Below are 57101 nucleotides of genomic sequence, written 5' to 3'. Positions count from 1 at the left end.
GCCCGGTTCCGGCCGATCCGCAGCTGCTGGCCGACTACTTCGTCTTCCGCGACTTCGCGCACTTCATCGAGCTGTACCTCAGCGTCGTGGACCTCGTCCGGGACCAGGAGGACGTCTGGATCCTCACCCACGAGGTCGCCCGCGAGCTGGCCCGCCAGCAGGTCCGCTACGCCGAGCTGACGGTGACGCCGTACTCGCACGTCACGCGCGGGATCCCGGCACCGGCGTTCTGCGAGGCGATCGAGGACGCCCGCAAGCGGGCCGCCGCAGACTTCGGCATCGAGCTGCGTTGGTGCTTCGACATCCCGGGCGAGGCCGGCCTGCCGGCCGCCGAGGAGACGCTCCGGATCTGCCTGGAGGAGCGCCCGGACGGGCTGATCAGCTTCGGGCTGGGCGGCCCGGAGATCGGGGTGCCCCGACCGCAGTTCAAGCCGTACTTCGACCAGGCCCGGGCCGCGGGGTTGCACTCGGTGCCGCACGCGGGGGAGACCACCGGGCCGCAGACCATCTGGGACGCACTACGGGACCTGGGTGCCGAGCGGATCGGCCACGGCATCTCCGCCGCCCAGGACTCCGAGTTGCTGGCCTACCTCGCCGAGCGGCAGATCGCCATGGAGGTGTGCCCGACCTCCAACGTCCGGACCCGGGCGGTGGCCACCATCGCGGAACACCCGCTGCCCCGCCTGGTCGAGGCCGGGCTGCTGGTCACCATCAACTCCGACGACCCGCCGATGTTCGGCACCACCCTCGACGACGAGTACGCGGTGGCCGCCGAACTGCTGGACGCCGGTCCGGCGCAGGTGGCGGCGCTGGCCCGCAACGCGGTGACCGCGTCCTTCCTGGACGAGCCGGGTAAGCGACGGCTCACCGCGGAGATCGACGGGTACCTGGCGAAGGCGCTGGGCTGAGCCGGCCGCCGCGCAGGGCGCCCGGGACCGGCGGCGAATCCGCATGAAGTGGCGCGCGGCGGGAGGAGGTGTGGGGGGACCGTGACTCCCGCCGCGCGCACGGCTCCACCGGCCGGATGCGCTGGGAGCGGTTGGCCGGTGGAACTGCTGGGTTCGGGGAGAATCCTCGCAGTCGTCGCCCGGTGGCGGACCGGGGTTAATCCGGATCTAAGGAAGACTTGTGCCACCGCACAACCCGGCCTCGCCGACCTGCTGGTACGCCCTGCGGCTCAGCTGTCCGTCGGGCGTTGCCGGGGCCAGCGGCGTCCGCTGCTCTTCTGCTCCCGGGCCATCCGGCCCACCAGGCCGAACCGGCTGACCTGGCGCGGCGTCGCCTCCGGGTCGGCCAGCAGCATCACCACGCTGGCCCCGCCGAGGCGGGCCCGGTCGATGCTGACCGACCCGTTGGCCTGCAACGCCACCCGCTTGGCGATGTCCAGACCGAGCCCGGTCGAGCCCTGGTCGCTGGCGCCCCGGCGCAATGCGCGATCCGGGTCGACGATGCCCGGACCGGCGTCGTCGATCCGGATCGCCACGTACCCGTCGCGTCGGGACACCGCCACCTCGAACGCGGTGCCCTGCGGGGTGTAGCGGAACACGTTGCCGATCACCGCGTCCAGGGCGGCGGCCAGCTCGGCCCGCGGGACCGGTACCGGAATGCGCAGCTGGGCACCGATCACCCGGTGGGGACGGTTCTGGTCACCGGCGAGCGCCGCCCAGAAGACCATCCGGTCCCGGACCACCTCGCTCACGTCGCACATGGCCGGGCCGGGCTCGGTCGCCACCGTCTTGCGGGTGGTCTTGATCAGCACGTCGATCTCACCCTCCAGGGTGACGATCGCCTGCCGGATCCGCCGGATCCCGCGCCGGTAGTCCAACTCCGCCTGACTGAACGACCCCACGCTGGTGTCGTCGGACTCCAACGCCTCGGCGTCCAAGCGCAGCACCGTCAGCGGTGTACGCAACCGGTGCGACAGGTCCGCCACCAGCTCCCGCTCCTCGGTACGGGCCGCGACGAACCGCTCCGCCATCCGGTTGAAGGCGTGACCGGCCGCGGCCAGCTCGCGCGGGCCGGCCGGCGCCACGCGTACGCCCAGGTCGCCGTCGCCCACCGCGAGCGCCGCCTTGACCAGGTCCTTTGTGGCGTCCACCGTGCGTGCCGCGACCCGGTCCACGACCAGCACCGCCGCGCCCACCAAGGCGAGCGCCACTGCGGCCAGCAGCAGCCATCGGCCACCGCCGGCACCGGCGTACGCGGACTCCGGGACGAAGACCTCCACCACGGCGGTACGGTCGGCCAGCACCACCGGGTCCAGCCGCAGGACACCCCCGTCGACCGCCACGACCAGGGAACGTCCCTCGGCGCGGGCCTGCGCCAACTGGCCGGCGTCGGCCCGCCCGGCCGAGGAGTCCACGTCCAGTCCGTGGACGACCGGCCGGGTGGCCGGATCGTCGCCGCTGGCCTCCACGGCGCGGGTCACCACGTCCGGTTCGGTGCTCACCGCGAGCGCACCGGTCACCAGCGCGCTACGACGCGCCGCGTCGGCCACGGCCTCCTCGCGTGCCTTGCCGTCGAGGGTGAGCCCGAGCGGAACCAGGAAGGCGAGCGCCAGCAGGGTGCCCATGCCGGCCGTGAGCAGGGCCAGCGAGCGCCTCAGTCCGGCGCCACCAGCCGGAAGCCCACCCCCCGCACGGTGCGCAGGTAGCGCGGCTTCGCCGCGGACTCGCCCATTTTGCGGCGCAGCCAGTACAGGTGAACGTCGATTGTCTGGTCCTCGCCGACCGATGGCTGACGCCATACCTCCTCCAAGAGCTCCCGCCGGGACACTACCCGGCCCGGGCGGGCGGCGAGATACGCCAGCAGGTCGAATTCCTTGCGGGTCAGCGCCAACGCCTCCCCGTCCAGTTGGGCGCTGCGTTCGCCGACGTCGACCCGTAGGCCGCCCACGCTGTGTACCGTCGGTGCCACGGCGCGGCTGGCTCGTCCCACCCGGCGCAGCACGCTGGTGATCCGGGCGTCCAGGTGCGCGCCGGTGAACGGCTTGACCATGTAGTCGTCGGCGCCGGCCCGCAGCAGCCGGACCACCGACTGCTCGTCGTCGCGGGCGGTGGCGATGATGATCGGTACGTCGGTGATGCCGCGCAGCATCCGCAGGGCGTCCGACCCGTCCAGGTCCGGCAGACCGAGATCGAGTACGACGAGGTCGGGGGTTTCCGCGGCGACCCGCCGCAGCGCGTCCAACGCGGTGCCCACCGCGTGTACCGCGTGGCCCCGGTCGGTGAGGGAACGAAGCATTGCGCCGCGGACGACGTGATCGTCTTCGACCAGGAGGACGGTGGCCACCCCAGCACGGTACTCGGGGCGGCAAGCGGAACGTGATTGCGGCCCACCCCGAAACCCGCCAAGCTGGTGCAACGATGACGTTCACCCTCTATCCCGACACCCGCCTGGCCATCCGGGCCTGCGTCGAGGCGGGCGGCGACGTGGACACCACCGCCGCCATCGTCGGCGGGGTGGTGGCCGGATACGCCGGAGTGGGCACCCCGAACGGCGTACCCGCCTACTGGCTGGCCGCCCGGGAACCGCTGCCCGGCTGGCTCGGCTGACCCGGCCCGTTCACCGCCCGGCGCCGGCCGGGTGCCCCTGCCGGACAGGCGACTTCGCTGGCTCGACGGCGCTCGCTCGGGTGGGCGTGGCGGCCGGTTGGGTGGGCGTGGTGACCGGTTGCGCGGGCGGGGTCGTCGGTTGCTCCGGGTCGGCGGCGGATTCCGCCGGTCGGGGGGTCGGTTCCTCGTCGAGTACCGAGCGGTCGATCTCGTCGGCGGCCCGGCGCCGTCGGCTGATCAGCCAGCCCACCACCGCGCCGCCGCCCAGGCCGGCGACCAGGCCGGCGGCGAGCAGACTGGTGGGGTTCGGGCCGTTCGCCGCGGCGGCCGGGGCCGGCGGGGCGTCCGCCGCACCGCCGGGGGCGGCGCCGTGGCCGCCGTGGGCGCCCGGGTAGTTCGGGTCGCCGGGGGCCAGGGTCAGCGGGGGCAGGGGCCGCTGACCGGGCCCGCTGCCCCACTGCACCTGCAGGCCGTCGGTGTAGGTCTGGACCAGCTCGAAGTTCAGCTGCTCGGTCTGCGGCAGCGGGGCCATCGAGAACACCAACCGCGCCGGGCCCTCGGCGGCTTCCGGCGCCCGGGTCCAGGTCAGCGCGGCGGTGACGACGTCGGTGGCGGGGCCGTGCATCCCGGCCACCGGCACGTCCAGCTTCCGGGTGGTGATCGCGGGCGCCCACCCGGCCACCGACAACGGGTAGACCTCGGCGATCGGCGGATCCGCCGGCATCCGGATCTCGATGCGTTCGGTGCGTACCCCGGGTCGCTCGTCGGGCACCACGAACTCCATCTTGACCGAGTTGCCCTGCTGCGCCTGGGGCGGCGTGAAGGTCACGTCGTCGGCCCAGGCCGCCGTGGGCCAGCCCAGCACCCCGGCCAGGGCCAGCGCGGCCACCGTCCCGGCCCGGCGCCGACGGCTCCCGCCACGCGTCATCGCCATCTTGGGTTCCCCATCCCTAGAGTCGGCAGGGCCGGAACCGGATCCGGCCACACCCGGTAGTTCGGATCCGGGGCCGGAAAGGTTCAACGACGGGGTGATCTCGGTGTCGCCGATATCGGGCGGCAGTGCCCGACGGGCGACCGATAGCATCGAACGAGCCGACCTCGGCACCCACCGTCACATCTGCTGCGAGGAGTCTCCCGTGTCCGCACCCCGTACCCCCGCCGTGGCCGACCCCGTCGTCGTCGCCGCCGGGACGACGGCGGCCGACGCGGTGGCCGCCGCCGAACTGCCCACCACCGGGCCGAAGGCGATCGTGGTGGTCCGCGACCCACAGGGCGTGCTGCGCGACCTGGACTGGCGGCCGTCCGAGGAGACCGTGGTGGAGCCGGTCGCCCTCGACTCGCCGGACGGGCTCGACGTGCTGCGGCACTCGACCGCCCACGTGCTCGCCCAGGCGGTGCAGGACGTCTTCCCCGAGGCCAAGCTCGGCATCGGCCCGCCGATCGAGAACGGCTTCTACTACGACTTCGCCGTCGACAAGCCGTTCCAGCCCGACGACCTGGCCAAGCTCGAGAAGCGGATGCAGGAGATCGTCAAGTCCGGGCAGCGGTTCCGGCGGCGCCGGTTCGACAGCCTGGAAGAGGCCCGGGGCGAGTTGGCCGCCGAGCCGTTCAAGCTGGAACTGATCGAGGTCAAGGGCGAGGGGCTGGACTCCGCCGAGGTGATGGAGGTCGGCGGGGGCGAGCTGACCATCTACGACAACCTCGCCGCCGACTCCGACAAGGTCTGCTGGTCGGACCTGTGCCGGGGGCCGCACCTGCCGAACACCCGGCTGATCGGCGCGTTCAAGCTGATGCGCTCGGCCGCCGCGTACTGGCGGGGCAGTGAGAAGAATCCGCAGCTCCAGCGGGTGTACGGCACCGCCTGGCCGACCCGCGACGCGCTCAAGGCGTACCTGAAGCTGCTGGAGGAGGCGGCCCGGCGCGACCACCGCAAGCTCGGCGTGGACCTGGACCTGTTCAGCTTCCCCGACGAACTCGGCTCCGGCCTGGCGGTCTTCCACCCCAAGGGCGGCATCATCCGCCGGGAGATGGAGAACTACTCGCGGATCAAGCACGAGCAGGCCGGGTACGAGTTCGTCAACACCCCGCACATCACCAAGGGTCACCTGTACGAGGTCTCCGGGCACCTCGACTGGTACGCCGACGGCATGTTCCCGCCCATGGAGGTGGAGGGCGCGAGCTACTACCTCAAGCCGATGAACTGCCCGATGCACGACCTGATCTTCCGGTCCCGTGGTCGCTCCTACCGGGAGCTGCCGCTACGGATGTTCGAGTTCGGCACGGTCTACCGGTACGAGAAGTCCGGTGTGGTGCACGGCCTGACCCGGGTCCGTGGCATGACCCAGGACGACGCGCACATCTTCTGCACCGAGGAGCAGATGGCGGGGGAGCTGAAGTCCCTGCTCGCCTTCGTGCTGGAGCTGCTACGCGACTACGGGCTGGACGACTTCTACCTGGAGCTGTCCACCCGCAATCCGGAGAAGTCGGTCGGCACCGACGAGAACTGGGAGCGGGCCACCGAGGCGCTGCGGTCGGCGGCCGAGGAGTCCGGGCTCGCGCTGGTGCCCGACCCGGGCGGGGCGGCCTTCTATGGTCCGAAGATCTCCGTGCAGGCCAAGGACGCCATCGGCCGGACCTGGCAGATGTCCACCATCCAGGTCGACTTCAACCTGCCGGAGCGGTTCGGTCTGGAGTACCAGGCAGCGGACGGCAGCCGGCAGCGGCCTGTCATGATCCACCGGGCGCTGTTCGGCTCGATCGAGCGGTTCTTCGGCGTCCTCACCGAGCACTACGCGGGGGCGTTCCCGGCCTGGCTGGCCCCGGTGCAGGTGGTCGGCATCCCGATCCGCGAGGACCACACCGACTACCTGCACGGCTTCGTCGCGGCGTTGCGGGCCGAGGGCGTCCGCGCCCAGGTCGACGCGGGCGACGACCGGATGCAGAAGAAGATCCGCACCGCGCAGCAGCAGAAGATCCCGTTCATGGTGATCGCCGGGGACGACGACGTGGCCGCCGGCACCGTCTCGTTCCGCTACCGGGACGGCTCGCAGCGCAACGGTGTGCCGTTGGCCGAGGCGGTCGGTCACGTGCTGGACGTGGTGAAGTCCCGCACCAACACCGGCCCGTCCGCCGCCTGACCCGCCGCGACGGCGGCCCCGCGTGTGGTGGGGCCGCCGTCGCGGGTAGGTGGTCAGATCCCACAGCTCGGGGCCGACCAGGACCGGCTGGGCGAGGTGCCCAGGTGGGTGTGGTCGTTGTGTCCCGGATAGCCCGGGCCGAGGATGTTGGTGAACCCGTGGCTGCGGGCCTGCTGGGCGAGCGCGCAGAAGGAGTGCGACCCGACCAGGTCGATTCCGTCGCCGTAGAGGTGGCGGCTGTTGCTGGCGCCGCCGACCGCGCTGTTGCAGGAGTAGCTGCGGAATCCGCTGCTCAGGTAGAGGGGTGCGTTGCCCATGGCGCGGCGCATCGCCTGGAGCTTCCACATCGAGACCAGGGCGTTGAAGCGTGCGGTGCTCGCCGGGACCGCGCCGCCGGACCAGTCGCTGTTGCACCGGTTCCACTCGGCGTAGCTGAAGCTGACCGGGGTGCAGTCGGGGTCCTGCAACGCGTAGATCTGGTTGAACGTCTGCTGGCCGGCGACCCCGTCGGCGGCCAGGCCGTAGGCCTGCTGGAAGCGGATCACCGCTGACCGGGTGGCCGGACCGTACGCCCCGTCGAGGGTGAGCACCGCGCCGTAGCCGGGGTAGCCGGAGACCCGGATCTGCAACTGGCGTACGTCCTCGCCGGTCATCCCGGAGGAGAGCACGCGGCCCCAGGTGTAGCAGGCGTCGGCCTGGGCGGGGGTGCCGGTGGCGGTCACCGTCGTCAGGCTCGCCACCGCGGCCAGTACGCAGGCGGTGAGGGCCCGCCCCAGACGTCGCCGGACGGTACGTCGTTCCACAGCCACTCCAATCGACGATCTTCGAAGAAAGAGGGACTGAAAGCTTCACCGACGTCGATGTAATAGTCAAGAAACCTTTGTCGTATTCTGCAAGCGGGCGGCACCGCGGCCCGCGGTCACCGGGCGCCCACGGTGCGGGTGGCGGATTCGCCCCGTGCGGTACGTAGGATCGCCGTGTGACTGGGGCCGACGAGCACACCGACAGGGACATGGCCGACGGGCTGGACCGGCTCTGGACGCCCCACCGGATGACGTACATCTCGGGCGAGGACCGGCCGGAGGGCGGCTACGACAAGCCGTCCGGCTGCCCGTTCTGCCTGGCCCCGCGCCGGCCGCCCGAGGAGAGCCTGGTGGTCGCCCGCGGCGAGCACGTGTTCGTGGTGCTCAACCTCTACCCGTACAACCCCGGTCACCTGCTGGTCTGCCCCTACCGCCACGTGGCCGACTACACCGAGCTGGACGGGCCGGAGACCGCCGAGCTGGCGTCGTTCACCCAGACCGCGATGCGGGTGATCCGCAAGGTCAGCAACGCCCACGGCTTCAACCTGGGGATGAACCAGGGCGGGGTCGCCGGTGCCGGCATCGCCGCCCACCTGCACCAGCACGTGGTGCCCCGGTGGGGTGGCGACGCCAACTTCATGCCGGTGATCGGGCGGACCAAGGTGCTGCCGCAACTGCTCGGCGACACCCGCGACCTGCTACTACGCGCCTGGCCAACCTGACCGGACCGGCTCACCCGCGACCCGGTCCGCCGCCCGCCGGTGCGCCCCCCGGTGACGCTGCTCGGCCGACCTGTCGCCGCGTCGCCCGCCGCGGTCACCCGCGCACCCACCGCGGGCGTCGGTGACGACGCCGGATACGTTGCGTCAACAGCCGGCCGGTCCGGCGCGGACAGGTGGGGCCGTGAGCTGCGGCGGGGCCGCTGGTGCCGGATCGGCCGGTAAGCCGGTCCCGTTCGGATGATCCGTGGAACCGGGGCCTCCGTACGGATGATCGTGATGGATCTCCTCCAAGCACCGCCCCGAAGATGGCACGATGCGCCGGTGGCGGAGTCGACGCGGACGCTGGGTCGCAGCGGCATCGAGGTCAGCGCCCTGGGCATGGGCTGCTGGGCGATCGCCGGCCCCTGGGCCGAGGGGAGCATCCCGTTGGGCTGGGGCGCCGTCGACGACGCGGAGTCGATCCGGGCGATCCGCCGGGCACTCGAACTCGGCGTGACCCTCTTCGACACCGCCGACACGTACGGCGCCGGACACGGTGAACGCCTGCTCGGGCGAGCCCTGGCCGGCCGGCGCGACGCGGCGGTCATCGCCACCAAGTGGGGCTACACCTTCGACGAGCGGTCCCGGCAGGCCACCGGCACGGACGCCTCACCGGGCTACCTGCGGCGCGCCGTGCGACGTTCGCTGCGTCGCCTCGGTACCGACCGGATCGACCTCTACCAGCTGCACCTGGCGGACCTGCCGGTGGCCCGCGCGCAGGCGCTGATCGGCACGCTGGAGGAGTTGGTGACCGAGGGGCTCATCCGGGCGTACGGGTGGAGCACCGACCGGGTCGACCGGGCCGGCGCCTTCGGCCAGCACGCCCCGCACGCCGCCGCCGTACAGCACAGCCTGTCGGTGCTGCGCGACGCCCCCGACCTGCTCGGCGTCTGCGAGAAGTACGACCTGGCCAGCATCAACCGGGGGCCGCTGGGCATGGGGCTGCTCACCGGCAAGTACCACCACGCGTCGACGCTGCCGCACGACGACGTCCGGGGCATGACGTCGGGCTGGTTGGAGTGGTTCCGTGGCGGCCGACCCGCCCCGGAGTGGCTGCGCCGCGTGCAGGCGGTCCGGGCGGCGCTGACCGCCGACGGGCGCACCCTCGCGCAGGGGGCGTTGGGCTGGATCTGGGCCCGCAGCGACCGGACGATCCCGATCCCGGGCTGCCGCAGCGTGGCCCAGGTCGAGGAGAACGCGGCCGCGTTGTCCCGCGGACCACTCACCCCCGACCACTTCGCGGAGGTGGAACGCCGGCTCGCCGCGCTGCGCGCCGCCGCCCTACGCGAACTCGACCGTCCCTACTGGCCTAGCCCCATGCTCCCCACCGCCCGCCCCTGACACCCGTTACCCCCCCCGCGTGGTCCCCGGACCCGGCCCACGCGGGGGCGGGCCGGGGCGCGGGAGCGGGTCAGGGCTGGACGGGGCGGGGGTCGTAGCGGACGAAGTGGCGGCGGAAGGTGCCGGCACCCGCGGTCAGCGCACGTAGCTCGATCGCGTAGCGCAGCAGCGCCGTGGCGGGCACCTCGGCGCGGACCAGGGTTCGCCCCTCGACCTGCGGGTCGGGCTCGGTGCCGAGGACCCGGCCGCGCCGGCCGGACAGGTCGCCCAGCACCGCGCCCACGTTGCCGTCGGGCACCCGTACGGTCACCTCGTCGATCGGCTCCAGCAGGGTGGGCCGGCCGCGTTCCGCGGCGTCGCGCAGCGCCAGCGCCCCGGCGGCCTGGAACGCCGCGTCGGAGGAGTCGACGCTGTGCGCCTTGCCGTCGACCAGGGTCACCCGCAGGTCCACCACCGGGTGCCCGGCGACCAGGCCGCGTTCGAGCTGGGCGCGTACCCCCTTCTCCACCGACGGGATGTAGCTGTGCGGCACCGCGCCGCCGACCACCCGGTCGACGAACTCGAAGCCGGCGCCGCGCGGCAGCGGCTCCACCTCGATGTCGCAGACCGCGTACTGGCCGTGCCCGCCGGACTGCTTCACGTGCCGACCGTGCCCGGTGGCCGGTACCGTCAGGGTCTCCCGCAGCGCCACCTTCACCGGCTCGGTGTCCAGTTCCACGCCGCCGGTGCGCAGCCGGTCCAGGACCACGTCGGCGTGTGCCTCGCCCATGCACCAGAGCACCAGTTGGTGGGTCTGCGGGTTGCGCTCCAGGCGCAGCGTCGGGTCGCCGGCCACCAACCGGGCCAGGTTGCGGGCCAGGGCGTCCTCGTCCGCGCGGGACTTCGCCACGACCGCCACCGGCAGCAGTGGTTCCGGCATCTCCCACGGGGCGATCAGCAGCGGGTCGTCCTTGGCGGAGATGGTGTCGCCGGTCTCCGCGCTGCCGGACTTGGTGATCGCGCAGATGTCGCCGGCCACGGCGACACCGACCTCGCGCAGGGTGGCGCCGAGCGGGCTGTACAGGTGGGCGATCCGCTCGTCGGCGTCGTGGTCGGGATGGCCCCGGTCGGCCAGCCCGTGCCCGCAGATGTGCACCGTCTGGTCGGGGCGCAGCGTGCCGGAGAACACCCGGACCACGCAGACCCGGCCGACGTGCCGGTCGACGGTGGTCTTGACCACCTCGGCGACCAGCGGGCCGTCCGGGTCGCAGCTCAGCGGCGGGCGCGGGGAACCGTCCACGCCGGTGACCGCGGGCAGCGCGTGTTCCGGCGGCGACGGGAAGCCGGCGGTGAGCACCTCCAGCAGCGTGTCGATGCCGACGCCGGTCGTCGCGCAGACCGGCACCACCGGGTAGAAGTGGCCCCGGGCGACGGCCTTCTCCAGGTCCTCGATCAGGAGGTCGGCGTCGATCTCCTCGCCACCGAGGTACCGGTCCATCAGGGTCTCGTCCTCGCTCTCGGCGATGATCCCCTCGATCAGCTCGTCGCGGGACTCCGCGATGGCCGGCAGGTGTTCCGGGTCGGGCTGGCGTACCTGGGCCGGCAGGCCGGCGGTGTAGTCGAAGACCCGCCGCGTGATCAGCCCGAGCAGCCCGACGGTGGACACCCCGTCGTCGCCGAGCATCGGCAGGTAGAGCGGCAGGACGTTGTCGCCGAAGACCCGCTGGCACAGCGCGACGGCCTCGTCGAAGTCGGCGCGGGGATGGTCCAGCCGGGCCACGGCGACCGCCCGGGGCATGTCGACGGCGGCGCACTCCTCCCACAAGGCGGCGGTGGCGGCGTCCATCCCGTCCACGGCGGAGACCACGAACAGCGCGGCGTCGGCGGCCCGCAGGCCGGCCCGCAACTCGCCGACGAAGTCGGCGTAGCCGGGCGTGTCCAGCAGGTTGACCTTGATCCCGTCGTGCAGCAGCGGCGCACAGGTCAGCGAGACCGACCGTTGCTGGCGTACGGCCGCCGGGTCGTGGTCGCCGACGGTGTCGCCGTCGGCGATCGAACCGGCCCGGTGGATCGTGCCGGTCGCCGCCAGCAGCGCCTCGACCAGGGTCGTCTTGCCCGCGCCGGAATGCCCGACCAGCACCACGTTGCGGATCTTCGCGGGGTCGGTCACCGTCGGTGCCCCGACGGCCCCTCTGTCCTGACTTCTCTGCGCCATCGGGCGCACCTCCCTCAGCCGGTGGTGGTGGCGACCGCCGCGCGCGACGGGATGCGGCCCGAGCGGGGTGCTGCGGCGATATCCTCCGGTGGATCGCTGCGAACCGGGCAGTCAACGGGCAGTTGGGTGAGCTGCGTCACCTCTCCACCCGATCTCACACCCGATTCCGCGGCGGCACAACCCTCCCCGCGCGGACCGGCGGTGTCGCCCGCGCAGGACCGACCGTTATCGTGGGACCGCCATGGCGAAGATCTTCCAAGTGTCGGCCCGCGCGGGGATGACCCGCGTCGTCGAGCCGATCGCCCGCAGCCTGCTGCGCGCGGGCGTGTCCCCCAACGCGGTCACCGTCGCGGGCACCCTCGGGGTGCTCGTCGGCGCGCTCGGCTTCGGCGCCCGCGGCCACCTGGTCGCCGGTGCGCTGATCGTGACGGTCTTCGCGCTCACCGATCTGCTCGACGGGACGATGGCCCGGATGAGCGGCGGCTCCACCCGGTTCGGCGCGTTCCTCGACTCGAGCATGGACCGGGTCGCCGACAGCGCGGTGTTCGGTGCGGTCGCGTTCTACCTTGCCGGCGAGGGCGACCGCGCGGGCATGGCGGCCGCGTTGATCTGCCTGGCCGTCGGTGGGCTCGTCTCGTACGTCAAGGCCCGCGCCGAGGGGCTCGGGATGACCGCCAACGTCGGCGTCGCCGAACGCACCGAACGGCTGTTGATCGTCGGTGTCGGTGGCCTGCTCGCCGCCCTGGTCCACCCGGCGGCACTGCCGATCGCCCTGTGGCTGCTGGCCGCGGTGTCGCTGTTCACCGTGGGACAGCGGATGCGACACGTGTACCGGCAGGCACAGCTGGTCGACGTGCCGGGCGGCCAGGGGTGAAGGGCACACACCTCCGGTGAACCTCACCGAACTCGGGTTCGTCGCCGGTTGGCGGCTGGTTCGCGCGCTGCCCCGACCGGTCGCCGCCGCGGCGTTCCGCACGGTGGCGGACCGGGCGCACCGGCGCCGGGGTGCCGGTGCCAGTCGGCTGCGCGCCAACCTGCGCCGGGTGGTCGGCCCGGAACTGTCCGAGCCGGAGTTGGACGAGCTGGTCCGGGCGGGCCTGCGCTCGTACGCCCGGTACTGGATGGAGGCGTTCCGGCTGCCGTCGCTGAGCCGGGAACAGATCCTGGCCGAGTTCCGGCTGGACGGTGCGGAACTGCTCGCCGCCGACGTGGCGGCCGGTCGGGGCGCCGTGGTGGCGTTGCCGCACGGCGGCAACTGGGACATGGCCGGCGCCTGGGTGGTGGCCAACGAGTGGCCGTTGTCCACCGTCATGGAGCGGCTCAAGCCGGAGGGCGTCTACGAGCGGTTCGTGGCCTTCCGGGAGAGCCTGGGCATGGAGATCCTGCCCACCACCGGCGGTACGCGACCGCCGCTGGACGTGCTGACCGAACGCCTCACCGCCGGTGCGGTGGTGCCGCTGCTCGCCGACCGGGATCTGTCCGCCCGCGGGGTGGAGGTCGACTTCTTCGACGGTCGGACCCGGATGCCGGCCGGTCCGGCCCTGCTGGCCCTGCGCACCGGAGCCCCCCTGTACGTGGCCTCGATGTGGTACGAACCGGATGCGGCGTGCGCCTCGATCGAGGGCCCGCTGCCGGTCCCGGGCCCCGCGGAGGGCACCCTGGACGCCCGGGTACGGTCGCTGACCCAGCTGATCGCCGACGGTCTCGCGGCGGGCATCGCCCGGCATCCGCAAGACTGGCACATGTTGCAGCGGATGTGGCTGGACTGAGGGGGACGGGCGCAATGCGGATCGGCATCGTCTGCCCGTACTCCTTCGATGTGCCGGGCGGGGTACAGAACCACGTCATGGACCTCGCCGAGGCGCTGATCGGGCTCGGACACGAGGTGAGCGTCCTCGCCCCGGCGGACGAGGACTCGACGCTGCCGTCGTACGTGGTGCCCGCCGGCCGGTCGGTGCCGCTGCCGTACAACGGCTCGGTGGCCCGCATCGCGTTCGGGCCGGTCTCCACCGCCCGGGTCCGCCGGTGGATCACCCGAGGCGACTTCGACGTGCTGCACGTGCACGAACCGCTGGCGCTGAGCCTGTCCATGCTCGCCGTGCTCTCCGCGCGGGGCCCGGTGGTGGCGACCTTCCACACCGCGATGACCCGATCCCGGGTGCTCGCCGCCGCCCAGGGCGCGCTCCAGATCGTGCTGGAACGGATCACCGCCCGCATCGCGGTCAGCGCGCTGGCCCGCAAGGTGCAGGTCGAGCACCTCGACGGCGGCGCGGTGGAGATCCCCAACGGCGTCGCGGTGGCCAAGTTCGCCGGTGTCGAACCGCTGCCCGGCTGGCCGGGGGAGTGCGCGCCGGGCGCCGGTGGCACGCTCGGCTTCCTGGGCCGGTTCACCGAACCCCGCAAGGGCTTCCCGATCCTGCGGGACGCCTTCGTCGAGCTGGCCCGGCAACGGCCGGGGCTGCGCCTGCTGGTCGCCGGCCCCGGCGATCCGGACGACCTGTACGACCGGTTTCCCACCGACGTTCGGGACCGGGTCACCTTCCTCGGTCTGGTCTCCGAGGAGGAGAAGGCGCGGATGCTGCGCAGCGTGCACCTGTACGTGGCACCGAACACCGGCGGCGAGTCGTTCGGCATGATCCTCACCGAGGCGCTGGCCGCCGGCACCACGGTGGTCGCCAGCGACCTGGACGCCTTCCGCCGGGTGCTCGACGGCGGCCGGGCCGGGCGACTGTTTCCCACCGGCGACGCGCTGGTGCTGCGTGACCGGCTGGCCGAGCTGCTCGACGACCCGGCCCAGCGGGCGGAGCTGACCGCCTGCGGTGACCAGGTGGTGGCGAACTTCGACTGGCCCGTGGTTGCCCGGCGCGTTCTGGAGGTATACGCAGCGGCGATCGAGGCGACCGACGGGCGGGTGATCGACCAGGAGTGGGTGGGGTCGGACTGATCGGGAGGATTGGGAGCAGCACTACGATGCCGGGCATGTGGTGGGTGGTGGGCGCGACGGTGGTCGTCGCCCTGGTGGCGACGTACCTGATCTGGACCGCCGGTCGGGTCGAGCGGCTACAGGCCCGCGCGCAGCTCGCCGCCCGCGCCCTCGACGCCCACCTGCTGCGCCGGGCCGCCGCCGCGGCGGTGCTGGCCGAACGCCGCTACGGCGTGGAGTTGTACGCGGCGGCGCGGATCGCGCTGGACGCCGAGCCGGAGGAGCGGGAGGCGGCCGAGAACGACCTGACCCGGCAGCTGCGGGCGGTCCAGCTCGATCCCACCGATCCGGACTGCGACGCGGTGATCGCGGCGAGCCGCCGGCTGGCCCTGGCCCGGCAGGTGCACACCGACCTGGTACGCGACGCCCGAAGCGCGCGGAGCCGACCGCTGGTACGCCTGTTCCGGATGGGACGGGGGCACACCTGGCCGCGGTACTTCGACATCGACGACCCGACCCTCACCGTCCCGGTCGCCGACGTCCCCAGCAGGTGAGGCCGCCGCCCGCGGGCGTGACGGAGGCCACAGAGCAGGCCACCTCGGGGCTGATTGGCTGTCGGAGCGGCGTTGCGCCGGTCGTAGCATTTCCGCTGCCACCGCCCACCCGCCGCAAGGAGCGATGACCCGTGTCCGACCCGACTTCCCCGAACGCCGCCAGCACCAGCCCGGTCGTCGGCACCGCCCGCGTGAAGCGGGGGATGGCCGAGATGCTCAAGGGCGGTGTGATCATGGACGTGGTCACCCCCGAGCAAGCCAAGATCGCCGAGGACGCGGGTGCGGTCGCGGTGATGGCGTTGGAACGGGTACCCGCCGACATCCGCGCCCAGGGCGGGGTGTCCCGGATGAGCGACCCGGACATGATCGACGGCATCATCGAGGCGGTCTCCATCCCGGTGATGGCCAAGGCGCGCATCGGCCACTTCGTCGAGGCGCAGGTCCTCCAGGCGCTCGGCGTGGACTACGTCGACGAGTCGGAGGTGCTGACCCCGGCCGACTACGCCAACCACATCGACAAGTGGGCGTTCACCGTGCCGTTCGTCTGCGGCGCCACCAACCTGGGTGAGGCGCTGCGCCGGATCACCGAGGGGGCGGCGATGATCCGCTCCAAGGGTGAGGCGGGCACCGGGGACGTCTCGAACGCCACCACCCACATGCGCCGGATCCGGCAGGAGATCCGCCGGCTGCAGAACCTGCCGGCCGACGAGCTGTACGTCGCGGCCAAGGAGTTGCAGGCGCCGTACGAGCTGGTCAAGGAGGTCGCCGAGGCCGGCAAGCTGCCGGTGGTGCTGTTCACCGCCGGCGGCATCGCCACCCCGGCCGACGCGGCGATGATGATGCAGCTGGGCGCGGAGGGCGTCTTCGTCGGCTCCGGCATCTTCAAGTCCGGCAACCCGGCGCAGCGGGCCGCCGCGATCGTCAAGGCGACCACCTTCCACGACGACCCGGACGTGCTGGCCAAGGTCTCCCGGGGTCTCGGTGAGGCGATGGTCGGCATCAACGTCGACGACATCCCCGTGCCGCACCGCCTGGCCGAGCGCGGCTGGTGAGCGGAGCAGCGCGCGGGCCGGCACCGGTGATCGGTGTGCTCGCCCTGCAGGGCGACGTACGCGAACATCTCACCGCCCTGACCGGTGCGGGCGCGCAGGCCCGCCCGGTCCGCCGGCGGGCGGAGCTGGACGCGGTCGACGGCCTGGTCATCCCGGGCGGCGAGTCCACCACGATCAGCAAGCTCGTCGACATCTTCGAGCTGCGCGAGCCGATCGACAAGCGGATCGCCGCGGGCATGCCGGTCTACGGCTCCTGCGCCGGCATGATCATGCTGGCCGGTGAGGTCCTGGACGGCCGGCCCGACCAGCGCGGTTTCGACGGCATCGAGATGACGGTGCGGCGTAACGCGTTCGGCCGGCAGGTCGACTCGTTCGAGGCGCCGGTGGAGATCGTCGGCGTCGACGGCCCGGCGCTGCACGCGGTCTTCATCCGGGCGCCCTGGGTCGAGCGGGTCGGTGCCGGCGTCGAGGTGCTGGGCACGGTGACCGACGGTCCGGCCGCCGGACGGATCGTGGCGGTGCGCCAGGGCAACCTGCTGGCCACCTCGTTCCACCCGGAACTCACCGGCGACCTGCGGCTGCACCGCTACTTCGTGGACCTGACCCGCGCCGTCGCCTGACCTCCGACCGCGTCGGGTCGACCTACGAGGGCACGCGGGCGAGGTGGGGCGTGGGCGACGCGGTCGGCACCGGGTCGCGTTCGCCGTGGGCCGCCGGGGGCAGCACCAGCAGCAGTACGATCAGTAGCCACGCCACCGTGGTGACCCGGTTGCCGGTCAGGGTCGGCAGCCCCAGCGAGCCGCCGATCAGCACGATGAGCACGCCGGCGCCGAGCCGCACCGCCGTGGGCTCGGCCCAGCTGCGGGTACGCAGCCAGCAGACCACCAGGACGGCCATGATGGCGGCCTGCAGCGCGATCCCGAACACGCCGGCCATCACCAGCGCCTCCAGCCACGAGCTGTCGTAGGGGACGCGGATGCCGCCGATGCCGAAACCGAGCCACGGCGAGTGCGTGAGCACGAGGTCGGCGGCCTCGGCGAGGGTGGACTGTTCGCCGAGGCGGGAGGCGGTGTAGTAGGACAGGATGGTGCCGCTGCGATCCTGCGGGTTGAGCCATCCGTCGAGCAGCACTCCGCCGATCTGCGATCGTTGCTGGCGGGCCTGGTAGTCGAAGACGACGAGCACACCGGCCAGGGCGAGGACGGAGCCGGTCCGGCTTCGCCACGACGCGCCGCGCCAGGTCTGCCAGAGCGCGACCGGCAGCCCGATCAACAGGAAGATCTTCGATGCGGTGAGCAGCCCGCCGACGGTGAGCGTGAGGCCGGTCGCGGCGAGCAGCAGCGGCCGGCGCCACAGCAGGTACACCGCGGCGAGCAGCCCGAGGGAGTACATCACCCCGCCCTCGGCGGGTTGGTTGAAGATGCCGGAGTAGCGGCCCATGGTCGCCGCGCTCTCGGCGGTGCTTAACCCGCCGTCGTTGGTCCAGAAGTGCGGCAGCAACTCGTTCAGTGTGTTCGACCCGACCAGCGTCAGGTAGGCGATCACCGTGTTCAGGCAGAGCAGGACGACCAGTGTCGTCGCCGCGACGCGGACGAGTCGGGTGCGGTCGGTGGCCTCGACGGCGAGGAGGTACCCGGCGACGAGTACGACGAGCGGGAGCAGCAGGTTGTCCAGGCCCGCCCACGACCCGACGGCCTGGTAGCCGACGCCGGCGAGGGGCTCGCCGAGGGCGGCGAGCCCGGCGAGTCCGACGTACGCCCCGCTCAGGGCGGCGAGCAGGGTGACCAGGGGAGGGGCGTGGGCGAGCTGGTGGGCGCGGAAGAGCACGGCCAGTGCGGCGACGAGGAGGACGGCGAGCTGCTCGGTGCGTACGCCGGCGACGACGTACGGGCCGAAGGTGGCGAGGACGAGGAGGAACACCGCGATCTCGGCGATTCGTCGGCCCGCGGCGGGCTGGTGTGTGTTGAGGGGCATGTCGCCTCCGTGCATCCCGTTCCGCCCTCAATGATGCTAATTACGCCGTTTATAGCAGTCTTGTCCTAGTTGTCGGTCGGGTTTCGTGTTCCGCCGCCGAGGCGGCAGGTTCCGTACGGCCCGCCCGGCACGCACGCGACGTGCGGCGGGTGACGACCGCCCGCCGTACGTCGGTAGGATTGTCGAGATTCGGCAGGGCCATCTGGCCGCCACGGCTTCCACCAGAGCTGACCGGCACCACCGTGTGCGCCGGGTGCGGAGCGGGGCGTGCGCGGTGCGGTCGATGCAGACGGCGGGTAGCAACGGAGGTAACAGATGTCCGGCCACTCAAAGTGGGCGACGACCAAGCACAAGAAGGCGGTCATCGACGCCAAGCGCGGCAAGATGTTCGCCAAGCTGATCAAGAATGTCGAGGTGGCGGCGCGCACCGGCGGTGGCGACCCCGCCGGCAACCCGACCCTCTACGACGCCATCCAGAAGGCCAAGAAGAACTCGGTACCCAACGACAACATCGACCGCGCGGTCAAGCGCGGTTCCGGCCTGGAGGCCGGTGGCGCCGACTACCAGACGATCATGTACGAGGGGTACGGCCCGAACGGCGTCGCGCTGCTCATCGAGTGCCTGACCGACAACCGCAACCGCGCCGCCACCGAGGTGCGTACCGCGCTGACCCGCAACGGCGGCTCGTTCGCCGACGCCGGTTCGGTGTCGTACATGTTCTCCCGCAAGGGCGTGGTGATCGTGCCGAAGGCCGGCACCACCGAGGACGACGTGATGCTGGCCGTCCTCGACGCGGGCGCCGAGGAGGTCAACGACCTCGACGAGGCGTTCGAGGTGGTCTCCGAGCCGGGTGACCTGCTGGCCGTACGGACCGCGTTGCAGGACGCCGGCATCGAGTACGAGTCGGCCGAGTCCTCCCTGATCCCCAGCGTCAACGTGCCGCTGGACGAGGAGGGCGCGCGCAAGGTCTTCAAGCTGATCGACGTGCTGGAGGACTGCGACGACGTGCAGAACGTCTACGCCAACTTCGACGTCTCCGACGAGATCATGGCCGCGGTCGGCTGACGAGCGCGATTCGCCTGCTGGACGGCTACCCCTCCCGGACCCTGCCCTCCGGGAGGGGTGGCTCGTGGTCGGACCGACCCTGGCGGCCCGTGGTCGGGTCGTCACCTGCGGCCCGGTGCGCCGGGGCCAGCGCGGCTCAGCTGATCGCCGGGGCCAGCGCGGCTCAGCTGATCGCCGGGGCCGATGCGGGTGCGCCTACTCCCTGCGCAGCGCCTGGCTGAGCGCGGCGACGAGCGAGAAGCCGAGCACCCACCCGATGATGATCATGAGCCAGGTCCAGAAGAGAAGCGGCGTACCCCAAGGCTTGCTGGCGTCCGGTATCCACTTGTCGATCTGATACAGGTTGATCGCCGGTATCAGTAGTTGGAGCGAGTAGGCGGCCGGATTGAAGCACGGATAGTTCGCCGGGCAGTGCGTGGCGTCGGCGTGCCCGTCGTCGGTCTTCGCCGCCACGGGTTCCATCAGATCGTGGTGCTCCGCCGTGTGATAGAAGATCACGTTCAAGATGGCGAACGGGAGGGCGATCAAGATTGGCTGGTAGAGGCGGTAGCCGTACCTGACGGTCAACCACATGAAGACGTTCCACGCCTTCGAGTGCGGCCGGAGCTTGTCCCGCTTGCGCAGCTGCTTCAAGCCGGCGACCGCCACTTCGCGATCTGCTACATCTTTGCCCGCGTCTCGGTAGATCCGGCTGAGTTGCTGGTACGGCTGGCGTGAGTAGCTCTTCATGTGTTCGAGAATCTGGATGCGCTGTTCGTACCCGAGGTTGCTCTCCAGGCTCTGATAGGTGAGGCCCTCCAGCTCGACGCGATTGCCCGCCGGATAGCCCATCTCGCTGTCGTTGAGCCGAGTCACGTTGGCGTATCGCAGATCCACGATCTGGGTGGGTTTCTCGGCCGGCAGCAGGATGAGCGATCCGCCCACGCGTAGTCCGTACGCGTCGAGGGACTTCTCGCCGACCCCACTCAGATGGCCTCCGCTCAGGTTTACGTCCCGGCTGACGTCCGCGTTGCGCAGCGACACCTCGCCGGTCGCCCGGAAGCCGTTGGTGAGCAGCACGTCGCCGCGCCCGACCAGACCGGTCAGGTCGAGCGCGGTGCGTCCCAGTGCCTGGAAGACGCCACCGGTGCAGTCGAGTTGCCGACCCACGGTGGCCCGGGCCAGGCGGACTTCGCCCACCGCCCGAAAGCCGCCGTCGAGCATGACGTTTCCGTCGGTGGTCAGGCCGCTCGCGTCGATCGCGACGTCGGCCTCGTGGTGGAACAGTCCGTCGGTGCAGACGACCGCCTCGGCGACGCTGGCACCGGACAGCGAGACCTGGCCGTTGGCGGTGAAGCCCTGTTCGAGATCGGGATCCTTGTCGAGGTAAACGCTGCCGCGACAGATCAGGCCGGTGGCGTCCAGGGCGCTGCCGGACGGGTTGTCGAAGTGGCCGCCGGTGCAGGTGAGCTGCCGCTCCAACCTTGCGCCGACCAGCCGCACGGCGCCGTGTGCCGCGAAGCCCTGGTCGATAAAGACGTCCGTGGCGGTCAGGCGTTCCGCCTCGATCGCCACCCCGCCGCGGCCGTCGAACCTGCCCCCGCTACAGCTCAGCTCACCTTCGATCTGGGCGCCGACCAGGCGAACGGTGCCGGTGGCGTGCAGGTCTTGATCGAGGTAGCAGCCGATGTCGACCCGCAGCGAGTCGGCGCGTAACGCCAGCCCGTTGGGGTTGTCCAGGGTGCCGTTGCGGAACGAGACAAGTTCGGCCCGCGCCCAGCAGAGTCGGACCTCCCCCTCGGAGTGGAACCCTTCGTCGCAGCGCAGCTCTCGGCCCACGTGCACCCAACTGGCGTTGATGGCCAGCGCGGAGCCGTTGCTGAACCGGCCGCCACGGCAGTCGAGATCGGCCGCGACGTAGCTGGAGTCCAGGGTGACGCCGCCGGTCACCTGCACGTGGTCGAGGAACAACCCGCCCTCGATGACCATGTCGGGACCGTGGAACGCCGGACAGTTGGTTCGCTGCTTCAGCTGGCTGCGGCTGAATCTCAGGTCGTGCTCGAGGTGGGCGCCGGCGAAGTCGGCTTCCGTGATCTCGCAGTCGACCACGCTGATGGCCTTGCAGCCGTGGAGTTGGTCGGCGATCAGGCCGTTGATCACGCAGTCGACGAAGTCGAGCGTCTCGTCGCAGACGGTGCCGGACAGGTCGACGCCACCGTCGAACCGGCAGTTGCGGAACGAGATCGGGTGTTTGAGCCGGCAGCGGGACAGGTCGAGGCGACCTGCGATCCGGACGTTCTCCAGCCATATCCGTTCCTTGAGCCGGTCCTCACCCGCCCCGCAGCAGTTGCGGACGAGATCGGCGATCAACTTGCCGGTGGCGTCGGTCTGCTCACCTTGAGCGAGTTGGTCGAGTACGACGCGCTCGTGTCTGTCGGGTGGGCGGCCGAGGCGATCGGGCCAGTCCGTCGGGCACACGCCATTCCTCCTGGGACTACCGGACCGGCCCGGCCGGAACCTCGGCCAGTCGGCTCGTCGGCAGGATAACCACAGCCCGGCGCCGTGCGGAGGCAATCGCTGACCCGCTCACCCCGTCGCTTCACGGCTCGTGGCACTTGCTAAAGACTTCTTTCTAAAGCATCCTCTAGCGTATGCCGGACGAGGTGCCCGGGCGTACTGGGAAGGTCACCGATCCGCGTGCCCTGCGGGCGTACGCGCACCCACTGCGGATGCGGCTGATCGGGCTGCTGCGCAGCGAGGGACCGATGACCGCCACCCAGGCCGCCGCCCGGCTCGACGACAACGTGCCGAACTGCTCGTTCCACCTGCGACAACTGGCCAAGTACGGGTTCGCCGAACGGGTCGCCGGGGCGGACGGCCGGGAACGACCCTGGCGGGCCACCACGCCGTTCACCTCCTGGGACGACGACTCCGACGACCCCGCCATGAAGGCCGCCGCGGACGAACTCAACGCGCTGATGCTCGCCGTCTTCGTCCGGCGCGCCCAGGACTACCTCGCGGTCCGCGCCGACGAGCCCACCGAGTGGCGGGTCGCCGCCGGCTTCGGCGACACCCTGCTGCACGTCACCGCCAGCGAGTTGCGCGAGCTGACCGGCACGATCGACGCGCTGCTGGCCCGGTACGACGAGCGGATCACCGACCCGGCGAAACGCCCGCCCGGATCTCGCCCGGTGATGATGGTCCAGCTGGTGCTGCCCCGAGGAGTCGTACCCCCCGACGACCGGCGGGCGGGCTCCGACCGTGACTGAACCCCTCGTCCTGGCCGACCCGGCACCGCCGCGCCGGCCGCGCGTCCCCCGGCTGCTGCGCCAGCCCGCCTTCCGTCGCTACTGGTCCGCGCAGACCGTCTCGCTCTTCGGCGACCAGGTCACCATGCTCGCCGTGCCGCTGCTCGCCCTGCTCGCGGTCGGTGCCGGCCCCGCCGAGATGGGCTACCTGACCGCCGCCTCGCTGCTGCCCAACCTGTTCTTCTCGCTGCCGGCCGGTGCCTGGGTGGACCGGCACCCGCGCCGACGCCAGGTAATGATCGTCACCGACCTGGGCCGGGCGGTGCTGCTGCTGGCCGTACCGCTGCTGTGGTGGACCGGCGCGCTGAACCTGCCGCTGCTCTGCGTCGTGGCCTTCCTGATCGGGATCCTCTCGGTCTTCTTCGAGGTGGCGCACGCCAGCCTGTTCGCCACGCTGGTGCAGCGGCCCGACTACGTGGACGCCAACAGCCTGGTCAACGGCAGCCGAGCCATGTCGCACGTCGCCGGCCCGAGCATCGGCGGCCTGCTCGTGCAGGTCCTCACCGCCCCGGTCGCCCTGCTGTCCGGCGTGTTCACCTACCTGGCGTCGGCGCTGTTCCTGGCCCGGACCAGGGTCACCGAGCGTCCCGTACCCGCCGGCCCCGGGCTGGGCATGGCCGCGGGCGTCCGGTACGTGGCCCGCTCCGCGCTGCTGCGGGCCACCCTGCTCGGCACCACCACGGTCAACCTGTTCAACTTCATGTTCGCCGCGCTCTTCGTGCTGTACGTGACCACCGAGCTGGGTGTCTCCCCGGGCGTACTGGGCCTGGTCATCGGGGCCGGCGCGTTCGGCGGCCTGCTCGGCGCGGCGGTCACCGGCCCGGTCAGTCGCCGGATCGGCATCGGCCCCGCCGTCCTGCTGGGCTTCGTGGTCTTCCCGGCCCCGCTGATCCTGGTGCCGCTGGCCATGGGGCCACCACCACTGGTGCTCGGGCTGCTGTTCGCCGCCGAGTTCGTCTCCGCGCTGGGCGTCATGGTCCTCGACATCGCGGTCGGGTCGGTGCAGATCGCGGCCACGCCGGTGGCGATGCTCGCCGTGGTCTCCGGGTTCCGGCGCACCGTCAACCACGGCATCCGACCGATCGGCGCGCTGATCGGCGGGACGCTCGGCGCCGCGATCGGGGTACGTCCCGCTCTCTGGATCGCCAGCGTCGGCGCCCTGCTCGGAGTGTGCTGGGTCGCCTCCTCCCCGCTGCGCACCATGCGTACCCTGCCCGAGGGCTGAGGCCCGGTCGGGCGGCCAGGGGAACAGGCCGGCAGGCGGGGGCCGGCGGCCCTGCTCGACGCGCTCCACGTCCCTGCCGGGCCAGCCCCGGGCCCGGGCGTCGGCCCGCCGCTGGGCCGCCTTCCGTACCTCGGTGAATCCTGCTCCTCAAGTCGGTGGGCGTCGAACTCGTGCCGGCCCGGGGCGGTGTCGCGGCGGGTGACCCGGCTGCCGCCAGGATCGTGGGGCCGCCCAGGCCAGGAAGCGGTCGAACAGCTCGCCGGGGGTCGGTGGCGGCCCCTCGGCCGACCGCAGCAGGTCGCCGGTGGCGTCGAACAACTGGCCGGCGAGGTAGACGGAGAGACCGACCCGGTCGAGGTCGTACTCGACGCGCAGCAGCATCCGGGCCGCCGGGCACGGCCACTGCCGGGAGCACGCCCGACACGTCCACCCGGGCCGCTCGGGCAGGTGCTGGTGCACCGGGTGCAGCCGGCTCAGCGGCTCGCGCCCGGCAGGCGACGGATCCAGCGCGCTCATGCCCGATATGGTGACCCGAGGGGTTGACCCAAGTCAAGGAGCTAGGGCAACTGTCTACCGTCCGCCTTATGGAGCTGGTGGGTTCGCATGAGATTCGCATCATGCTGGGCGGCATCAGCAAGCAGCGCGTCTACGTCATCACCAGCAATCGCAACTTCCCCGAGCCGGTCGCCGATCTGATGCAGGGCAAGGTGTGGCGGAAGTCGGATGTGGAGGCCTGGATCAGGCAGCATCGGCCGGAGTTGACGCAGGACTGACGGCGCGGTCGGGGGATCGATGACGGGGGCGGGGCGGTTCGCCGCCGGATGCTCCAGCGTCCCGGTGAGGCGCACTCGATCGACGTGTTCTGGTCGGGCCCGCGGCGCGCCTTCGCCGGCTGGTACTTCAACCTCCAGGACCCGTTCCGGCGTACCCCGATCGGGGTGGACACCCCCGCCCTGCTCGACGCGGGGGAGCGCTGGTGGGACGAGTCCTTGGCGGCCTGGCGCCCGGACCCGGCGTGGCCGGTGCCGAGGCTGCCGGCCGGCTGGGCGGAGCTGCGGTGGCCGACGGTCGCCCGCTCAGTGGACGAACTGGTACCTGCGGCGCCGGGCGCGCCGGTAGGCGACGACCATCACCACACCGGCGACGGTGGCGACGGCGCCGCTGATCATGATGATCATCGGTAGTTGTTCGGAGAAGGTCGTCGGCAACCCCCAGGAGCCGTGTTGCTCCGGGAAGGTGATCTCCGCGGTGACCTCCCGGTGGATCCGCCCGCTCTCCACCCGCAGCCGGGCCTGCCACGGGCCGTTGGGCAGCTCCCGGTCGAGTACCACCTCAAGATGGGCGGTGTCGCCGGGGAGCAGGGTGGTGCCGAGCCGGGCGGCGAACGGGCCGGCGGCCAGCCCGCCCGGGCCGTCGGAGAGCCACAGCTTGCCGGTCAGGTCGAGGGCGCGTTCGCCGGTGTTGCGGACCCTGGCCCGTACCACCGGGTCGCCCTGCTCGGTGCGGCCCGGCACCAGGTTCTCGATCCGGAAGTCCGACGGCGGCTCGCCGCCCCGGCCGACGTCGAGATACACCCGGATACCGACCTGGTTGACTTTGCGTACGGTCATCGTCGAGTCGCGGCGCTCGGCGGCGCCGACGGTCGCCCAGATCGTGCCGTAGCGCTCGCCCCGGGTGGCCGACGGCGGCACGGCGATGGTGGCCAGGACGGTCGTGGTGCTCTGCGGCGCGGCCACGATGGTCGGCTCGTCGAAGGTGATCCACTCGGGTAGTTCGTTGGCGTCAGGCTCCGGCGCCGGCACGAACTCGTGGTTCTTGATCTCGGACGCGGCCACCCCGAGAGCGATCCGGTGCGGGGTGTCGGAGGAGTTGTTGACCTCGATCCGCCGGGTCATCCAGGTGCCCGGTTTGACGTGGTCGACGATGTAGACCTGCGCGCGCGGGTCGTCCCGTCGGTCCACCGACGCCTCGGCGAGGCGGATCCCGATGCTGCCGGACGCCCGCGGGGGCGGGCTCTGGGTCAGGGTGGGGCTCGGGCTGGGGCTGCGGTCCCGATCGGCGGCGTGCGCAGGGGCGCCGATCACGACGCTGGTCGCCAGGATGGCGAGCGCCGCGACCGGCACACCCCACGAACGGGTTGTCGCTGAGGCCATCAGGCTCAGGAGACGCTGTGCGTGACGGTGCCGGTGAACGGTCCGGCGATCGTCGCGAGCGGGATCGAGACGGTGAGCAGCGGATCCCAGAGCGCCGTGTTGTTACCGGTGCCGGTGGTGTCGTGGCTGTAGGCGGTCACGGTGCCGCCGAGCGCCGCACCGCTGGGCGGCGGGGGCGCGGTGCACGGGCCCGCCTGTCCGGGGGTGAAGAGGCCGGTACCGGTGGTGGTGCCGGTGCCGGAGCAGTAGTAGACGTCGTCATTGGGGATCGACTCCCCCGGGCCGAAGACAGGGCCCGGGCCGGTGGTGAAGTCGGTGCTGCTGACGGTCGTGGTCCAGCCGACCCCCGCCTCGGCCCGGAGGTCCTCGACCAGGATGTCGCCGAGTTGGCCGTAGGCGTACCCGCCGGGCGCGCCGTTGTTGGTGAGGGTCACGTCGTCCGGCACGGTGATCTGCAACGCCCCGGCGGTCACCTCGAAGGTCACGTCGGTCGTGCAGCCGATGCCCTCCAGACAGGTGTCGGCCTGCGCGGGCGCCCCGACCAACAGGGAGCCCATCAGCCCTGCGGCACCCACCAGGGCCGCGGTGGTCAGTCTCAGCTTCATTCAGTACCTCCTCGATAGGTGTTGCGTTCCATCAGGAGGCTAGGGTTCTGGTGGCGATCTGACCGTTATGCGGCCATTCATCACGTAAAAGGATGAAAGTCCGATGCCGGCGTTCCCTCCGAGGTGGGACGCCGGCACCCGCAGTCGCGTTGTCAGCCCAGCGTCTCGCGCTCCCGCCAGGCGGTCCGGACCGAGGTGCGCCCGTTGGTACGCAGCAACGACCCCTCGTACACCCGGGCCCCGGCGAGCAGGAACCCGACCGCCGCCACCAGCAACAGGGCCAGCGAGGCGACCGGTTCCCAGCCGGCGGCATCCCCGCCGAACAGCCGCAACGGCATCGCCGTCGGCGACGAGAACGGCAGGTAGGACAGCACCCGCATGGCGGTGGCGTTGTCGTTGAGGAAGATCACCGCGAAGAACGGCAGCATCACCGCGAGCTGCACCGGCGTCGACACGCCACCGATGTCCTCCAACCGGTTGACCAGCGCGCCGGCCGCCGCCCACATGGCCGCGATCAGCAAGAAGCCGAGCAGGAAGAACGGGATGAACCAGCCGATCGCCGGGCCGAGCAGCGAGAGCAGCCCACTGCTGCCGCCGAAGGCCATGCCGGCCACGGCGACCAGCGCGACCAGCGCGATCTGCCCCAGCGCGAGGATCGTGCCGGCGAGCATCTTGCCGGCCAGCAACGCCCTCACCGGTACCGCGGCGACGAGGATCTCCACGATCCGGGTCTGCTTCTCCTCGATGATGCTCTGCGCGATCTGCACGCCGAAGGTCTGCGAGGTGATGAAGAAGATGAACGCGAACGCGAACGGCACCAGGAAGGCCAGCACCGGATCCACCGCGTCCGGGTTCAACAACTCGACCGGCGGTCGGGTGCTCAGCGCGTTGACCACGTCGCCGGGCGCGTCGTCCATGGCGAGCACCAGCGGGCCGGCGACGACCGCGGCGTCCGCGTCACCGTCCCGGACGGCCTGCTCGGCGGCGGCGTCGTCGGGTACCACGCGCACCTGGAGCCCGGCCTCGCGCAGCGGACCGGCCGCCGCCTCGGTCGCCGCCACCGTGGACGGCCCGCCGGACAGCAGTGGCGGCAGGATGGTCGCCGCCGCCGCGACCAGCAGGAAGACGACCGTGCTGATCAGGAAGGTACGGTCGCGCAGCTTGACCCGGATCTCGCGGGCGGCGACCAGACGGGTGGCCTGGATGGTGTTCACTTGGCGACCTCTCGGAAGATCTCGGCGAGGGACGGAGCGATCGGGCGGAACGCGCGGACCGGGCCACGGTCCAGCGCGGTGCGCAGCACGACCTGTTCGTCCGCGCCGGGCGCGAGGTCGAAGACGGCGCGGGCGCCGTCCAGGTCGACGAGGGTGACTCCCGGCTGGTCGCGCAGCCAACCGGCGTCGGTCTCCACCACCAACTCGTACCGGGGCGTGGTGTACGCGGCGCGCAACCGCTCGCGGCTGCCGGCCGCACGGATCGAACCCCCAGCGATGATCACCAGGTCGTCGCAGAGCCGCTCGACGACGTCCAGCTGGTGGCTGGAGAACAGCACCGGGGCGCCGGCGGCGGCCCGCTCCCGCAGCACCGCCACGATGGTGTCCACGGCCATCGGGTCGAGCCCGGAGAACGGCTCGTCGAGCACCAGCACCTCGGGATCGTGCACCAGCGCGGCGGCGATCTGGGCACGCTGCTGGTTGCCCAGCGACAGGGTCTCCAACAGGTCGTCGCCCCGCTCACCGAGCCCGATCCGCTCCAGCAGCGCGTCGGTCGAGCGCCGGGCGGCCTCGGCGGTCAGCCCGTGCAGCCGACCCAGGTAGACCACCTGCTCGCGGACGCTCATCTTCGGATAGAGGCCACGTTCCTCCGGCATGTAACCGAAGCGTCCGCGTACCTGCCGGGTCAGCGGGGCGTCCCGCCACGTCACCCGGCCGGCGTCGGCGGCCAGCACGCCGAGGACGATCCGCATGGTGGTGGTCTTGCCGGCGCCGTTTCCGCCGACGAAGCCGGTCATCCGACCGGCAACCACATCGAAGGACACGTTCTTGAGCACCTGACGGTCGCCGAAGCTGCGGTCGACGCCGTCCAGACGGAGCACAGTGGTCACGCTGCCCACGCTAGGCCCTCGATGATCGACTGCCCTCCGCCCCGGGACGGAGATCGCGGCTCCGCCTCGCGGTGGAGCCGCTCAGCCGCCGGGCCGGACCACCCCCTGCTCGTACGCGAAGACCACCGCCTGCACCCGGTCGCGCAGCTCCAACTTGGCCAGCACCCGGCTCACGTGTGACTTGACCGTCGCCTCGCCGAGGTGCAGCGCGGTGGCGATCTCGGCGTTGCTGGCACCCCCGGCGACCAGGACCAGGACCTCCCGCTCGCGGGGCGTGAGGTGACGCAGGGCCGCCGCCGGATCGACCCCGGCACCGGTCGGGCCGCCGGGCCGGGCGAAGGTGGCGATCACCCGCCGGGTGAGTTCCGGTGCGAGCAGTCCGTCCCCCCGGGCCACCACCCGGATCGCCTCGACCAGCGCCTCCGGGGTGCCGTTCTTCAGCAGGAACCCACTGGCACCGGCGCGCAGCGCCGCGAACAGGTAGTCGTCGCGGTCGAAGGTGGTGAGGATCAGCACCGCCGGACCCGGCTGGTCCGCGTCGAGGCTGATCCGCCGGGTCGCCTCCAACCCGTCGACCTCGGGCATCTCCACGTCCATCAGCACCACGTCCGGGCGCAGGGCCCGGGCCATGCCGACCGCCCGTTCCCCGTTGGCGGCCTCGCCGACCACCTCGATATCGTCCTCGATCTCCAGAATGACCCGGAAGCCGGTCCGCACCAGATGGTGGTCGTCGGCGAGCAGCACCCGGATCGGCCGGCCGATCCCGTCCTCGCCCGACCCGCGACCGGTGCTCATGCCGCCCCTCCCACCGTCACCGGCAGCGGAAACCGGACCCGTACCCGCCAGCCACCGCCGGTACGCGGCCCGACCTCCAGTTCACCCCCGTGGGTCGCGACCCGCTCCCGCATCCCGACCAGTCCCAGCCCGTCGGCGTTCGCCGGGCGGGTCGCCCGGCCGTCGTCGGTCACCTCGACCTCCACCTCCTGCGCCAGATAACGGATCCGCACGTCGAGCACCCGCACCCCGGTGGCGTGCTTCAGGGTGTTCGTCACCGCCTCCTGCACCACCCGGTACGCGGCCTGCGACACCGACTCCGGCAGCGGCGTCGGGGCGCCGTACACCCCGAGGGCGGCCTGGAGCCCGGCCTCGCGGGCCCGGGCGAGCACCGCGTCGACCTGGTCGATCCCGGCGGCCTGCTGCTGCGCCCGCGCCGGTTCGCGGTCGCCGGCCCGCAACACACCGAGCATCCGGCGCAACTCGTCCACGGCCGTGCGGGCACTCTGCTCGATCGAGGCCAGCGCCGTGCGGGCCTTCGCCGGATCCTTGTCGAAGACCCGGCGGCAGGCTGCCGCCTGCACCCCCATCACCGAGACGTGGTGGGCGACGACGTCGTGCAGTTCCCGGGCGATCCGGACCCGCTCACCGACCACCGCGTGCTCTCGCGCCTCGGCCTGCGAGCGGCGCAGCGCCTCGGCCTGCGCGGCCAGCTCGTGCTCACGCCGGGCGGCGACCCACGCGGTCTCGCCGAAGAAGTACGCGAACCCGAAGAACAGCACGTTGATCAGTACGCCGGTGACGATCGCGGCGAGCAGCGGCGGCACCGGCCCGATCGCGTCGGCGAAGGTGTCCGGGGAGAGGCTGCGGTAGCTGATCACGTACGCCACCGCCATCCAGACGAACATGGCGGCGATGACGCCGACGCGCACCAGCCGGGACCGCCGGTGGTCCGGCCCCCAGGCGCCGAGGGTGAAGATGGCGGCGAACAGCGCCCACTGGGACAGCTGCCACTCGGGCACGGCCCGGACCTGTGCCCCGATGAACGCGGCCGAGACGATCAGCGCGGTGGCGGTGGGGTAGCGGCGTCGCCAGATCAACGGCAGCGGCACCGCGATGGTCCAGAGGATCTGTTCGAGGTCCGACGGCGGTGGCCCGAGCAGGAACATCCCGGTGCTGCGGGCGAGGGTGAGGCTGAACAGCGCCAGGATCGTCGCCGTCAGCCCGGCGTAGAGGTCCAGCCGCCGCTGCTCCGGGGTCGGGCCCGGTCGCCGCCAGTCGTCGGTCGTCTCGCTGGTCACCCCGCCGAGGATGCCATCCCGGCGCCCGGCCCGGTCAACCGATCCCGCTGCCGGCCATCGGCGGCAGCGGGCAGTGCAGCAGGCCGCAGATGGTGCGCAGCAACTCGATCTCGGCGACGGTCATCTCCCCGTCGTGGCTGATCACCGCCACCACCGCCGCGACCAAGCGTTCCTTGTCCCCGGGTCGCAGCCCGTCCAGCACCGGCCAGGCGGTCTCCAGGGCCAGCACGCCGTTCTCCGGCGGCGCGTACGTCCACGAGGTGCCGGGCAACAGGGTGCCCATGCCGGCCTGGAAGGCGCGCTCGGCCTCGGCCGGCTCACCGTGCCCCACCTGGGCGAGCGTGGCCAGCAGGAAGGCCGCCGCCGACCGGCTGTCGGTGAGCGTGCGCCGGTCGGTCCGCCAGCGGGAGTCCGGGCGCAGCAACTCCTGGATCTCGGCCAGCAGCAGCCGGGAGAGGCAGTACTCGGAGACGTTGATCGAACCGTCCGCGTGGATCAGCGTGAACACCGCCGCCAGCAGCGACTCCAACTCCGGCGCCGGGCGCTCGCGCAGGGCCGGGAAGGTCAGTTCGGCCAGCGGCAGGACGAGCATCGGGTGCAGCCCGGCCAGGGCCTGCGCCTCGTGGATCGCGGCGTCGGCCAGATCCCGACCGTGTCGCTCGACCAGCGCGGCGTACTGGTGCTGCCGGACCTGCGGCTCGGCGCTGAGCAGCAGACCGAGCAGCAGCGGTACGGCGGTCTGCCGGTTACGGGCCCGGTCGAGCAGGGGCTGCGGGATCTGGTCGAGCAGCGCCGCCGCGTGGGTGTACGCGGTCTCGGTCGGTGCGGCCACCCGGCCCAGTACGTCGGCCGGGTCGAGGCGTACCCGGGTGCCCGCGACCGGCAGCGCCGGTGCGGCGGGCGACACCTCGGCGCCCTGCCCCGGTGCGCCCTGCCCCGGGCCGCCGTGGCCTGGCCGGCCGGGAGTGGGCCGGCTCGGCGCGGCGGCCGGGGCGAGGCCCAGCGCGGCGTCCTCCTGCCGGCCCGACGGCGGTGCCGCCGCCCACTGCCGGGACAGCCGTTGCAGCTCGGCCGGGTCGAACGAGGGGTCCAGCACCTGAATCCGTTTGGCCAGCGGCGGGTGGGTGGCGAACCAGGAGGCGCGGGCTGCCTCGCCGAAGAGCATGTGCCCCACCTCGTCGCGCTTCGGCGACCTCAGCTCGGAGCCGTCGGACAGGCCGCCGATCTTCTTCAGCGCCCCGGCGATGCCCCGGGTCTGCCGGGTGTACTGCACGGCCGAGGCGTCGGCCAGGTACTCCCGCTGCCGGGACACCGAGGCCTGGATGAGTCGACCGGCGAGGACACCGACGTACCCGGCGACCAGCAACGCCAGCCCGACCAGTGCCAGCGGGTTGGCCCCACCGCTGTTGTTGCCGCGTTGTCGACCGCCGCCGCTGATCAGCCCGAAGCGGGCCATGCCCCGGCCGATCACGGTCAGGAACAGGATGCCGAACAGCAGCCCCATCAGCCGGATGTTGAGCCGCATGTCCCCGTTCACCACGTGGGCGAACTCGTGGGCGATGACCCCCTGGAGTTCGTCACGGTTGAGCCGCTGCAACGCGCCCCAGGTGACCGCCACGGCCGCGTCGGACGGGCCCCAACCGGCGGCGAAGGCGTTGATCGCCGTCTCCTCGGGCAGGACGTAGACCTCGGGCACGGGTACGCCGGAGGCCAGCGCCATCTCCTCGACGACGTTGCGCAGCCGACGCAGCTCCGGATCCGTGGTGTCGGTCGGCACCGGCACCCCGCCCAGCTCGCGGGCCACCTTGCCGCCCCCGCCGCGCAGGGCGAGGGTACGCACCAGCGCGGCCAGCCCGATCGCCGCGACGGTGGCCACGGTCACCATGGCCACGAAGCCGGCGAGCTGGCCCGGGTCGGCGGTGGTGGCGTTGAACGCGACGACCGCCGCGAGGTTGACCACCACCACGATGCCGACCACGGCCAGCACGAACAGCAGCACCAGCCGGGTCGACAGCCGGCGTACCTGGCGCTGCCGTTCGAAGAAGTTCATCAGAAGGAGACCTGCGGGGCCTGGCGCTGGGTCGGGTCGTCCGGCTGGAACAGCGCGGCGGGCCCGAACGAGAACATGCCGGCGACCAGGCTGGACGGGAAGACCTCGCGCTTGTTGTTGTAGCCCATCACCGCGTCGTTGTACGCCTGCCGGGCGAAGGCGACCCGGTTCTCCGTGGAGGTCAACTCCTCCGACAGCTGCATCATGTTCTGGTTGGCCTTGAGGTCCGGGTACGCCTCGGAGAGCGCGAACAGCCGGCCCAGGGTGGCGGTCAGGGCGTTCTCCGCGCCGCTGAGCTGCTGCATGGCCGCTGGGTCGCCGGGGGCCGCCGCGGCGGTGGCCTGCGCGTTGACCGCGGCGTTGCGGGCGGTGATCACCGCCTCCAGGGTCTCCCGCTCGTGCTTGAGGTAGCCCTTGGCGGTCTCGACCAGATTGGGGATCAGGTCGTGCCGGCGGACCAACTGCACGTCGATCTGGGCGAAGGCGTTGCGGTACGCGTTGCGCGCCCGGACCAGCCCGTTGTAGACCGAGACGCCGAAGCCGACCACCACCACGACGATCAAGACCAGACACAACAATCCGATGATCAGTTCCATGGCCGCTCCCTGGTTACCCGTCGGACCTGTCGCTGATCATCGTACGTTCGCCCGACCAGCCCCGCTCCCAGCCGGTTCGCCGAGCTGGGGCGGCCGATCGGTGGGGGCCCCGTACGGCGGCGCCCGGCGCGGTTCGGTACCGGTCGGCCCACCGCCCGGACCCGGTGTCAGCGGCCGTTGCGGCGTGCCTTGATCGCGCTGTCGATCACGTCCCAGACGGTGACCACGACGATCACCACGACGGTGATCCGGGCGACCGTGTCGACGCCGCCGTCGCGCAGCCAGGAGAACCGGGCGGTGAAGTCGGCGTTGAACAGCCGGTCGGTGAGCAGCAGCCAGATCGCCGGTACCGCGAAGGCGAGCCCGAGCAGGGCGTTGACGGCGACCAGCGGCCAGCTCCACCGGCGGGCCCGGTACTTGGCGAACTCCAGGCCGATGCTGGCGACCAGCACCACGACCAGCACCGGCAGCCAGGACGTCCAGAGCGCCGGGTCGAGGATCGGCAGCCGGTCGCCGTCGCCGACCACCGTCTGGAACTGCTGCCACGGCAGGATCGCGATGAACAGGCCGAGGACCACGATCGAGGCGCACACGTCGGTGAGGCTGATGTCCCGGTCGACGGGCTCGTCGGGCAGTTGGTCGACGGTCCACTCCGGCAGGTTCAGCGGGGTGCCGATCCGTTCCAGTACCGCGAAGACCACGGTCACCCAGAAGGCGATCTGCACCGCCACGTTGAACGCGGCGCTCACGCCCGCGCCGACGGCACCGCCCGGGTTGTCCGCGGTGGTGGTCTCCAACACGGCCATCAGTACCCCGACGACCGGCGGGATCGTGCTGACCAGGGTGATCAGCAGCCGTCGCCAGGCCGGGTAGTACTCCGGGCCGATGAGCTGGAGCCGCCGGTCGGTGTACCGGGCGGCGAGCTGGGCGGGGTTGCCCAGCTCGGTGAGCACCTCCCGCTCGGCGGTCGCGGCGTCGAGCCCGTCGGCGGTCCGTCCGTCGATCATGTCGCCGATCGAGGCGCGTAGCTCGTCGGCGATCTCCTCGCGTCGGGCGGTCGGCACCGAACGCAGGGTGGCGGCGAGGTATCGGTCGGTCAGGGAGGTGGTCATCGGGGGGCTCCTTCGATCAGGGCGGTCAGGGAGGTCTGAACGGCGGCGAGGTCGTCGAGCAGTCGGGTCAGCAGCTGCTCGCCGGCGTCGCTGGTGCGGTAGAACTTGCGCGGCCGGCTCTCCTCGGTGTTCCACTCGCTGGTCAGCAGCCCCTGTTCCTCCAGTCGGCGCAGCAGGGGATAGAGGGTGTTGGCGTCGACCGCGAAGCCGTGCCCGGCGAGCCGTTGCAGCAGCGCGTAGCCGTAGTCGGGTTGACGCAGCGCGACCAGGCTGGCCACCACCACCGTCCCCCGCCGCAACTCCTGAAGGTGCGTCCGTAGAACGTCATCGGTGCCCATGCGACACACGATACTGTGTGTCGCACACTATTGTCCATCCGCACAACACTGTCCCTCACCCGACAATCTCGTGGATCTTGCGGTTTGTGTCGGGATATAAGCCGCTCATGGTGTGATTCGCCGACGGAAAGTGCAAGATCGACGGAGCTGGGGGTGGTGCTGGTGTGGCGTGGGGGAGGGGGCTGCCGGCGGCGATAGGGTGGGGCGGACCGACTCGATCATCCGACCCGGGGGGCTCCGCGTGGGCGATTCGTTTGCGCACCTGCACGTGCACACGGAGTACTCGATGCTCGACGGTGCGGCCCGCCTCAAGGACCTGTTCGCCGAGGTCAAGCGGCAGGGGATGCCGGCGGTCGCGATGACCGACCACGGCAACATGCACGGCGCGAACGACTTCTACAAGCAGGCGATGGCCACCGGGGTCACCCCGGTCCTGGGCATCGAGGCGTACGTGGCGCCGGAGTCCCGCTTCCACAAACAGCGGGTGCGCTGGGGCCGCCCGGAGCAGAAGAGCGACGACGTCTCCGGTAGCGGTGGCTACACGCACATGACCATCTGGGCCCAGAACAAGACCGGCCTGCACAACCTGTTCAAGCTCACCTCGCGCTCGTACACCGAGGGCTACTTCGTCAAGTGGCCGCGGATGGACGCGGAGATCCTGGCCAGCCACGCCGAGGGGTTGATGGCGACCACCGGTTGCCCCTCCGGCGAGGTGCAGACCCGGCTACGGCTGGGCCAGTACGACGAGGCGCTCAAGGCGGCGGCGCGGTACCAGGAGATCTTCGGCAAGGAGAACTACTTCCTGGAGATCATGGATCACGGCATCTCGATCGAGCGCCGGGTCCGCGACGAGCTGATCGAGATCTCCCGCAAGCTGGACATCCCGCCGGTGGTCACCAACGACTCGCACTACACCCACGAGGCGCAGGCCGAGGCGCACGACGTGCTGCTCTGCGTGCAGACCGCGGCCAACGTGGCCGACCCGAACCGGTTCCGGTTCGACGGCAGCGGTTACTACATCAAGTCCGCCGACGAGATGCGCAGCGTGGACAACTCCGAGGCCTGGCTCCAGGGCTGCCGCAACACCCTGCTGGTCGCCGAGAAGGTCGACCCGACCGGGATGTTCGAGTTCCACAACCTGATGCCGCGCTTCCCGGTCCCCGACGGCGAGACCGAGGAGTCCTGGTTCCGCAAGGAGACCTTCGCCGGGCTGGCCCGCCGCTTCCCGAACGGCATCCCCGAGGGGCACGTCGTCCAGGCCGAGTACGAGCTGGGCGTCATCATCCAGATGGGCTTCCCGTCGTACTTCCTCGTGGTCGCCGACTTCATCCAGTGGGCCAAGAACCAGGGCATCGCGGTCGGCCCGGGCCGCGGCTCGGCGGCCGGCTCGCTGGTCGCGTACGCGCTGGGCATCACCGACCTGGACCCGATCCCGCACGGGCTGATCTTCGAGCGGTTCCTCAACCCCGAGCGGGTCTCCATGCCCGACGTCGACATCGACTTCGACGAGCGTCGGCGCGGCGAGGTGATCAAGTACGTCACCGACAAGTGGGGCGAGGACAAGGTCGCGCAGATCGCCACCTTCGGCACCATCAAGGCCAAGGCCGCGATCAAGGACTCGGCCCGGGTGCTCGGCTACCCGTACGCGGTCGGCGACCGGATCACCAAGGCCATGCCACCGGCCGTGATGGGCAAGGACATCCCGCTCGAAGGCATCTTCGACCCGAAGCACCCGCGCTACGCCGAGGCCGGCGAGATCCGCGGCATGTACGAGGCCGAGGCCGACGTCAAGAAGGTGATCGACACCGCCCGGGGCATCGAGGGGCTGATCCGGCAGACCGGCGTGCACGCGGCCGGCGTGATCATGTCCGCCGAGCCGATCGTCGAGCACATCCCGTTGATGCGCCGGGACTCCGACGGGGTGATCATCACCCAGTTCGACTACCCGACGTGCGAGTCGCTCGGGCTGTTGAAGATGGACTTCCTCGGCCTGCGCAACCTGACCATCATCGACGACGCGGTGAAGAACATCCAGCTCAACCACGGGCGGGAGCTGGACCTGCTGGGCCTGCCGCTGGACGACAAGGCCGCCTACGAGCTGCTGTCGCGGGGCGACACCCTGGGTGTGTTCCAGCTCGACGGCGGGCCGATGCGTTCGCTGCTGCGGATGATGAAGCCGGACAACTTCGAGGACATCTCCGCCGTCCTGGCGCTGTACCGGCCCGGTCCGATGGGCGTGGACTCGCACACCAACTACGCGCTGCGCAAGAACGGCCTCCAGGAGATCACCCCGATCCACCCGGAGCTGGAGGAGCCGCTGCGGGAGATCCTCGCCCCCACCTACGGCCTGATCGTCTACCAGGAGCAGGTGCAGCGGGCCGCGCAGATCCTCGCCGGCTACACGCTCGGTCAGGCCGACCTGCTGCGCCGGGCGATGGGCAAGAAGAAGAAGGAGATCCTCGACAAGGAGTTCATTCCCTTCCGGGACGGCTGCCGCGAACACGGCTACTCCGACGAGGCCATCCAGAAGGTCTGGGACGTGCTCGTGCCGTTCGCCGGGTACGCCTTCAACAAGGCGCACTCGGCCGCGTACGGGCTGGTGTCGTACTGGACGGCGTACCTGAAGGCGCACTACCCGGCCGAGTACATGGCGGCGCTGCTCACCTCCGTCGGCGACGACAAGGACAAGATGGCGCTCTACCTGTCGGAGTGCCGCCGGATGGGCATCCAGGTGCTGCCGCCGGACGTGAACACCTCCGCCGGGCCGTTCACCCCGGTCGGCAAGGAGATCCGCTTCGGCCTCGGCGCGATCCGCAACGTCGGCGCGAACGTGGTCGCCTCGATCATGCGCTGCCGCGAGGAGAAGGGCGAGTACGCCGACTTCTACGACTTCCTGTCCAAGGTGGACGCGGTGGTCTGCAACAAGAAGACGATCGAATCGCTGATCAAGGCCGGCGCGTTCGACGTGATGCGGCACCCGCGCAAGGCCCTGCTCGCCGTGCACGCCGACGCCATCGACGCGTACGCCGACGTCAAGCGCAAGGAGGCGGTCGGGCAGTACGACCTGTTCGGCGCCGGCTTCGGCGACACGGAGACGGCCACCAACACCACGGTCATGCCGACCATCACCGAGGGGGAGTGGGACAAGCGCGACAAGCTCGCCTTCGAACGCGAGATGCTCGGCCTGTACGTCTCCGACCACCCGCTGTTCGGCCTGGAACACATCCTCGGTCAGGCCGCCGACTGCACCATCGCCGCGCTGTCCGAGGAGGGCACCGTCCCCGACGGCGCGGTGGTCACCCTCGCCGGGATCCTCTCCGGCGTGCAGCGGCGGGTCACCAAGCAGGGCCGGGCATGGGCCTCGGCCACCCTGGAGGACCTCGCCGGTGGGGTGGAGACGTTGTTCTTCCCGAACACCTACGAGGTGATCGGCCAGTACATCGCCGAGGACGCGATCGTGGTGGTCAAGGGCCGGGTCGACCGGCGTGACGACATCCCCCGCATCATGGCGATGGACATGTCACTGCCGGACGTCTCCACCAGCTCGGCCAACAAACCGGTCACCCTCACCATCCCGGTGACCCGGTGCACCCCGCCGCTGGTGGAACGGCTCAAGGAGACCCTGGTGCTGCACCCGGGCGACGCCGAGGTGCACGTCAGGCTGCTCAACGGCAGCCGGACCACCACCCTGCGGCTCGGCCCGGTGCGGGTGGCGGCGACCACCGCGCTGATGGCCGACCTGAAGAGCGTGCTCGGCCCGGCCAACGTCAGCTGACCCGGCTGACCGGGGTCTCCCGGCCCACCCGGGACAGCTTCTCCGGATTGCGGACGTAGTACAGGCCGGTGACCAGACCGTCCTCCACCCGTACCGCCAGCACGCCGTCGAGCCGGCCGCCCAGGCGCATGAGCAGCGCCGGGGCACCGTTGACGTGCACCGGCTCCAACGTCACCTCGGCGCCGACGAGCTTCAGGCCGGCGGCGAACAGCCGGGCCACCTTGTCGGCGCCGACCACCGGCCGGGGTACGGCCTGCGCGCGACCACCACCGTCGCTGAGCGCGACCACGTCCGGGGCGAGCACGTCGAGCAGGCCCTGCAGGTCGCCGGTGCGCACCGCGCGCTGGAAGGCGTCCAACGCGGCCCGGGTCTGGGCCGGGGAGACGACGTCGCGTGGCCGGCGCGCGGCGACGTGCGACCGGGCCCGGTGGGCGATCTGGCGGACTGCGGCCGGGCTCTTGTCGACCGCCGCCGCGATCTCGTCGTACCCGAGGTCGAACACCTCGCGCAGTACGAACACCGCCCGCTCGGTCGGCCCGAGCGTCTCCAGCACCAGCAGCATCGCCATCGACAGGCTGTCGGCCAACGCCACGTCCTCGGCCACGTCCGGCGTGGTCAGCAGCGGCTCGGGCAGCCAGGGACCGTAGTACGTCTCTCGGCGGCGGCCCACCGTCCGCAGCCGGGTGAGCGCCTGGCGGGTGGCGATGCGTACCAGGTAGGCGCGCTGGTCCCGCACCGTGTCGAGGTCGACGTCGGCCCAGCGCAGCCAGGTTTCCTGGAGCACGTCCTCGGCGTCGGCCGCCGAGCCGAGCAGCTCGTAGGCGACCGTGAACAGCAGATTGCGGTGGGTGACGAACGCCGTGGTGCCGGGGGACATGGACGGCCTCCTGTCTCGTCGTCGCCGACTGTGCCATCCATCGGACGCCGGAGCCCACCGATCTGTGACACCACACCGATGGTCGGTGCTGGGCCGCCGGTGGGTGCCACCGGCCGGGTATTGGCGCTCAGCGTCGGCGGCCTGGGCCACTAGCGTCGGTGACGTGGAGCTTGCGCAGGCACAGAAGTTGTGGCAACCGCGACCCGGGTGGCTGAACACCGCCAGTTTCGGGCTGCCGCCCGACCCGGCCTGGGACGCGTTGCAGGACGCGTTGGCCGGGTGGCGGGCGGGGGACGCGTCGTGGGAGAGCTGGAGCGGGGCGAGTGACCGGTCCCGGGCGGCCTTCGCCCGGCTGGTCGGGGTGCCGGTGGCCGACGTGGCGATCGGGGTCACCGTGTCGCAGCTGCTGGCGCCGGTGGCCGCGGCGTTGCCCGCCGGTGCCCGGGTGGTGGTCCCCGAGGTCGAGTTCACCTCGAACCTCTTCCCGTGGCTGGTGCAGCAGGAACGCGGCGTGCAGGTCCGCACCGTGCCGCTGGCCGAGTTGGCCGACTCGGTCGAGGCCGGCACCGACCTGGTGGCGTTCAGCCTGGTGCAGTCCGCCGACGGCACCGTGGCCGCGTACGACGAGATCGTCGCGGCGGCCCGGTCCCACGGCGCGCTGGTCGCGGTCGACGCCACCCAGGCGTGCGGCTGGTTGCCGTTCGACGCGGCCCGGGCCGACGTGGTGGTGGTCGGCGGGTACAAGTGGTTGATGGGCCCCCGGGGTACGGCCTTCGCCTACCTGGCGCCCGCCGTGCGGGACCGGCTGCGGCCCGACGCCGCCGGCTGGTTCGCCGGACGCGACCCGCACGCCTCCTACTACGGCCCGCCGCTGCGGCTGGCCGAGGACGCCCGCCGGTTCGACATCTCACCGGCCTGGTTCAGCTGGGTGGGTGCGGCCCCGGCACTGGAACTGCTGCTGGAGATCGGGTTGCCGGCGGTCCACGCGCACGACGTGGCGCTGGCCAACCGCTTCCTCGCCGGGTTGGGGCAGCCGCCGGGGAACAGCGCCATCGTCACCGTCCAGGTGCCGGGTGCGCAGGAGAAGCTCGACCGGGCCGGGGTACGGGCGGCGGTGCGGGCCGGTCGGGTCCGCGCCGCCTTCCACCTCTACTGCACCCCGCAGGACGTCGACCTCGCGTTGGCGGCGCTGACCAGCTGACCGGGCGGGCCCGCACCGGGAGCCGGGCGGCCCGCCGGCTCGGCCGGTACGGGCGCCCGGCTCACTTGCCGGTGACGATGCCCGGGTTGATGCACAGTCCGGGCGTGCTGCCGTTCTTCTCGGCGATCTCCAGGCAGCGGGTCACCTTGTCCACCTTGGCGTTGGTCTCGGTGATCTCCTTCTGGATCTCGGCGTTGCGGCGGTCCTGTTCGAGGTTGCGGGTCTGGGCGAGCTTGTCCTGGAACGCCTTGATGTTGCCCTCGGTCTTGTCGTCGTGGTTCACCCGGGTGATGGTGACCGACAGGATGTCGACGTCGGTGGAGAGCCGCGTGTCGGCGCTGGACTTGATGCTGTCGGCGAACGGCTTGAGGTCGACGTTCAGGTTGCCGGTCTTGTCGTCGATGCGCTCCAGCGGGTTGTAGGAGGCGAAGGCGTCGTTCACCGCGCTGTCCAGCTGCACGCCGACCCGCTGCCCGCGGAAGCTGTCGAAGTCGCCCTTGTAGTCCATGAACTGCTGCGGCGCGTTCTCCGGCCGGACCTGCCACTCGACCAGCACCTCGACGCAGGCGTCGGCGAGGGTGCCGGTACGCACCCGGACGCAGTTGTCGCTGCCGATGTGGTCGTACTTCTGCCGTCCGGCGTCCCACTCGCCGACCCGCTGCCACGGCGCGACCCACTTCAGGCCGGAGCCGGTGACCTCACCGGTGGGCTTGCCGAAGCTGGTGACGATGCCGACCGAGCGGATCGGCACCGAGTGGGCGCTGGAGCCGACGGTGAGCAGCAGCGTCGCGGCAAGGGCGACGACCGTGGTCAGGACGCCGACCTGCCGTACGCTGCGCTGCCCGCTGAACAGGGTGACGGCGAGGGCGATGGCCGCGACGACCGCGGTGACGATCGAGAGGACGAAACCGAAGGGCATGGGGTGGGGCCTTTCCGAGCAGCCGGGCTGAGTCGATCATCAAGGTCGACCAGCAACGTAGCCGCCGGAGGCAAGGGATCCGGGCCCAACCCGCGCAACGGTCACCCCCGGTGACCACCGGGGGTGACCGTCCTGCCCGCCGGTCGAGACGTCGTCGCAGCTCAGGGCGGGTTGCGTGGGGTGAAGCAGAGCAACGGGGCGACACCTGGCAGCGGTGGCGGCGGGCGATGCCCCACCAGCTGTGGCGTAGCGCACTGAGCGCCTCCGGCGCGGCCTAGACTACGGGCGTCCCGCGGTCGTCGGGATCGTTCGCCGCCATCGGAGGGGTTCCATGCCGTCGCCTGTCACCAACCTGGCTCTCGGGCCGGACTGGCTCGCCCCGGAGTGGCTGATCTCGACGTTCGGCCTGATCGGCATCCTGGTGATCGTCTTCGCCGAGTCGGGCCTGTTGATCGGGTTCTTCCTGCCGGGAGACTCGCTGCTGTTCACCACCGGGCTGCTCGTCGCCGACGGCCAGTACCTCAGGTACCCGCTGTGGTTGGTGTGCCTGCTCATCACCGTCGCCGCGATCGCCGGCGACCAGGTGGGCTACCTGTTCGGTCGCAAGGTCGGCCCGGCGCTGTTCCGGCGACCGAACTCGCGGCTGTTCAAGCAGGAGAACCTGCTCAAGGCACACGACTTCTTCGAGAAGTACGGTGCCCGCTCGGTCGTCCTGGCGAGATTCGTGCCGATCGTACGGACGTTCACCCCGATCGTGGCCGGGGTGAGCCGGATGAACTACCGCACCTTCGTCATCTACAACGTGGTGGGCGGCATCCTCTGGGGCACCGGCGTGACGGTGCTGGGCTACTTCCTCGGCCAGATCCCGTTCGTCAAGACGAACATCGAGTACATCCTGATCGCCATCGTGGCGATCTCGGTCCTGCCGATCGCGGTGGAGCTGCTCCGCGCGCGGCTGGCCGCCAAGCGTGGCGTCACCGCGCAGGAACGCGCCGCGGCCGAGGAGGCGATCCGGGAGACCCGGCAGCACTACGGCGAGCACTGACCCCGGCCCGGGACCGCCCGACCCGGGTGTCCGAGGCGACCCCGACACCGCCACCGCCATGGAGGGCGCGCTACAGGTCGCGCTGATGCTCGCCCCGGTGCCGGCGGTACCCCGCCGGGCCGGCGGCGTCGGCGCGGACCCGGTCCGAGCCGGCCGGTCGGCTCAGCCAGCCGGGGCACGCAGCCGGTGCAGGCGCAGCGCGAGTTGTACCTCCAGCGCCCGCTCCGGCTTCTGCCAGTCGCCACCCAGCAACTGCCCGATCCGCTCCAACCGCTGGGTCACCGTGTTGACGTGCACGTGCAGCTGCTCCGCCGCGCGGGCCAGACTGCCACCCACCCCGAAGTACGCCTCCAGCGTCCGTACCAGGGCCGTGCCGCGCCGCGCGTCGTATTCGAGGACCGGACCGATGGTGGCGGTGAGGAACCGGCTGACGTCGGCGTCACCGCCGTCGGCGACGGTACCCAGCAGCAGCCCGACGAAGCCCAGCTCGGCGGTGCTGGCGCCCTGCCCGGAGCGACCCAGTGCGCCGAGCGCGGTCAGGCACCGGTCGGCCTCCCGGAAGGCGGCGGCCAGCGACGACGGGCCGGTGGAGGGGCCGCTCGCCCCGGCGGTCACCGGCCGACCGGTGACCCGGGACAGGTCCCGCGCCACCGCCCGGGCACTGCCACCGGCATCCTGCCCGGGCAGCATCAACGCCACCAGGCCGTCGCGCGCCGCGGCCAGCCCGCCACGCGTCGAGGCGTACGTGGTGGCCCAGGACAGCACCCGCTGCCGGGCCGACCCGGTGGCCGCGATCGCGTCGTCGCCGACGGCCACCAGCACGTGCGGGGCGTCCAGGTCCACGCCGAGCCGCCGGGCCCGGCTGCGCAGCGCCTCGGTGTCGCGCAGCGGCCGGGCGATCAGGTCGTCGAGCAGCTCACCGCGCACCCGCCCCTCGGCCTCGGCCACGGTACGCCGGAACAACAGCAGCAACGCGGTCACCAGCGCGGCCCGCTCCAGGATGCGCTGGTCGGCGTCGGCCAGCTCGCCCTCGGGGTGCAGTACCAGGGCGCCCAGGTTCTCCGCGCCGGCCACCACGGCGCCGTACCAGAGCACACCCCGGCGTACGCTGCGGCCCTCGGTACGGGAGGCGGCGACCGCCTCGACGAGGTCCGCCCGATCCGGCTCGTCCAGTTCACCGACCCGGGCCAACAGCCGGCCCTCGGCGTCCAACGCCAGCAGGGAACCCCCCAGCACCTCGGTGACCGCCGCCGTCACGTCCTCCACCCCGCCGCCGCGCAGCACCAGCGCGGTCATCCGGTCGTGGGCCGCCGCGGCCCGCTCCACCGACGTGCTGTGTGCCCGGATGGTGGTGTTGGCCGCCGACAGCTCCGCCAGCGCCGCGCGGGTCTCCGCCAGCAGCCGTGCGGTGTCGATCGCCACCGCCGCGTGCGCGGCCAGCGAGAGCAGCAGCGCCACCTCCTCGCGGGCGAACGGCCGCGCCGAGCGGTTCGCGGCGTAGAGCACGCCGATGCTGGTCGAGCCGAGCCGCAGCGGCACCCCGAGGATGGCCACCAGACCCTCCTCGCCCACCCCGGCGTCGATCTCCCGGGTGTGGTGGAAGCGCTCGTCCTCCGGATAGTTGGCGGTCACGTACGGGGCACCCGACTGGGCCACCAGGCCGCCGAGTCCGGCCCCCATGGGCAACCGCAGCCGCTGGAAGCGGGCCGAGACCGAACCGTCGGTCACCCGCATGTAGGTGTCGCCGCGCTCGGCGTCGTTTAGCGTCATGTAGGCCACGTCCGCGCCGAGCAGGTGCCGGGCCCGGTGCACGATGGCCCGCAGCACGTCGTCCAGGTCACGCAGCCCGGCCAGGTCGCTGACCGTGTCGTACAGGCCGGAGAGTTCGCTCTCCCGGCGGCGGCGGCGTTCCAGCAGCGCGCGGACCCGCAGCGCGACGGTCTTGGCCTGTTCCAGTTCGGCGATCCGGTCGGCCGTGAGCCCGGCCGACCGGGCGGCGACCAGTGGCCCCTCGAACTCGACCGGGGCTGCCTCCCGGGCGAGCAGTTCCAGAAACTCCACCGGCGACGACATGCCCGACATTGTGCGGGTGACCACTAGCTCGCCGTCCAGCCCCCGTCGAGTGCGATCGAGGCGCCGGTGAGGAACCCGGCCGGCGGGGAGCAGAGGTACGCCAGCAACTCGGCCACCTCCGCCGGCTCGATCAGCCGTTTGATCGCCGCCCGGGCGAGCATGATCTTCTCGATCACCTCGCTCTCCGGGATGCCGTGGGTGGCCGCCTGGTCGGCGATCTGGCTCTCCACCAGGGCGGTTCGCACGTACGCCGGGTTGATGCAGTTGGCGGTGACCCCGTGCGCGGCGCCTTCCTGCGCCACCACCTTGGACAGCCCCTCCAGCGCGTGCTTGGCGGACACGTAGGCGGCCTTGTACGGCGAGGCGCGCAGCCCGTGCACCGAGGAGATGTTGACGACGCGGCCCCAGCCACGGGCGTACATGTGCGGCAGGGCCCGGCGGATCAGCAGGAACGGCGCCTCGACCATCACCCGCTGGATGTACTCGAAGCGCTCGACGGGAAAGTCCTGGATCGGGGCGACGTGTTGCAGGCCGGCGTTGTTGACCACGATGTCCACGTCCGCGTCGAGCCGGTCCACCGCCTCGGGGTCGGCCAGGTCCACCCCCTCGGCGCGGCCGCCGGCCGCAGCGGCCACCAGCTTCGCCGCCTCGACGTTGCGGTCGACCACCAGCACGCTGGCGCCGGCCGCGGCCAGCCGTAGGGCGCAGGCCCGGCCGATGCCGCTGCCACCGCCGGTGACCAGGGCGGTACGACCGGCGAGGTCGAGGTTCACGACGTGGGGGACCGCCACGGGTTCTGCCGTCATGGCGCATGAAACTACGAGCTGTGTGTCCGGGCGCACATGGCGTCGTGACACATACTCCGATCGGAGCCTGTGGCCGTGTGCTACATCCCGGCTGCCACGAGGTGACCCGAAGGTGAGCGCGGTACGGTGCGCGCCGGGCGTGTCCCGCGGCGCGCCCGGACAACGTCATCGGTAGGGTGTCGAACACACGTACTGCTCGGCGGCTGGGAGGGGGCGACGTGCGGGTGCTCGGCGTCGACCCGGGCCTGACCCGGTGCGGGGTCGGTGTGGTCGAGGGAGTGCCGGGCCGGCCCTGCACACTTGTCGCCTACTACGTGATCTACACCGACCCGGCCGACGAACTGCCCACCCGGCTGCTGCACCTCGACCGCAGCCTCACCGACCTGGTGGCCGAGCACCGGCCGGACAGCGTGGCCGTGGAGCGGGTGTTCAGCCAGCACAACGTGCGTACGGTGATGGGCACCGCCCAGGCCAGCGGGATCGCGGTGCTCGCCGGGGCGCGTGCCGGGTTGCCCGTGCAGACGTACACCCCGAGCGAGGTGAAGGCCGCGGTGACCGGCTCCGGGCAGGCGGACAAGGCACAGATGACAACGATGGTCACCCGGCTGCTGCGGCTGCCCGAGCCACCCCGGCCCGCCGACGCCGCGGACGCCCTCGCGCTGGCCATCTGCCACGTGTGGCGCGGCGGTACCCGATCGAAGCTGGCCGCCGCCGCGGACCGGGCGAGACGAGGAGGAGCGAGATGATCGCCAGTGTGCGCGGGGTGGTGACCGCGACCGGCCCGGACCACGCGGTGATCGAGGTCGGCGGGGTCGGGCTGGCCGTACAGTGCGCCCCCGGCACCATCGCCGACCTGCGGGTCGGCCAACCGGCCCGGCTGGCCACCAGCCTGGTCGTCCGGGAGGATTCGCTCACCCTCTACGGCTTCGCCGACGACGACGCGAAGTCGCTGTTCGAGCTGCTGCAGACCGCCAGCGGTGTCGGACCACGGTTGGCGCAGGCGGTGCTGGCCGTGCACACCCCCGACGCGGTCCGCAAGGCGATCGCCAACGCCGACACCGCCGCGCTGACCCGGGTGCCCGGGATCGGCAAGAAGGGCGCCGAGCGGCTGGTACTGGAGCTGCGCGACCGGATCGGTCCGGTCGCGGTGGGCGCCGACGGCGCGGCCGGGGTCACCGGTGGCGCCTGGCCGGAGCAGGTCCGGCAGGCGCTGGTCGGGCTCGGTTGGACGGCGGGCCAGGCCGACCAGGCGGTCGCGGCGGTCGCGGAGACCGTCGACGGCGCCACCCCACCGGTGCCGGTACTGCTCAAGCAGGCCATCCGCCTGTTGGGTCGGACCCGATGAGCGCGAGGAGTGAGCCGGTTCTGCGAGCCCCGCAGTCGCGAATGAAGATGCTCCCGATGAGCGCGAGGAGTGAGCCGGTTCTGCGAGCCCCGCAGTCGCGAATGAAGATCGTCCCGTGACCGGCACCGACGGCAATCTGGTCTCGGCGTACGTCAACGATGCCGAGCGGGACGCGGAGGCCAGCGTCCGGCCGAAGCGGTTGGACGAGTTCATCGCCCAGCACCGCGTCCGTGACCAGCTCGACCTGTTGTTGCAGGGCGCGATGCGGCGTGGCTCCCCGCCCGACCATATCCTGCTCTCCGGGCCACCCGGCCTGGGCAAGACCACGTTGGCCAACATTGTCGCCGCCGAGCTGGGCGCGGGCATCCGGGTGACCAGCGGCCCGGCCATCGAACGCTCCGGCGACCTGGCCGCGATCCTGACCAGTCTCGCCGAGGGCGACGTGCTCTTCATCGACGAGATCCACCGGATCGCCAAGCCGGCCGAGGAGTTGCTCTACAGCGCGATGGAGGACTTCCGGGTCGACGTGGTGGTCGGCAAGGGCCCGGGCGCCACCGCCATCCCGCTGGACGTGGAGCCGTTTACCCTGGTCGGCGCGACCACCCGGTCCGGTCTGCTGACCGGTCCGATGCGGGACCGGTTCGGGTTCGTCGCCCATCTGGACTTCTACGCCCCGGCCGATCTGGAGACGCTGCTGCACCGCTCGGCGCGCATCCTCGGGGTACCGATCACCGACGACGGGGCCGCGGAGATCGCCGGCCGGTCCCGGGGTACGCCCCGGATCGCCAACCGGCTGCTGCGCCGGGTGCGGGACTTCGCCGAGGTACGCGCCGACGGCGTGGTCACCGTCGAGACCGCCCGCGCGGCGCTGACCGTGTACGACGTGGACGCGCTCGGGCTGGACCGGCTCGACCGGGCGGTGCTCACCGCCCTGGTCGACTCGTTTCGGGGCGGCCCGGTCGGCCTCTCCACCCTGGCCGTGGCGGTGGGGGAGCAGCCGGACACGGTCGAGGAGGTGTGCGAGCCGTTCCTGGTGCGGGCGGGGCTGCTGGCCCGTACGCCGCGCGGCCGGGTGGCGACCGAGGCCGCCTGGCGCCACCTGGGGCGTACGCCACCGAATGGTACATTTGCTGCCGAAGCTCCCCCCGCGCCCGATCTGTTCTCGGTGGAAGCCGGCGAGCCGTGATCTGTTCGTGATCTGTGCCGCATTCGGCGTTCCCAGATACAGCGACTAGACTCGCCGCGGTCTGTACAGGATGTGAAAATCCGCCTCCGCTCCGGCGCCAAGCGCCGTACCGGGGCCAATGGGAAGGTCGACAACCGTGCTCTACGTAGCAGCAGAAGGCGGCGGAGCGGGAGGCTTCACGCCGATCCTCATGATCGCGCTGCTCTTCGGCGTCATGTACTTCATGATGATCCGACCCCAGCAGAAGCGCCGCCGCGAGGCCGAGGCGATGCAGTCCGGCCTCTCCGTGGGCGACGAGGTGGTCACCATCGGCGGGCTGTACGGCATGGTCACCGGTGTCGAGGACGACCACGTCCTGCTCGAGATCGCTCCCGGAGTGCAGACCCGCTACGCCCGCCCGGCGATCGCCCGGGTGGTGACCAAGGCGGAGCGTCCCACCGAGGCTGCGGCCGAGGAGACCGACGTCGTCAAGGAGTGAGCACCGCACCCACCCGGTCCGCCGCTGCGCCGGCTCGGCCGGGCGGGTGTCACCCGCACGCGTCCCCGGGCGGGTGAGCGCCGACGCGGCGCGTTGAGACAACTGGATAGAAGGCCGACGCCGGGCGTCGGCGCGCCGGTTCGGTCCGGTCCACGCGCCCGCGTCGACCACCCGAGGCGGCGGCGTCAGCCCCGGGCGCCGTCGGAAGGCAGATCGTCGGCCGGGGAACCGGCCGATCCGCCGTCGCGCCCGCGGCGGCGCGACCGTACAGGGAGACAGGACAGCCGTGGCACCACCTCAGGGACAGATGCGCCCGGGACGGCAGTTGGCCGTACTGGGCGGCATCCTCGTCGTCCTCTATCTTTTGGTGTTCTTCTCGGGCGGCGCCAGCGGAGGCTGGAAGGATCGGCTCGAACCCCGTCTCGGTCTTGACCTGGTCGGCGGCACCCGGCTCACGCTCGAGGCGACGAACACGCTCGACGGTCGCGCCCCGACGGCGGCGAACCTCGAACGGGCTCGCCAGATCATCGAGAGCCGGGTCAACGCGTACGGCGTTGCCGAGGCTGAGGTGGTCACCGAGGGCGACCGCAACATCGTCGTCTCCCTGCCCGGTGAGAACCGCGACCTCAGCGAGGTCGGCAGCGCCGCCGAGTTGCGGTTCCGCAAGGTGCTGAAGATCGCTGACGGCAGCGGCGCGATTCCGTCGCCGGCGCCCAGCCCGACCGGCACTGCCGAGCCGACGCCCACCGCGACCCCGACCGGCACCACCAGCCCCACCCCGAACGCCGAGGTGACCGCCTCACCGCCGGCCGGCGGCCAGGGCGGTGGGGCACCCACGCCGACGCCCACCCCGGCGCAGACGCCGAGTGCCACCCCGTCGCCGTCGGCGAGCGAGGAACCGGTGTCGCAGAGCATCGAGGAGCAGCGCAGGGCCGTCGAGGAGAAGGTCGGCGCCGAGGCCTGGGCCGCGGCCAACGGCCTGCAGGCACCGGCCGACCTGAGCGCCGACCCGGCGCTGGCCGAGAAGCTCAAGCCGTTCGCCGAGTTGACCGGCCGGGAGGTCGCGGTACTGCCCGCGCAGATGCAGTTCAACGTGCCGACCATCAGCTGCCTTCAGCTCGACGACCGGCCGCCGGCCTCCATCTCCGACCCGGAGCAGCAGGTGGTCTCCTGCGAGGCCGGTTCCATCAAGAACCTGCTGGACGTGGCGAAGGTGCTCGGCACCGACGTCAGCAACGCCACCGCGGTCCGGGACCAGACCAGCCAGTGGGTGGTCAGCCTGGACTTCACCCGTACCGGCGGGGAGAAGTGGACCGCGCTGACCCGTGAGGCGTTCAACAACGAGGGGCAGGCCTGCGACGCCTCCGCGCTCGGTGACGAGGGCAAGTGCCGGGTCGCCGTGGTACTGGACAACAAGATCATCTCCTCGCCGCAGATCCAGGGTGTGCTCGTCGGCAGCTCGCAGATCACCGGCAACTTCAGCAACGCCGAGGCCAGCGAGCTGGCCGGCTACCTCAGCTACGGCGCCCTGCCGGTCACCTTCGAGGCGCAGGAGAGCCAGAACGTCACCGCCACCCTGGGCGCCAGCCACCTGCGGGCCGGTCTGCTCGCGGCCGGCATCGGCATGCTGCTGGTCATCATCTACTCGTTCTTCTACTACCGCCTGCTCGGCACGGTGATCTTCGCCAGCCTGGTGCTGTCGGCGCTGCTGCTCTTCGGCGCCCTGGTCTTCCTCGGCCGGCAGATCGGCTTCACCCTCACCCTCGCCGGCATCGCCGGCATCATCGTCTCGCTCGGTGTGGCGGCGGACTCGTTCGTCATCTACTTCGAACGGCTCAAGGACGAGATCCGAGAGGGTCGCAGCCCGCGCAGTGCGGTCTCCCGCGCCTGGGTCCGGGCCCGCCGGACGATCATCTCGGCGAACGCCATCACCATCCTGTCGGCGGTGGTGCTCTACATCGTCTCGGTCGGTACGGTCAAGGGCTTCGCCTTCGCCCTCGGCCTGGCCACGGTCCTGGACCTGCTCGTGGTCTTCCTCTTCCGGCATCCGATGATGACGATGCTCGCCCGTAGCAAGGCGTTCCTGTCCCCGCGGGTCAGTGGTCTCGGCCGGGTTCTGCCGGCCAAGTCGGAGCAGACCCAGTCCCGCAACCCGCGCGTCAAGGAGGCCTGAGATGGCCGCGGAGAACTCTCTGGCAAGCCGCCTCTACCGGGGCGACGCCGGTCTCGACATCGTCGGCCGGCGCAAGATGTGGTTCACGGCGGCCGCCGTGCTGGTGCTGATCGCACTCTCCAGCATCCTCTTCAAGGGATTCAACCCGGGCATCGAGTTCGCCGGTGGCAACTCGTTCCAGGTCCCGACCAGCGTCGGCACCATGCAGGACGCCGAGGCCACCGCAGGGCAGTCGCTGGGCAGCGCCGGCGACGGCGCCCGGGTGGTGACCGCCCAGCAGGTCGGCGGTGCCGGTGGCTCCTTCTACGAGCTGCGCACCACCGAGCTCGACCCGGCGCAGGCCGAGTCGGTCCGGCTCGACATGGCCGAGCGGTTCGGCATCGACCCGGGGGAGATCAGCGCCAACCGGGTCAGCGAGGCCTGGGGTAGCCAGGTGACCAACCGGGCGCTGCTCGGTCTGGTCATCTTCCTCGCGCTGGTGACCGCGTACCTGGTGCTGCGCTTCGAGTGGCAGATGGCGGTCGCGGCCATCTTCTCCCTGGTGACGAACCTGGCGCTGAGCGCCGGCATCTACTCGATTGTCGGGTTCGAGGTGACCCCGTCGACGATCATCGGATTCCTCACCATCCTGGGCTTCGCGCTCTACGACGTGGTGGTGGTCTTCGACAAGGTGCAGGAGAACACCAGGGGCATCACCGCGAACAACAACCAGACCTACGGCGAGGCCGCCAACCTGGCGGTCAACCAGAGCCTGATGCGGTCGGTCAACACCTCGGTGGTGGCCCTGCTCCCGGTCGGCGGCATCCTGTTCATCGGTGCCGGCCTGCTCGGCGCGGGCACCCTGAAGGACCTCGGCCTGGTGCTGTTCGTCGGTATGGGCATGGCGTTCCTCACCTCGATCACGCTGGCCACCCCGCTGCTGGTGGTGCTGAAGAACCGCGACCCGCGGATCCAGGCGCACAACAAGCGGGTGGAGGCACGTCGGGCCAACCTGGCGACCCGGGGCGAGACCACTGCCAAGGCGGCGGCTCCGTCCGCCGCGGCCGAGCAGGACGAGGAGCCGGTACCGGCGGAGGCCGGCGCGGCGATGGCCGGCGCGGCGGCACCGAAGGTGGGCGCCCGACCGGCCGGCAAGCGCTCCGGGGGCGCCCGGGGCGGACGTCCGGGCGGCGGTAACCGTCCGGGCGGCGGAAAGCGACGCTGAGGGACACCGGGCCCACCCGGTAGGAACCGAACCGGCGGCGTCCGGCATGCTGTGCGAGCAGCGTGCCGGACGCCGCCGTCGTGTGGCAGGGGAGCGGAGTCAACGTGACGGAGACCCACAGCAGCGGGGCACGGGGAGACAGCGGCCCGCAGACGGCCCGGCTGGTCGCCAGTCGGGTGCTCGACGTGCCGGACTTCCCCAAGCCCGGGGTGATGTTCAAGGACCTGATGCCGTTGTTCGCCGACGGCGCGGCGTTCCGTGAGGTGATCGACGGAATCGTCGCGTACCACGGTCGGGAGAACTTCGACACCGTGGTCGGCATCGAGGCGCGGGGCTTCGTCGTCGCCGCGGCGATCGCGTACGCGACCGGGGTCGGCGTGGTGCCGGTCCGCAAGGCCGGCAAGCTGCCCCGACCCGCGTACGCCGCGACCTACGAGCTGGAGTACGGCGAGGCCACGCTGGAGGTGCACCAGGACGCCTTCACCGCCGGCCACCGGGTGCTGGTGGTCGACGACGTACTCGCCACCGGCGGCACCGCCGAAGCGACGCTGGACCTGGTGGAGCGGGCCGGTGGCACCGTGGCGGGCTTCACCGTACTGCTGGAACTCGCCTTCCTGAAGGGGCGGGAACGGCTGGCACCGCGTCCTGTCCATGCCCTGTTGACCGTTTGAGCCGATCCCGCCACGGGGCGGAGTCGGCACGGTCCGTCCGGCGGAGCGGCAGGGCACCCCGGAGGCGGGTAGCATTGCCCATTGCTGAGCGGACGGTGACTCGTCCGAACGGCACGAGACCAGGCCGGCCGGCGCACGGTCGGTTCACTTCCGGCGAGCGGTGAGGAGGCCGGTGTCCCACGATGTCGCCCCTCCGGTGGAGGGCACGGTGCACCCGACAGGCGACGCGGACGGCTCGGTGACCGATCGCAACAGTGCCACCCCGGTGCCGGTCGACGGTGCGGTCCCGGCCGGCAGGTCGACCGCCGCGTCCGGCCCGCCCGGTACGGCCGCCGTCGCGGCCGGCACCCCCGCCGGTACGGCGGTCGGCGCCGCCGGTACGGATGTCGACACCAGCCTGGACCCCGCGCCCAGCAGCGGGTTCGGGCTGTCGCACGCGCCCACCGGGCGCCGGGTCCGGGCGCGGCTGGCGCGGTTCAACGCACCCTGGCAGTCCTCGCAGGTCAGCGAGGTGCTGGAGCCGCTGATCTCGTCGCACCGGGAGAACCACCCCAAAGCCGACGCGCGGCTGTTGCAGCGGGCCTTCGACACCGCGGCCCGCTGGCACTCCGGCCAGTACCGCAAGTCCGGTGACCCGTACATCACCCACCCGCTCGCGGTGGCGACGATCCTGGCCAACCTGGGCATGGACACCACCACGTTGGTCGCCGCGCTGCTGCACGACACCATCGAGGACACCGAGTACACCCTCGACCAGATGCGTACGGACTTCGGCGGCGAGGTCGCCCTCCTGGTCGACGGCGTGACGAAGCTGGACAAGGTCAAGCTCGGCGACGCGGCGAAGGCCGAGACGATTCGCAAGATGGTCGTCGCCATGGCCAAGGATCCGCGCGTCCTGGTGATCAAGTTGGCCGACCGGCTGCACAACATGCGCACCCTGACCTTTCTGCCCCGGCCGAAGCAGGAGCAGAAGTCGAAGGAGACGCTGGAGATCCTCGCTCCGCTGGCGCATCGCCTCGGCATGAACACGATCAAGTGGGAGTTGGAGGATCTGGCCTTCGGGACGCTGTTCCCGAAGCGGTTCGAGGAGATCAACCGGCTGATCGGGGAGCATCAGCCGCAGCGGGAGGCGTTGCTGCGGCAGGTGACCCAGAAGGTGCAGACTGACCTGAAGGCCGCCAAGATCAAGGCGGAGACCACGGGTCGGCCGAAGCACCTGTACTCGATCTACCAGAAGATGATCGTGCGGGGTCGGGACTTCAACGACATCTACGACCTGGTGGGTGTGCGGATCCTGGTCGACACGGTGCGGGACTGCTACGCGGCGTTGGGGGTGATCCACGCGAACTGGCAGCCGGTGCCGGGCCGGTTCAAGGACTACATCGCGATGCCGAAGTTCAACATGTACCAGTCGTTGCACACCACGGTGATCGGGCCGACCGGTAAGCCGGTGGAGATGCAGATCCGCACGTACGCGATGCACCGTACGGCGGAGTTCGGCATCGCGGCGCACTGGAAGTACAAGGAGCACAAGGGTACGCAGATCGTCGGTCCGCCGGCGCACATCGACGAGATGACCTGGCTGCGGCAGCTGCTGGACTGGCAGCGGGAGGCGGCGGACCCGAGCGAGTTCCTGGACGCGTTGCGGTTCGACCTGTCCAGCCAGGAGGTGTACGTCTTCACCCCGAAGGGCGACGTCATCCCGTTGCCGACCGGGTCGACGCCGGTGGACTTCGCGTACGCGGTGCACACCGAGGTGGGGCACAAGTGCATCGGGGCGCGGGTCAACGGCAAGCTGGTGCCGTTGGAGTCGACGCTGTCGAACGGCGACGTGATCGAGATCTTCACCTCGAAGTCCGACACGGCCGGCCCGACGCAGGACTGGCTGGGCTTCGTCAAGAGCCCCCGGGCGCGGACGAAGATCCGGCAGTACTTCAACAAGGAACGTCGTGAGGAGGCGATCGAGGAGGGCAAGGACGCGATCGTCAAGGCGATGCGCAAGCAGGGCATGCCCCTGCAGCGGATGCTCACCTCCGACAACCTGATGGCGATCGCCCGGGATCTGCACCTGGCCGACGTGGCCTCGCTGTACGCGGCGGTCGGCGACAGTCAGGTCTCCGCGCAGTCCGTGGTGCAGAAGCTGATGGCCTCCTACGGCGGGGAGGAGGGCGCGGCGGAGGACATCGCCGAGACCGCCGTGGCCACCCGGCCGCCACGCAGCCGGGCGTCCAGTCACGACCCCGGTGTGGTGGTCCGCGGCGTCAGCGACGTGTGGATCAAGCTGGCCCGCTGCTGCACCCCGGTGCCGCCGGACACGGTCTTCGGCTTCGTGACCCGCTCCGGCGGGGTGAGCGTGCACCGCGACGACTGCGCCAACGCCGAGGACCTGCGCGCCCAGGGCGAGCGGGTGGTCGAGGTGAGCTGGAAGCTCACCTCCGCCTCCACCTTCCTGGTCGCGATCCAGGTGGAGGCGCTCGACCGGCACAAACTGCTGGCCGACGTCACCCGGGTGCTCTCCGAGGAGCGGGTCAACATCCTCTCCGCGACCGTCACCACCACCCGGGACCGGGTGGCGGTCAGCCGGTTCAGCTTCGAGATGGCCGACCCCAAGCACCTCGGGCACCTCCTCGCCGCCGTCCGCAAGGTCGACGGCGTCTTCGACGCCTACCGCGTAACCTCCGGCTCCTAGGTCGTGTCCCGAAGTCGAGCGCGGCGGGTCGGTGATCGCTAGACGGCGGCGGATGATCGGCGGTGGCGTCGTGGCTGGCAGCCCGGGAGTGGGTTACCTTCAGAGCGCTGATTTCATGGTGAAATAAAAATTTCAGGGTGAAATCACGCCTACCCGCAGTTCTGTCTCCGGGCCGGGGGCGGCCGGATCGGGGCGAGTCGGCGCCAGCCACTGCGTCGTCGGTTTGAGCCTGCGTCGTCGGTTTGAACCTGTGTCGTCGGTTTGAGCCTGTGTCGAAGTCGGTCACCGCCACTCGCAGTTCGCGGCGACGTGCACGGTGGCTTCGCATGACGCTGCTTGTACCGCTCGGGGTCGACGGCGGGTGGCCGGCCGCCCTTCGCGCCCCGTCCACGCCGGTTGGCGTCCTGATCGGCCTTCGACGGGATGGCCACGTCGATTCCGCGTCGGCGCAGGTAGCGGCGGTTGGCCCGGGACGTGTACGCGTTGACGAAGTGCGGGCTGTCCCCACGCCGCCCTGCGGTCAGCCCGATCGACAACGGCGGCGGAAAGTGCAAGATCTGTGAAGCAGCGTGGGATCGGCGCAGCGTAGGGGCCACGCAGCGCGGGGGAGGGGAGAAAGGGGAGAGCGCCCGCCGGGGTGCCGGTGGGCGCTCTCGAGGTGCGGGGTGTGGGTCAGGCGGTGGGCTCGCTCATGGTGAGGTCGGTGATGACGACCTCCTTCTTGGGGTGGCCGCCGCCGGCCTGCTGGGCGAACGCGCCGTCGTCGCCGGCCTCGGCGACGTCCTTGACGATGTCCATGCCGCCGGTGACGGTGCCGAGCACCGTGTAGTTCGGATCCAGCGGCGAGTCGCCGTAGACGATGAAGAACTGGCTACCGGTGCTGGCCGGCTGGCCGGAGTTGGCCATCGCGATGACGCCCTCCGGGTACGGCGGGCGCATCTCGGTCGGCAGGTTCTCCTCGGCCATCCGGAAGCTCGGACCGCCGGTGCCGTCGGTCTCCCGCCAGCCGTCGCCGGTGGCGCTCGGGTCACCGCACTGCAGCACCTTGATGCCCTCGGTCACGAGCCGGTGGCACTTGGTGTTGTCGAAGAAGTTCTGCTCGGCGAGGTGGGTGAAGCTCGCCGCGGTGCAGGGCACCGCCGACCGGTCGATCCGGGCGGTGATCGGACCCAGGTTGGTGGTGATCGTCATCGTCTGGGTGCCGGTGTTGCCCGGCTGGGCCGCCGGCAGACCGACGTCCTTGGTCGTCGGGGACCGCTCGCTGGCCGGGATCTCGATCCAGTCGCACTGCACCTGGCCGCCGCCCTCGGCGACGTTGTCGGTGCCACTGTCATCGCCGACCAGGCTGCTGGCCAGCCAGACCGTACCGGCCACCACCAGCAGCAGGACGGCGCCGGCACCCACGATCGCCTGGGTCTGGCGGCGCTTGCGTGCCCGGGCGGCCCGTTCGGCCATCTCCTTCTCGAGCCGGGCGCGGGCCGCCGCGCGCTGCCGCTCTCTCGTGGACGTCACGCCTCGATCCTCCTGGGCTGTCGGTGCTGCCACTGCGGTACGGGGAATCCGATGTCCGGCTCCCCGAGGGGTCGGGTCAGCCAGCGTTCGGGCTGGCCTCGGTCGAGGCCGTCGGACTCGGCGTACCCGTGGGGGTGGGCTCGGCGGGTGACGCCGGATCCAGCACCGGCTCACCAACGGTCAGGCTCTGGATGACCACATCGTCGTTCTCCGGCTTGACCTTCTCCCCGGACCCATTGTCCAC

General features: G+C 71.5%; 50 protein-coding genes and 2 pseudogenes (2 of these 52 cut by a window edge). 26 read left to right on the top strand and 26 right to left on the bottom strand.

Annotated features, from left to right (window positions below; all coding sequences use genetic code 11):
* Positions 1-908 carry the 3' portion of an adenosine deaminase gene (locus D2L64_RS14915; RefSeq protein ID WP_119576761.1) on the top strand. It extends 118 nt beyond the left edge of the window, so 908 of the gene's 1026 nt are visible here — the last part of the coding sequence; its start codon lies beyond the left edge, outside the window; its stop codon occupies positions 906-908.
* Positions 909-1177: 269 nt separating this feature from the next.
* Here D2L64_RS14915 and D2L64_RS14910 read toward each other — a convergent pair whose 3' ends face one another.
* Positions 1178-2572, bottom strand: coding sequence for a HAMP domain-containing sensor histidine kinase (locus tag D2L64_RS14910; RefSeq protein WP_199714532.1), 1395 nt, complete (start codon positions 2570-2572; stop codon positions 1178-1180).
* A gap of 29 nt (positions 2573-2601) precedes the next feature.
* Positions 2602-3291 (bottom strand): response regulator transcription factor, encoded by a 690-nt coding sequence (locus tag D2L64_RS14905; protein ID WP_119576758.1) that lies wholly within the window; start codon positions 3289-3291, stop codon positions 2602-2604.
* Between the two features lie 71 nt (positions 3292-3362).
* Between D2L64_RS14905 and D2L64_RS14900 the strand changes: the two are divergent.
* Positions 3363-3554: pseudogene (locus D2L64_RS14900) on the top strand (ADP-ribosylglycohydrolase family protein); the annotation flags it as partial.
* Between the two features lie 10 nt (positions 3555-3564).
* On the opposite strand, the gene D2L64_RS14895 reads toward D2L64_RS14900, so the two are convergent.
* Positions 3565-4488, bottom strand: coding sequence for a DUF1775 domain-containing protein (locus tag D2L64_RS14895; RefSeq protein WP_158603505.1), 924 nt, complete (start codon positions 4486-4488; stop codon positions 3565-3567).
* A 202-nt stretch (positions 4489-4690) separates the two neighbouring features.
* On the opposite strand from D2L64_RS14895, the gene thrS reads away from it, so the two are divergent.
* Positions 4691-6691 (top strand): threonine--tRNA ligase, encoded by a 2001-nt coding sequence (thrS, locus tag D2L64_RS14890; RefSeq protein ID WP_119576752.1) that lies wholly within the window; start codon positions 4691-4693, stop codon positions 6689-6691.
* Positions 6692-6744: 53 nt separating this feature from the next.
* On the opposite strand, the gene D2L64_RS14885 is transcribed toward thrS, so the two are convergent.
* On the bottom strand, positions 6745-7494 hold the full coding sequence (locus D2L64_RS14885; protein WP_119576749.1) for a D-Ala-D-Ala carboxypeptidase family metallohydrolase: 750 nt from the start codon (positions 7492-7494) through the stop codon (positions 6745-6747).
* Positions 7495-7703: 209 nt separating this feature from the next.
* On the opposite strand from D2L64_RS14885, the gene D2L64_RS14880 reads away from it, so the two are divergent.
* Positions 7704-8216, top strand: a complete 513-nt coding sequence (locus tag D2L64_RS14880; RefSeq protein WP_119576747.1) for an HIT family protein — start codon at positions 7704-7706, stop codon at positions 8214-8216.
* A gap of 321 nt (positions 8217-8537) precedes the next feature.
* Positions 8538-9596 (top strand): aldo/keto reductase, encoded by a 1059-nt coding sequence (locus D2L64_RS14875; RefSeq protein WP_119576744.1) that lies wholly within the window; start codon positions 8538-8540, stop codon positions 9594-9596.
* Between the two features lie 70 nt (positions 9597-9666).
* Here D2L64_RS14875 and D2L64_RS14870 read toward each other — a convergent pair whose 3' ends face one another.
* Together D2L64_RS14870 and D2L64_RS28280 are read right to left on the bottom strand one after the other, a co-directional pair.
* A complete protein-coding gene (locus D2L64_RS14870; RefSeq protein WP_119576741.1) occupies positions 9667-11790 on the bottom strand; it encodes an elongation factor G-like protein EF-G2 in 2124 nt (707 codons plus the stop codon).
* A gap of 14 nt (positions 11791-11804) precedes the next feature.
* Positions 11805-11930, bottom strand: a complete 126-nt coding sequence (locus D2L64_RS28280; RefSeq protein ID WP_267898673.1) for a hypothetical protein — start codon at positions 11928-11930, stop codon at positions 11805-11807.
* Between the two features lie 101 nt (positions 11931-12031).
* On the opposite strand from D2L64_RS28280, the gene pgsA reads away from it, so the two are divergent.
* The 6 genes from pgsA (at position 12032) to pdxT (ending at position 16939) form a co-directional block, all read left to right on the top strand.
* On the top strand, positions 12032-12664 hold the full coding sequence (gene pgsA / locus D2L64_RS14865; protein ID WP_119576738.1) for a phosphatidylinositol phosphate synthase: 633 nt from the start codon (positions 12032-12034) through the stop codon (positions 12662-12664).
* A 16-nt stretch (positions 12665-12680) separates the two neighbouring features.
* Positions 12681-13559 (top strand): phosphatidylinositol mannoside acyltransferase, encoded by an 879-nt coding sequence (locus tag D2L64_RS14860; RefSeq protein WP_119576735.1) that lies wholly within the window; start codon positions 12681-12683, stop codon positions 13557-13559.
* A gap of 14 nt (positions 13560-13573) precedes the next feature.
* Positions 13574-14734 carry a glycosyltransferase family 4 protein gene (locus tag D2L64_RS14855; protein ID WP_119576731.1) on the top strand — a complete coding sequence of 387 codons (1161 nt, stop codon included), beginning with the start codon at positions 13574-13576 and terminating at the stop codon, positions 14732-14734.
* Positions 14735-14760: 26 nt separating this feature from the next.
* Complete coding sequence (locus tag D2L64_RS14850; RefSeq protein WP_119576728.1) at positions 14761-15267, top strand: hypothetical protein; 507 nt, start codon at positions 14761-14763, stop codon at positions 15265-15267.
* Positions 15268-15398: 131 nt separating this feature from the next.
* Complete coding sequence (gene pdxS, locus D2L64_RS14845) at positions 15399-16319, top strand: pyridoxal 5'-phosphate synthase lyase subunit PdxS (protein WP_119576725.1); 921 nt, start codon at positions 15399-15401, stop codon at positions 16317-16319.
* Positions 16316-16939: a pyridoxal 5'-phosphate synthase glutaminase subunit PdxT gene (gene pdxT, locus D2L64_RS14840; protein WP_119576722.1), complete on the top strand. Its 624-nt coding sequence runs from the start codon at positions 16316-16318 to the stop codon at positions 16937-16939. The genes pdxS and pdxT overlap by 4 nt, the downstream gene beginning before the upstream one ends.
* 22 nt (positions 16940-16961) lie before the next feature.
* Here the strand turns inward: pdxT and D2L64_RS14835 are convergent, their stop codons facing one another.
* A complete protein-coding gene (locus D2L64_RS14835) occupies positions 16962-18293 on the bottom strand; it encodes a hypothetical protein (RefSeq protein ID WP_119576719.1) in 1332 nt (443 codons plus the stop codon).
* Between the two features lie 315 nt (positions 18294-18608).
* Between D2L64_RS14835 and D2L64_RS14830 the strand changes: the two genes are divergently transcribed.
* The gene (locus D2L64_RS14830; RefSeq protein WP_119576716.1) at positions 18609-19358 is read left to right on the top strand and encodes a YebC/PmpR family DNA-binding transcriptional regulator; all 750 of its coding nucleotides are present in this window, start codon (positions 18609-18611) and stop codon (positions 19356-19358) included.
* 195 nt (positions 19359-19553) lie between these two features.
* On the opposite strand, the gene D2L64_RS14825 is transcribed toward D2L64_RS14830, so the two are convergent.
* Complete coding sequence (locus D2L64_RS14825; RefSeq protein ID WP_158603504.1) at positions 19554-21815, bottom strand: pentapeptide repeat-containing protein; 2262 nt, start codon at positions 21813-21815, stop codon at positions 19554-19556.
* A gap of 173 nt (positions 21816-21988) precedes the next feature.
* Here D2L64_RS14825 and D2L64_RS14820 point away from each other — a divergent pair, with 173 nt between their 5' ends.
* Both D2L64_RS14820 and D2L64_RS14815 read left to right on the top strand, forming a co-directional pair.
* On the top strand, positions 21989-22606 hold the full coding sequence (locus D2L64_RS14820; RefSeq protein WP_119576710.1) for a winged helix-turn-helix domain-containing protein: 618 nt from the start codon (positions 21989-21991) through the stop codon (positions 22604-22606).
* Positions 22599-23870, top strand: coding sequence for an MFS transporter (locus D2L64_RS14815; RefSeq protein ID WP_119576707.1), 1272 nt, complete (start codon positions 22599-22601; stop codon positions 23868-23870). The genes D2L64_RS14820 and D2L64_RS14815 overlap by 8 nt, the downstream gene beginning before the upstream one ends.
* Positions 23871-24017: 147 nt before the next feature.
* Here the strand turns inward: D2L64_RS14815 and D2L64_RS14810 are convergent, their stop codons facing one another.
* The gene (locus tag D2L64_RS14810; protein WP_233558956.1) at positions 24018-24386 is read right to left on the bottom strand and encodes a hypothetical protein; all 369 of its coding nucleotides are present in this window, start codon (positions 24384-24386) and stop codon (positions 24018-24020) included.
* Between the two features lie 68 nt (positions 24387-24454).
* On the opposite strand from D2L64_RS14810, the gene D2L64_RS14805 reads away from it, so the two are divergent.
* The gene (locus D2L64_RS14805) at positions 24455-24643 is read left to right on the top strand and encodes a hypothetical protein (RefSeq protein WP_119576704.1); all 189 of its coding nucleotides are present in this window, start codon (positions 24455-24457) and stop codon (positions 24641-24643) included.
* Positions 24644-24946: 303 nt separating this feature from the next.
* On the opposite strand, the gene D2L64_RS14795 is transcribed toward D2L64_RS14805, so the two are convergent.
* The 10 genes from D2L64_RS14795 to D2L64_RS14750 all read right to left on the bottom strand — a co-directional run bounded on the left by D2L64_RS14795 (position 24947) and on the right by D2L64_RS14750 (position 34903).
* Positions 24947-26023 carry a hypothetical protein gene (locus D2L64_RS14795; RefSeq protein WP_147376243.1) on the bottom strand — a complete coding sequence of 359 codons (1077 nt, stop codon included), beginning with the start codon at positions 26021-26023 and terminating at the stop codon, positions 24947-24949.
* 5 nt (positions 26024-26028) lie between these two features.
* On the bottom strand, positions 26029-26628 hold the full coding sequence (locus D2L64_RS14790) for a hypothetical protein (RefSeq protein WP_119576698.1): 600 nt from the start codon (positions 26626-26628) through the stop codon (positions 26029-26031).
* Positions 26629-26780: 152 nt separating this feature from the next.
* Positions 26781-27842 (bottom strand): ABC transporter permease, encoded by a 1062-nt coding sequence (locus D2L64_RS14785; RefSeq protein ID WP_119576695.1) that lies wholly within the window; start codon positions 27840-27842, stop codon positions 26781-26783.
* On the bottom strand, positions 27839-28732 hold the full coding sequence (locus D2L64_RS14780) for an ABC transporter ATP-binding protein (RefSeq protein WP_119576856.1): 894 nt from the start codon (positions 28730-28732) through the stop codon (positions 27839-27841). Before D2L64_RS14780 ends, D2L64_RS14785 begins: the two co-directional genes overlap by 4 nt.
* Positions 28733-28813: 81 nt before the next feature.
* Positions 28814-29527 (bottom strand): response regulator, encoded by a 714-nt coding sequence (locus D2L64_RS14775; protein WP_119576692.1) that lies wholly within the window; start codon positions 29525-29527, stop codon positions 28814-28816.
* Positions 29524-30807, bottom strand: a complete 1284-nt coding sequence (locus D2L64_RS14770) for a sensor histidine kinase (RefSeq protein WP_119576689.1) — start codon at positions 30805-30807, stop codon at positions 29524-29526. The genes D2L64_RS14775 and D2L64_RS14770 overlap by 4 nt, the downstream gene beginning before the upstream one ends.
* A gap of 34 nt (positions 30808-30841) precedes the next feature.
* Positions 30842-32857: a M48 family metallopeptidase gene (locus tag D2L64_RS14765; protein ID WP_119576686.1), complete on the bottom strand. Its 2016-nt coding sequence runs from the start codon at positions 32855-32857 to the stop codon at positions 30842-30844.
* Complete coding sequence (locus D2L64_RS14760; RefSeq protein WP_199714531.1) at positions 32857-33453, bottom strand: LemA family protein; 597 nt, start codon at positions 33451-33453, stop codon at positions 32857-32859. Before D2L64_RS14760 ends, D2L64_RS14765 begins: the two co-directional genes overlap by 1 nt.
* A gap of 167 nt (positions 33454-33620) precedes the next feature.
* A complete protein-coding gene (locus D2L64_RS14755; RefSeq protein WP_119576683.1) occupies positions 33621-34565 on the bottom strand; it encodes a permease prefix domain 1-containing protein in 945 nt (314 codons plus the stop codon).
* Positions 34562-34903: a PadR family transcriptional regulator gene (locus D2L64_RS14750; protein WP_119576680.1), complete on the bottom strand. Its 342-nt coding sequence runs from the start codon at positions 34901-34903 to the stop codon at positions 34562-34564. Before D2L64_RS14750 ends, D2L64_RS14755 begins: the two co-directional genes overlap by 4 nt.
* A gap of 241 nt (positions 34904-35144) precedes the next feature.
* Here D2L64_RS14750 and dnaE point away from each other — a divergent pair, with 241 nt between their 5' ends.
* Positions 35145-38678 (top strand): DNA polymerase III subunit alpha, encoded by a 3534-nt coding sequence (gene dnaE, locus D2L64_RS14745; RefSeq protein WP_119576677.1) that lies wholly within the window; start codon positions 35145-35147, stop codon positions 38676-38678.
* Here dnaE and D2L64_RS14740 read toward each other — a convergent pair.
* Positions 38671-39555 carry an RNA polymerase sigma-70 factor gene (locus tag D2L64_RS14740; protein WP_119576674.1) on the bottom strand — a complete coding sequence of 295 codons (885 nt, stop codon included), beginning with the start codon at positions 39553-39555 and terminating at the stop codon, positions 38671-38673. The two genes, dnaE and D2L64_RS14740, sit on opposite strands and share 8 nt — an antisense overlap.
* A 163-nt stretch (positions 39556-39718) precedes the next feature.
* Between D2L64_RS14740 and D2L64_RS14735 the strand changes: the two genes are divergently transcribed.
* A complete protein-coding gene (locus D2L64_RS14735) occupies positions 39719-40756 on the top strand; it encodes an aminotransferase class V-fold PLP-dependent enzyme (RefSeq protein ID WP_119576671.1) in 1038 nt (345 codons plus the stop codon).
* A gap of 61 nt (positions 40757-40817) precedes the next feature.
* Here the strand turns inward: D2L64_RS14735 and D2L64_RS14730 are convergent, their stop codons facing one another.
* Positions 40818-41675, bottom strand: coding sequence for an SPFH domain-containing protein (locus D2L64_RS14730; protein WP_119576668.1), 858 nt, complete (start codon positions 41673-41675; stop codon positions 40818-40820).
* Positions 41676-42006: 331 nt separating this feature from the next.
* On the opposite strand from D2L64_RS14730, the gene D2L64_RS14725 reads away from it, so the two are divergent.
* The gene (locus tag D2L64_RS14725; protein WP_119576665.1) at positions 42007-42720 is read left to right on the top strand and encodes a DedA family protein; all 714 of its coding nucleotides are present in this window, start codon (positions 42007-42009) and stop codon (positions 42718-42720) included.
* A 162-nt stretch (positions 42721-42882) separates the two neighbouring features.
* On the opposite strand, the gene D2L64_RS14720 is transcribed toward D2L64_RS14725, so the two are convergent.
* The gene (locus D2L64_RS14720; protein ID WP_119576850.1) at positions 42883-44802 is read right to left on the bottom strand and encodes a helix-turn-helix domain-containing protein; all 1920 of its coding nucleotides are present in this window, start codon (positions 44800-44802) and stop codon (positions 42883-42885) included.
* Positions 44803-44816: 14 nt separating this feature from the next.
* Positions 44817-45599 carry a 3-hydroxybutyrate dehydrogenase gene (locus D2L64_RS14715; protein WP_119576662.1) on the bottom strand — a complete coding sequence of 261 codons (783 nt, stop codon included), beginning with the start codon at positions 45597-45599 and terminating at the stop codon, positions 44817-44819.
* Between the two features lie 218 nt (positions 45600-45817).
* On the opposite strand from D2L64_RS14715, the gene ruvC reads away from it, so the two are divergent.
* The 8 genes from ruvC to D2L64_RS14675 all read left to right on the top strand — a co-directional run bounded on the left by ruvC (position 45818) and on the right by D2L64_RS14675 (position 55345).
* Complete coding sequence (gene ruvC, locus D2L64_RS14710; protein ID WP_119576659.1) at positions 45818-46345, top strand: crossover junction endodeoxyribonuclease RuvC; 528 nt, start codon at positions 45818-45820, stop codon at positions 46343-46345.
* Positions 46342-46944, top strand: a complete 603-nt coding sequence (gene ruvA / locus D2L64_RS14705; RefSeq protein WP_119576656.1) for a Holliday junction branch migration protein RuvA — start codon at positions 46342-46344, stop codon at positions 46942-46944. Before ruvC ends, ruvA begins: the two co-directional genes overlap by 4 nt.
* A gap of 115 nt (positions 46945-47059) precedes the next feature.
* On the top strand, positions 47060-48130 hold the full coding sequence (ruvB, locus tag D2L64_RS14700; protein WP_119576653.1) for a Holliday junction branch migration DNA helicase RuvB: 1071 nt from the start codon (positions 47060-47062) through the stop codon (positions 48128-48130).
* Positions 48131-48248: 118 nt separating this feature from the next.
* Entirely contained in the window at positions 48249-48608 is a 360-nt protein-coding gene (yajC, locus tag D2L64_RS14695) for a preprotein translocase subunit YajC (RefSeq protein WP_119576650.1), read from the top strand.
* Positions 48609-48894: 286 nt separating this feature from the next.
* Positions 48895-50781: a protein translocase subunit SecD gene (gene secD / locus D2L64_RS14690; RefSeq protein ID WP_119576647.1), complete on the top strand. Its 1887-nt coding sequence runs from the start codon at positions 48895-48897 to the stop codon at positions 50779-50781.
* Between the two features lies 1 nt (position 50782).
* Positions 50783-51985 carry a protein translocase subunit SecF gene (gene secF / locus D2L64_RS14685; RefSeq protein ID WP_119576645.1) on the top strand — a complete coding sequence of 401 codons (1203 nt, stop codon included), beginning with the start codon at positions 50783-50785 and terminating at the stop codon, positions 51983-51985.
* 104 nt (positions 51986-52089) lie between these two features.
* The gene (locus D2L64_RS14680; protein ID WP_119576847.1) at positions 52090-52656 is read left to right on the top strand and encodes an adenine phosphoribosyltransferase; all 567 of its coding nucleotides are present in this window, start codon (positions 52090-52092) and stop codon (positions 52654-52656) included.
* 172 nt (positions 52657-52828) lie between these two features.
* Positions 52829-55345, top strand: a complete 2517-nt coding sequence (locus D2L64_RS14675; protein WP_119576642.1) for a RelA/SpoT family protein — start codon at positions 52829-52831, stop codon at positions 55343-55345.
* A gap of 323 nt (positions 55346-55668) precedes the next feature.
* Here the strand turns inward: D2L64_RS14675 and D2L64_RS28600 are convergent.
* The 3 genes and pseudogenes from D2L64_RS28600 to D2L64_RS14660 form a co-directional block, all read right to left on the bottom strand.
* A pseudogene (locus D2L64_RS28600) lies at positions 55669-55881 on the bottom strand (IS5 family transposase); the annotation flags it as partial.
* A gap of 136 nt (positions 55882-56017) precedes the next feature.
* On the bottom strand, positions 56018-56857 hold the full coding sequence (locus D2L64_RS14665) for a peptidylprolyl isomerase (protein ID WP_119576639.1): 840 nt from the start codon (positions 56855-56857) through the stop codon (positions 56018-56020).
* A gap of 76 nt (positions 56858-56933) precedes the next feature.
* Positions 56934-57101, bottom strand: the final stretch of a protein-coding gene (locus D2L64_RS14660; protein WP_119576636.1) for a peptidylprolyl isomerase. 744 nt of this gene lie beyond the right edge of the window; only the last 168 of its 912 coding nucleotides appear in the window; its start codon lies off the right edge, out of view; its stop codon occupies positions 56934-56936.

It is taken from the genome of Micromonospora radicis, assembly GCF_003583405.1.
GTDB lineage: Bacteria > Actinomycetota > Actinomycetes > Mycobacteriales > Micromonosporaceae > Micromonospora > Micromonospora radicis.
Note: the sequence above shows the minus strand (reverse complement) of the source record. Positions and strands in the feature narration are given on the sequence as shown.

What these genes read in the sequence shown, in the direction of transcription:
- D2L64_RS14715 (WP_119576662.1), bottom strand. Translation starts at nt 45,599, where the DNA reads ATGACGGCAGAACCCGTGGCGGTCCCCCACGTCGTGAACCTCGACCTC.
- D2L64_RS14830 (WP_119576716.1), top strand. Translation starts at nt 18,609, where the DNA reads ATGTCCGGCCACTCAAAGTGGGCGACGACCAAGCACAAGAAGGCGGTC.
- D2L64_RS14835 (WP_119576719.1), bottom strand. Translation starts at nt 18,293, where the DNA reads ATGCCCCTCAACACACACCAGCCCGCCGCGGGCCGACGAATCGCCGAG.
- yajC (WP_119576650.1), top strand. Translation starts at nt 48,249, where the DNA reads ATGGGAAGGTCGACAACCGTGCTCTACGTAGCAGCAGAAGGCGGCGGA.
- D2L64_RS14750 (WP_119576680.1), bottom strand. Translation starts at nt 34,903, where the DNA reads ATGGGCACCGATGACGTTCTACGGACGCACCTTCAGGAGTTGCGGCGG.
- D2L64_RS14765 (WP_119576686.1), bottom strand. Translation starts at nt 32,857, where the DNA reads ATGAACTTCTTCGAACGGCAGCGCCAGGTACGCCGGCTGTCGACCCGG.
- D2L64_RS14850 (WP_119576728.1), top strand. Translation starts at nt 14,761, where the DNA reads ATGCCGGGCATGTGGTGGGTGGTGGGCGCGACGGTGGTCGTCGCCCTG.
- D2L64_RS14895 (WP_158603505.1), bottom strand. Translation starts at nt 4,488, where the DNA reads ATGGCGATGACGCGTGGCGGGAGCCGTCGGCGCCGGGCCGGGACGGTG.
- D2L64_RS14790 (WP_119576698.1), bottom strand. Translation starts at nt 26,628, where the DNA reads ATGAAGCTGAGACTGACCACCGCGGCCCTGGTGGGTGCCGCAGGGCTG.
- D2L64_RS14725 (WP_119576665.1), top strand. Translation starts at nt 42,007, where the DNA reads ATGCCGTCGCCTGTCACCAACCTGGCTCTCGGGCCGGACTGGCTCGCC.
- D2L64_RS14720 (WP_119576850.1), bottom strand. Translation starts at nt 44,802, where the DNA reads ATGTCGGGCATGTCGTCGCCGGTGGAGTTTCTGGAACTGCTCGCCCGG.
- D2L64_RS14730 (WP_119576668.1), bottom strand. Translation starts at nt 41,675, where the DNA reads ATGCCCTTCGGTTTCGTCCTCTCGATCGTCACCGCGGTCGTCGCGGCC.
- D2L64_RS14755 (WP_119576683.1), bottom strand. Translation starts at nt 34,565, where the DNA reads ATGACCACCTCCCTGACCGACCGATACCTCGCCGCCACCCTGCGTTCG.
- D2L64_RS14760 (WP_199714531.1), bottom strand. Translation starts at nt 33,453, where the DNA reads ATGGAACTGATCATCGGATTGTTGTGTCTGGTCTTGATCGTCGTGGTG.
- D2L64_RS14805 (WP_119576704.1), top strand. Translation starts at nt 24,455, where the DNA reads ATGGAGCTGGTGGGTTCGCATGAGATTCGCATCATGCTGGGCGGCATC.
- D2L64_RS14880 (WP_119576747.1), top strand. Translation starts at nt 7,704, where the DNA reads ATGGCCGACGGGCTGGACCGGCTCTGGACGCCCCACCGGATGACGTAC.
- pgsA (WP_119576738.1), top strand. Translation starts at nt 12,032, where the DNA reads ATGGCGAAGATCTTCCAAGTGTCGGCCCGCGCGGGGATGACCCGCGTC.
- ruvA (WP_119576656.1), top strand. Translation starts at nt 46,342, where the DNA reads ATGATCGCCAGTGTGCGCGGGGTGGTGACCGCGACCGGCCCGGACCAC.
- D2L64_RS14775 (WP_119576692.1), bottom strand. Translation starts at nt 29,527, where the DNA reads ATGAGCACCGGTCGCGGGTCGGGCGAGGACGGGATCGGCCGGCCGATC.
- D2L64_RS14910 (WP_199714532.1), bottom strand. Translation starts at nt 2,572, where the DNA reads ATGGGCACCCTGCTGGCGCTCGCCTTCCTGGTTCCGCTCGGGCTCACC.
- secF (WP_119576645.1), top strand. Translation starts at nt 50,783, where the DNA reads ATGGCCGCGGAGAACTCTCTGGCAAGCCGCCTCTACCGGGGCGACGCC.
- D2L64_RS14870 (WP_119576741.1), bottom strand. Translation starts at nt 11,790, where the DNA reads ATGGCGCAGAGAAGTCAGGACAGAGGGGCCGTCGGGGCACCGACGGTG.
- D2L64_RS14740 (WP_119576674.1), bottom strand. Translation starts at nt 39,555, where the DNA reads ATGTCCCCCGGCACCACGGCGTTCGTCACCCACCGCAATCTGCTGTTC.
- D2L64_RS14810 (WP_233558956.1), bottom strand. Translation starts at nt 24,386, where the DNA reads ATGAGCGCGCTGGATCCGTCGCCTGCCGGGCGCGAGCCGCTGAGCCGG.
- D2L64_RS14795 (WP_147376243.1), bottom strand. Translation starts at nt 26,023, where the DNA reads ATGGCCTCAGCGACAACCCGTTCGTGGGGTGTGCCGGTCGCGGCGCTC.
- D2L64_RS14820 (WP_119576710.1), top strand. Translation starts at nt 21,989, where the DNA reads ATGCCGGACGAGGTGCCCGGGCGTACTGGGAAGGTCACCGATCCGCGT.
- D2L64_RS14855 (WP_119576731.1), top strand. Translation starts at nt 13,574, where the DNA reads ATGCGGATCGGCATCGTCTGCCCGTACTCCTTCGATGTGCCGGGCGGG.